The sequence below is a fragment of the Agrobacterium sp. SUL3 genome (assembly GCF_001263295.1).
Classification (GTDB): domain Bacteria; phylum Pseudomonadota; class Alphaproteobacteria; order Rhizobiales; family Rhizobiaceae; genus Agrobacterium; species Agrobacterium tomkonis.
This window is the reverse complement of record NZ_KQ414508.1, coordinates 55,907-113,577: the sequence shown is the minus strand read 5'-3', so window position 1 is coordinate 113,577 and position 57,671 is coordinate 55,907. Positions and strand designations below refer to the sequence as shown.

The 57,671-nt window shown below is 59.8% G+C and carries 51 protein-coding genes (2 of these 51 running past the window's edge); 19 read left to right on the top strand and 32 right to left on the bottom strand.

All coding sequences use genetic code 11. The features are described 5' to 3' along the window. The 8 genes from AKG12_RS19155 to AKG12_RS19120 form a co-directional block, all read right to left on the bottom strand. Positions 1-451 carry the start of an SMP-30/gluconolactonase/LRE family protein gene (locus tag AKG12_RS19155; RefSeq protein ID WP_052820068.1) on the bottom strand. 1,232 nt of this gene lie to the left of the window's left edge, so only the first 451 of its 1,683 coding nucleotides appear in the window; it begins with the start codon at positions 449-451; its stop codon lies beyond the left edge, outside the window. Next, positions 448-1,431 (bottom strand): NAD-dependent epimerase/dehydratase family protein, encoded by a 984-nt coding sequence (locus AKG12_RS19150; protein WP_052820067.1) that lies wholly within the window; start codon positions 1,429-1,431, stop codon positions 448-450. Before AKG12_RS19150 ends, AKG12_RS19155 begins: the two co-directional genes overlap by 4 nt. Beyond that, positions 1,428-2,510: an ABC transporter ATP-binding protein gene (locus AKG12_RS19145; protein ID WP_052820066.1), complete on the bottom strand. Its 1,083-nt coding sequence runs from the start codon at positions 2,508-2,510 to the stop codon at positions 1,428-1,430. Before AKG12_RS19145 ends, AKG12_RS19150 begins: the two co-directional genes overlap by 4 nt. 2 nt (positions 2,511-2,512) lie before the next feature. Then, positions 2,513-3,343: a carbohydrate ABC transporter permease gene (locus AKG12_RS19140; RefSeq protein ID WP_046800465.1), complete on the bottom strand. Its 831-nt coding sequence runs from the start codon at positions 3,341-3,343 to the stop codon at positions 2,513-2,515. Between the two features lie 10 nt (positions 3,344-3,353). Beyond that, positions 3,354-4,280: a carbohydrate ABC transporter permease gene (locus tag AKG12_RS19135; protein ID WP_046800464.1), complete on the bottom strand. Its 927-nt coding sequence runs from the start codon at positions 4,278-4,280 to the stop codon at positions 3,354-3,356. A gap of 83 nt (positions 4,281-4,363) precedes the next feature. Then, positions 4,364-5,635 (bottom strand): ABC transporter substrate-binding protein, encoded by a 1,272-nt coding sequence (locus AKG12_RS19130; RefSeq protein WP_052820065.1) that lies wholly within the window; start codon positions 5,633-5,635, stop codon positions 4,364-4,366. Positions 5,636-5,659: 24 nt separating this feature from the next. Further along, a complete protein-coding gene (locus AKG12_RS19125) occupies positions 5,660-6,826 on the bottom strand; it encodes a mandelate racemase/muconate lactonizing enzyme family protein (protein ID WP_052820064.1) in 1,167 nt (388 codons plus the stop codon). Next, positions 6,823-7,731, bottom strand: a complete 909-nt coding sequence (locus AKG12_RS19120) for a dihydrodipicolinate synthase family protein (protein WP_052820063.1) — start codon at positions 7,729-7,731, stop codon at positions 6,823-6,825. Before AKG12_RS19120 ends, AKG12_RS19125 begins: the two co-directional genes overlap by 4 nt. A gap of 115 nt (positions 7,732-7,846) precedes the next feature. Between AKG12_RS19120 and AKG12_RS19115 the strand changes: the two genes are divergently transcribed. Beyond that, positions 7,847-8,758, top strand: coding sequence for a 2-dehydro-3-deoxygalactonokinase (locus tag AKG12_RS19115; RefSeq protein ID WP_052820092.1), 912 nt, complete (start codon positions 7,847-7,849; stop codon positions 8,756-8,758). Positions 8,759-8,863: 105 nt separating this feature from the next. On the opposite strand, the gene AKG12_RS19110 is transcribed toward AKG12_RS19115, so the two are convergent. From AKG12_RS19110 to AKG12_RS19095, 4 genes are all read right to left on the bottom strand, one after another. Further along, a complete protein-coding gene (locus tag AKG12_RS19110; protein ID WP_052820062.1) occupies positions 8,864-9,640 on the bottom strand; it encodes an ABC transporter permease in 777 nt (258 codons plus the stop codon). Next, on the bottom strand, positions 9,627-10,394 hold the full coding sequence (locus tag AKG12_RS19105) for an ABC transporter ATP-binding protein (RefSeq protein ID WP_046800509.1): 768 nt from the start codon (positions 10,392-10,394) through the stop codon (positions 9,627-9,629). Before AKG12_RS19105 ends, AKG12_RS19110 begins: the two co-directional genes overlap by 14 nt. 65 nt (positions 10,395-10,459) lie before the next feature. Continuing rightward, positions 10,460-11,461, bottom strand: a complete 1,002-nt coding sequence (locus tag AKG12_RS19100) for an ABC transporter substrate-binding protein (protein ID WP_052820061.1) — start codon at positions 11,459-11,461, stop codon at positions 10,460-10,462. 46 nt (positions 11,462-11,507) lie between these two features. After that, positions 11,508-12,590 carry a 4-oxalomesaconate tautomerase gene (locus AKG12_RS19095; protein ID WP_052820060.1) on the bottom strand — a complete coding sequence of 361 codons (1,083 nt, stop codon included), beginning with the start codon at positions 12,588-12,590 and terminating at the stop codon, positions 11,508-11,510. Between the two features lie 105 nt (positions 12,591-12,695). On the opposite strand from AKG12_RS19095, the gene AKG12_RS19090 reads away from it, so the two are divergent. Beyond that, the gene (locus AKG12_RS19090; protein ID WP_046800456.1) at positions 12,696-13,592 is read left to right on the top strand and encodes a LysR family transcriptional regulator; all 897 of its coding nucleotides are present in this window, start codon (positions 12,696-12,698) and stop codon (positions 13,590-13,592) included. A 138-nt stretch (positions 13,593-13,730) separates the two neighbouring features. On the opposite strand, the gene AKG12_RS19085 is transcribed toward AKG12_RS19090, so the two are convergent. After that, on the bottom strand, positions 13,731-15,065 hold the full coding sequence (locus tag AKG12_RS19085) for an aspartate aminotransferase family protein (RefSeq protein WP_052820059.1): 1,335 nt from the start codon (positions 15,063-15,065) through the stop codon (positions 13,731-13,733). Positions 15,066-15,168: 103 nt separating this feature from the next. On the opposite strand from AKG12_RS19085, the gene AKG12_RS19080 reads away from it, so the two are divergent. Next, positions 15,169-16,017 (top strand): LysR family transcriptional regulator, encoded by an 849-nt coding sequence (locus tag AKG12_RS19080; protein ID WP_052820091.1) that lies wholly within the window; start codon positions 15,169-15,171, stop codon positions 16,015-16,017. Here AKG12_RS19080 and AKG12_RS19075 read toward each other — a convergent pair. The 3 genes from AKG12_RS19075 to ampC form a co-directional block, all read right to left on the bottom strand. Then, positions 16,007-17,341, bottom strand: a complete 1,335-nt coding sequence (locus AKG12_RS19075) for a solute carrier family 23 protein (protein WP_052820058.1) — start codon at positions 17,339-17,341, stop codon at positions 16,007-16,009. The genes AKG12_RS19080 and AKG12_RS19075 overlap by 11 nt on opposite strands. A 197-nt stretch (positions 17,342-17,538) precedes the next feature. Continuing rightward, positions 17,539-18,948, bottom strand: coding sequence for a GGDEF domain-containing protein (locus tag AKG12_RS19070; protein ID WP_052820057.1), 1,410 nt, complete (start codon positions 18,946-18,948; stop codon positions 17,539-17,541). 201 nt (positions 18,949-19,149) lie between these two features. Next, on the bottom strand, positions 19,150-20,307 hold the full coding sequence (ampC, locus tag AKG12_RS19065) for a class C beta-lactamase (protein WP_052820056.1): 1,158 nt from the start codon (positions 20,305-20,307) through the stop codon (positions 19,150-19,152). Between the two features lie 133 nt (positions 20,308-20,440). On the opposite strand from ampC, the gene AKG12_RS19060 reads away from it, so the two are divergent. After that, positions 20,441-21,319: a LysR family transcriptional regulator gene (locus AKG12_RS19060; protein WP_046800451.1), complete on the top strand. Its 879-nt coding sequence runs from the start codon at positions 20,441-20,443 to the stop codon at positions 21,317-21,319. Positions 21,320-21,325: 6 nt separating this feature from the next. Here the strand turns inward: AKG12_RS19060 and chrA are convergent, their stop codons facing one another. The 5 genes from chrA to AKG12_RS19035 form a co-directional block, all read right to left on the bottom strand. Beyond that, complete coding sequence (gene chrA / locus AKG12_RS19055; RefSeq protein WP_082178939.1) at positions 21,326-22,534, bottom strand: chromate efflux transporter; 1,209 nt, start codon at positions 22,532-22,534, stop codon at positions 21,326-21,328. A 184-nt stretch (positions 22,535-22,718) separates the two neighbouring features. Further along, complete coding sequence (locus tag AKG12_RS19050; protein WP_046800449.1) at positions 22,719-23,189, bottom strand: hypothetical protein; 471 nt, start codon at positions 23,187-23,189, stop codon at positions 22,719-22,721. A 158-nt stretch (positions 23,190-23,347) separates the two neighbouring features. Then, on the bottom strand, positions 23,348-23,890 hold the full coding sequence (locus tag AKG12_RS19045; protein WP_052820054.1) for a hypothetical protein: 543 nt from the start codon (positions 23,888-23,890) through the stop codon (positions 23,348-23,350). Between the two features lie 229 nt (positions 23,891-24,119). Next, the gene (locus AKG12_RS19040) at positions 24,120-25,988 is read right to left on the bottom strand and encodes a tyrosyl-tRNA deacylase (RefSeq protein WP_052820053.1); all 1,869 of its coding nucleotides are present in this window, start codon (positions 25,986-25,988) and stop codon (positions 24,120-24,122) included. A gap of 49 nt (positions 25,989-26,037) precedes the next feature. Next, positions 26,038-26,937, bottom strand: coding sequence for an HlyD family secretion protein (locus tag AKG12_RS19035; protein WP_052820052.1), 900 nt, complete (start codon positions 26,935-26,937; stop codon positions 26,038-26,040). Between the two features lie 566 nt (positions 26,938-27,503). Between AKG12_RS19035 and AKG12_RS19030 the strand changes: the two genes are divergently transcribed. Continuing rightward, complete coding sequence (locus tag AKG12_RS19030; protein WP_046800446.1) at positions 27,504-28,331, top strand: hypothetical protein; 828 nt, start codon at positions 27,504-27,506, stop codon at positions 28,329-28,331. A gap of 84 nt (positions 28,332-28,415) precedes the next feature. Next, positions 28,416-29,132 carry a GntR family transcriptional regulator gene (locus AKG12_RS19025; protein WP_046800506.1) on the top strand — a complete coding sequence of 239 codons (717 nt, stop codon included), beginning with the start codon at positions 28,416-28,418 and terminating at the stop codon, positions 29,130-29,132. Between the two features lie 51 nt (positions 29,133-29,183). Here the strand turns inward: AKG12_RS19025 and AKG12_RS19020 are convergent, their stop codons facing one another. Further along, the gene (locus tag AKG12_RS19020; RefSeq protein ID WP_052820051.1) at positions 29,184-30,164 is read right to left on the bottom strand and encodes a 3'-5' exonuclease; all 981 of its coding nucleotides are present in this window, start codon (positions 30,162-30,164) and stop codon (positions 29,184-29,186) included. 183 nt (positions 30,165-30,347) lie between these two features. Between AKG12_RS19020 and AKG12_RS19015 the strand changes: the two genes are divergently transcribed. The 4 genes from AKG12_RS19015 (at position 30,348) to AKG12_RS19000 (ending at position 36,648) form a co-directional block, all read left to right on the top strand. Beyond that, positions 30,348-31,250 carry a hypothetical protein gene (locus AKG12_RS19015; RefSeq protein ID WP_046800444.1) on the top strand — a complete coding sequence of 301 codons (903 nt, stop codon included), beginning with the start codon at positions 30,348-30,350 and terminating at the stop codon, positions 31,248-31,250. Positions 31,251-31,390: 140 nt separating this feature from the next. Further along, entirely contained in the window at positions 31,391-31,900 is a 510-nt protein-coding gene (locus AKG12_RS19010) for an RNA polymerase sigma factor (RefSeq protein ID WP_046800443.1), read from the top strand. Between the two features lie 86 nt (positions 31,901-31,986). Beyond that, on the top strand, positions 31,987-32,913 hold the full coding sequence (locus tag AKG12_RS19005) for a FecR family protein (protein ID WP_052820050.1): 927 nt from the start codon (positions 31,987-31,989) through the stop codon (positions 32,911-32,913). Between the two features lie 156 nt (positions 32,914-33,069). Next, positions 33,070-36,648: a TonB-dependent receptor domain-containing protein gene (locus AKG12_RS19000; RefSeq protein ID WP_285277764.1), complete on the top strand. Its 3,579-nt coding sequence runs from the start codon at positions 33,070-33,072 to the stop codon at positions 36,646-36,648. Positions 36,649-36,722: 74 nt separating this feature from the next. Here AKG12_RS19000 and AKG12_RS18995 read toward each other — a convergent pair whose 3' ends face one another. The 3 genes from AKG12_RS18995 to AKG12_RS18985 form a co-directional block, all read right to left on the bottom strand. Then, complete coding sequence (locus AKG12_RS18995) at positions 36,723-37,136, bottom strand: hypothetical protein (RefSeq protein WP_052820049.1); 414 nt, start codon at positions 37,134-37,136, stop codon at positions 36,723-36,725. Between the two features lie 148 nt (positions 37,137-37,284). Then, positions 37,285-38,202 (bottom strand): lytic transglycosylase domain-containing protein, encoded by a 918-nt coding sequence (locus AKG12_RS18990; RefSeq protein WP_052820048.1) that lies wholly within the window; start codon positions 38,200-38,202, stop codon positions 37,285-37,287. 210 nt (positions 38,203-38,412) lie between these two features. Continuing rightward, positions 38,413-40,197, bottom strand: coding sequence for a methyl-accepting chemotaxis protein (locus tag AKG12_RS18985; protein WP_052820047.1), 1,785 nt, complete (start codon positions 40,195-40,197; stop codon positions 38,413-38,415). Positions 40,198-40,492: 295 nt separating this feature from the next. Here AKG12_RS18985 and AKG12_RS18980 point away from each other — a divergent pair, with 295 nt between their 5' ends. The 6 genes from AKG12_RS18980 (at position 40,493) to AKG12_RS18955 (ending at position 46,347) form a co-directional block, all read left to right on the top strand. Then, the gene (locus AKG12_RS18980) at positions 40,493-41,083 is read left to right on the top strand and encodes a methyltransferase family protein (protein ID WP_052820046.1); all 591 of its coding nucleotides are present in this window, start codon (positions 40,493-40,495) and stop codon (positions 41,081-41,083) included. Positions 41,084-41,242: 159 nt separating this feature from the next. Then, entirely contained in the window at positions 41,243-41,716 is a 474-nt protein-coding gene (locus AKG12_RS18975; RefSeq protein ID WP_052820045.1) for a VOC family protein, read from the top strand. 258 nt (positions 41,717-41,974) lie between these two features. Continuing rightward, positions 41,975-43,318: an extracellular solute-binding protein gene (locus AKG12_RS18970; protein ID WP_046800504.1), complete on the top strand. Its 1,344-nt coding sequence runs from the start codon at positions 41,975-41,977 to the stop codon at positions 43,316-43,318. An 87-nt stretch (positions 43,319-43,405) separates the two neighbouring features. Next, positions 43,406-44,296, top strand: a complete 891-nt coding sequence (locus AKG12_RS18965) for a carbohydrate ABC transporter permease (protein WP_046800436.1) — start codon at positions 43,406-43,408, stop codon at positions 44,294-44,296. A 7-nt stretch (positions 44,297-44,303) separates the two neighbouring features. Next, the gene (locus tag AKG12_RS18960) at positions 44,304-45,188 is read left to right on the top strand and encodes an ABC transporter permease subunit (protein WP_046800435.1); all 885 of its coding nucleotides are present in this window, start codon (positions 44,304-44,306) and stop codon (positions 45,186-45,188) included. 34 nt (positions 45,189-45,222) lie between these two features. Next, positions 45,223-46,347: a sn-glycerol-3-phosphate import ATP-binding protein UgpC gene (locus AKG12_RS18955; protein ID WP_052820044.1), complete on the top strand. Its 1,125-nt coding sequence runs from the start codon at positions 45,223-45,225 to the stop codon at positions 46,345-46,347. Between the two features lie 18 nt (positions 46,348-46,365). Here the strand turns inward: AKG12_RS18955 and AKG12_RS18950 are convergent, their stop codons facing one another. From AKG12_RS18950 to AKG12_RS18920, 7 genes are all read right to left on the bottom strand, one after another. Further along, on the bottom strand, positions 46,366-47,193 hold the full coding sequence (locus AKG12_RS18950) for a carbohydrate ABC transporter permease (protein ID WP_046800433.1): 828 nt from the start codon (positions 47,191-47,193) through the stop codon (positions 46,366-46,368). After that, positions 47,190-48,074 (bottom strand): carbohydrate ABC transporter permease, encoded by an 885-nt coding sequence (locus tag AKG12_RS18945; protein ID WP_046800432.1) that lies wholly within the window; start codon positions 48,072-48,074, stop codon positions 47,190-47,192. Before AKG12_RS18945 ends, AKG12_RS18950 begins: the two co-directional genes overlap by 4 nt. A gap of 68 nt (positions 48,075-48,142) precedes the next feature. After that, positions 48,143-49,417, bottom strand: coding sequence for an extracellular solute-binding protein (locus tag AKG12_RS18940; RefSeq protein WP_052820043.1), 1,275 nt, complete (start codon positions 49,415-49,417; stop codon positions 48,143-48,145). 72 nt (positions 49,418-49,489) lie between these two features. Further along, positions 49,490-50,563, bottom strand: coding sequence for an ABC transporter ATP-binding protein (locus AKG12_RS18935; RefSeq protein ID WP_052820042.1), 1,074 nt, complete (start codon positions 50,561-50,563; stop codon positions 49,490-49,492). Between the two features lie 7 nt (positions 50,564-50,570). Beyond that, positions 50,571-52,082, bottom strand: coding sequence for an arabinosylfuranosidase ArfA (gene arfA, locus AKG12_RS18930; protein WP_052820041.1), 1,512 nt, complete (start codon positions 52,080-52,082; stop codon positions 50,571-50,573). A 120-nt stretch (positions 52,083-52,202) separates the two neighbouring features. Further along, positions 52,203-53,132 (bottom strand): ArsR/SmtB family transcription factor, encoded by a 930-nt coding sequence (locus AKG12_RS18925; protein WP_046800428.1) that lies wholly within the window; start codon positions 53,130-53,132, stop codon positions 52,203-52,205. Positions 53,133-53,291: 159 nt separating this feature from the next. Further along, positions 53,292-54,584, bottom strand: a complete 1,293-nt coding sequence (locus AKG12_RS18920; RefSeq protein ID WP_052820040.1) for an ABC transporter substrate-binding protein — start codon at positions 54,582-54,584, stop codon at positions 53,292-53,294. Positions 54,585-54,695: 111 nt separating this feature from the next. Here AKG12_RS18920 and AKG12_RS18915 point away from each other — a divergent pair, with 111 nt between their 5' ends. The 3 genes in view from AKG12_RS18915 to AKG12_RS18905 are tightly spaced (each overlapping or abutting the next) and all read left to right on the top strand, a layout consistent with a single transcriptional unit that may run on beyond the window. Beyond that, on the top strand, positions 54,696-55,760 hold the full coding sequence (locus AKG12_RS18915; RefSeq protein ID WP_052820039.1) for a LacI family DNA-binding transcriptional regulator: 1,065 nt from the start codon (positions 54,696-54,698) through the stop codon (positions 55,758-55,760). Then, positions 55,753-57,630, top strand: a complete 1,878-nt coding sequence (locus tag AKG12_RS18910) for a DUF2264 domain-containing protein (protein ID WP_052820038.1) — start codon at positions 55,753-55,755, stop codon at positions 57,628-57,630. Before AKG12_RS18915 ends, AKG12_RS18910 begins: the two co-directional genes overlap by 8 nt. Continuing rightward, positions 57,627-57,671, top strand: partial view of a hydroxyacid dehydrogenase gene (locus AKG12_RS18905; protein ID WP_052820037.1) — the 5' portion only. 972 nt of this gene lie beyond the right edge of the window; 45 of the gene's 1,017 nt are visible here — the first part of the coding sequence; it begins with the start codon at positions 57,627-57,629; the stop codon falls past the right edge of the window. The genes AKG12_RS18910 and AKG12_RS18905 overlap by 4 nt, the downstream gene beginning before the upstream one ends.

Below are 57,671 nucleotides of genomic sequence, written 5' to 3'. Positions count from 1 at the left end.
GAAAGGCGAGCAGCGCCTTGCCCGGTGCGGTGCAATGCAGGGGAACGCGGCGTCCCACCTCGACGCGCACCGAAAGACCGTTCGGCGAACGCTCGGCGAGATATTGCGTCATCGTGCCGTCAAGCCGGCACAGCGCAACCGTCTCCCCCAGTTCGGCGGCCAGCCGCTCGAGTTCCGGCGTTGCCGCCGAGACGAGATCGAAGCTCTCCCAGACCTTATGGGACATTTCCAGAAAACGCTGGCCCAGAACATAGGTGCCACGGGCCTCATCCTGACGGACGAGGCCATAAGCGATGAGGGTGCGCAGGATGCGCGCGAATGTCGGCTTCGGCAGGCCGGAGGCGCGCAGCAGCTCGGCAAAACGTAACGGTTCCGGTGCATCGGCGACCATGTCAAGCAGGGTCAGCCCCTTGGCCAGCGCCGCCGTGCCGCCCGGCGTCTCCGGTTTCATCGCCTCTGCTCCTGCGCGAGTCGCTGCCGCCTTGCGGCCGCCGCGTCGTCCAGCATCCGGTCCATCGTCCATTCCGCTTCAAACCCCAAAGTGTTTCTGATCCGCTCGTTGGACGTATGGTAATAAACGCCGTCGCCGGGAAAATCGACTGTCACGATGGGCAGGCCGGTCAGCGCGGCAATCTTCGGCAGAAGCGCGGCGAAATCGGCCGGTTCGTCGGCACCCAGATTGAAGGTGCCACCCGCCGCCTCGGGGTGATCGAGAGCGAGCAGAATGCCCGCCACCATGTCGCGTGTATCGGTTATATGCATACGGAACGGCCGGCCGTTTTCATTGCGCGCCAGAATGTGCGACGGCTCACCGATATCGCGGGACTGGAGCAGTTCGGCGATGGCAGTATTTCCGAAATTCTGCTGCTGGCGAATGCGCGGCCGCAGGAAAAACCGGGGACCGGAAAAGAAGCTGTCCTCGTCCAGCAGTTCCGCCGCATCCTGCGTATGCGAAAACCGCAGGATCACCGTTTCCATGGTGCCGCTTCGCTGGTGAAAGCGCACCAGCTCTTCACCCAGAAGCTTGGTCAGACCATAGGGCGAATTGGGGCAAAGCGGATGATCCTCGGTGACCGGCAGGAATTCCGGCCGGTTTTCCGGATAGACCTCACCCGAGGAGGCGAAAACGAACCGCCGCACGCCAGCCGCCGAAGCCGCATCCAGAAGCCGGCGCGTGCCCTCGACATTGACGGCGAACATGCGGTCACGATCCGCCGGAGCCCATGACATGAAGGCGCCCAGATGCAGGACGGCGCTCACACCCTTGATGGCCTCGGACAGTGCCTGTGCATCCTCCAGTGACCCGACGACTTCCTCGCCGCCGGTTCCCGATGGCCTGAGATCAAAACCGCGAACGGGGCGGCCCTGTGCGCGCAAGGCTGCGACAACGGCACGGCCGACACGGCCTGCCGATCCGGTGACGAGGATCATAGCCGTGCTCCTGTCTTCGCATCGAAGAGATAAAGCTGGGCCGGATCGAAACCGAGCCGGAGCGCCTCATTACCGGGAAGGTTGCCGGTATGCGAGACACGCGCGATCAGCCCCTTGGACTTGCCCTCCTCGCCATCCGCAACCCTTGCGCCCTCCGCATCGAAATAGACGTATTTTTCCGATCCGAGGCTCTCCACCAGCGTCGGGCGGACATCGAAGGTAACCGGTGCATCGCCCAGAACGAGATGTTCCGGCCGCAGGCCGACGATCACGTCGCCTTGGCGGACGGCTGCGCCCGGCAGGGAAACCTGTTGCCCAAACAGGGTAACAGCGCCATCACGCAGTTCCGCATTGAGGAAATTCATGCCCGGCGAGCCGATGAAACCGGCAACGAAAAGATTGGCCGGATTGTTGAAAAGCTCGTCGGGTGCGGCGATCTGCTGGATGATGCCGCCCTGCATGATGACGACGCGGTCCGCCATCGTCATCGCCTCAACCTGATCATGCGTCACATAAACGGTGGTGACACCGATGCGTTTGTGCAATGCGCCGATTTCAGCACGCATGTGGACGCGCAGCTTGGCATCGAGGTTGGACAGCGGCTCATCCATCAGGAAGGCCTGCGGCTGGCGCACGATGGCACGGCCAAGTGCCACGCGCTGCCGCTGGCCGCCCGACAGGTCCTTGGGCTTGCGATCGAGATAGGGCGTCACTTCCAGAATGCGCGCCGCATCATCAACCCGGCGATCGATCTCGGCCTTATCAGTGCCGCGCATCTTCAGGCCGAAGCCGATATTCTGGCGAACGGTGAGGTGCGGATAAAGCGCGTAGTTCTGGAACACCATTGCGATGTCCCGGTCGCCCGGCGCCAGATCCGTCACTTCGTGGTCGCCGATGAAGATCTGCCCTTCGCTTGCCGGTTCGAGACCGGCAAGGATTTTCAGCATCGTCGACTTGCCGCAGCCGGAAGGCCCGACCAGCACCACGAACTCGCCGTTCTCGATCTCAAGCGAAAAGGGCCTGAGCACGTTGAGCGCGCCATAGGACTTGCTGACATTGCGAATGGAAATATTGGCCATGCTTATTTCTCCGCGCCAGCGGTGAGGCCGCCGACCAAATAACGTTCCAGGAACAGGTAGATTGCGATGATCGGCAGCGCGATGAACACGGATGCGGCGGAAATGTCGTTCCAGTAGGTGACATATTCGCCCTGCATCGTGGTGATGCCGAGATTGGCCGTCCAGTTGTCCGGCGAGTTGACGAGGAAGGTGCGCGCATAGGCGTAGTCTGCCCAGCTGAGCACGAAGGCATAAAGTGCGGTGGCGGCAAGGCCCGGCGTGGCGATGGGAAGCACGACGCGCACCATCGCGCCGATCGGCGAGCAGCCGTCGACCATGGCAGCCTGTTCCAGTTCCTTCGGGATGGTGTCGAAATAGCCTTTCAGCATCCATGTGGCGAAAGGAATGATCATTGTCGAATGCGCCAGAACCAGCGTCCACAGGCTGCCGATCAGGCCGAAGCTGGAAAAGATCGAAAACAGCGGAATGACGAGCAGCGTCGCGGGCAGCATCTTCGCCGTCAGGACGAAGAGGCCCATGGTCGCGCCGCCCCGCATGGAATAACGCGACAGCGCATAACCGGCGCTGACCGAGACCAGCATCGACAGCGCCACCGAGCCGATGGCCGCCAGCATCGAGTTCCAAAGCCACAGCAGGATCGGTTTTGCCGCCCAGACGCGGGCGAAGATGTCCCACTGCGGATCGTCAGGCCAGAAGGTCGGCGGCAGGCGATACAGCTCATCGGTGGTGGAAAGTGCCGTGACCAGCAGCCAGTAGACCGGGAACAGGATCATCACCAGCGTGAAGATCACAGTCGCGTAAAGGGCAAGGCTCTGTAAAAATGTCCGTTTCATCAAAGCCTCCTCAATAGATCGATTTCGAACGCCGGCCGAGCATCAGGAGGCTCGCGACGATGCAGATCACCAGCGTCAGCACGCCGACGGCGGCGGCACGACCGAAATTGTGATACTGGAAGGCCTGGTCATAGGTCATGATCGACAGTGTCTGGGTTGAACGCAGCGGCCCGCCGCCGGTCAGAACCTTGATGATGGAAAAGTCGCGGAATACCCAAAGCAGCGTCAGCACCAGCGTCACGCCCAGCACCGGCATCAAAAGCGGCATGGTGATCCAGCGGAAACGCTGCCACACACTCGCGCCATCCACCTTCGCCGCCGCATAATAATCGGCGGGGATGGACTGCAGGCCAGCCAGACACATGATCGAGACGAATGGAAAACCCTTCCACACCATGGTGATCGCCACTGCCCAGAAGGCGGCGGTGGAACTGCTGACCCACGGGATCATCTGGTCGGTGAAGCCGAGTTTGATCGCCAGCCAGCCGAACAGGCCGAAGGACGTGTCGAACATCCACGCAAAGATGACGACCGCGATGATTTCCGGCACGGCCCAGGGCAGTGCCATTCCCAGCCGCGCGACGGTGCGGCCCTTGAAACGGTTATTGGCGAGAAGCGCCGTGCTGAGGCCGACCGCGACGCTGCCGGCGGTAACGACGATGACCAGTTTCAGCGTTACCCAGCAGGCCAGCCAGAATTCCGGCGACGAGAACAGCCATGTGTAATTGCTCAGCGAAAACGGCCGGCTGGCGCCGCCAAGCCGCGGTATCTTGACCTGCTGGAACGACAGGTCGATGGCCAGCACGAGCGGCCAGACGATGATGGCGGCAACCATCAGGACCGCGGGCGCGATCAGAATATAGCCGAGGAGATGTTGCCGGCTGGGACGAGCAAGATCGAAGAACTTGCGACGCCCAGCCCGAACGGGTTCGGTCATGGATGGTCCTCCTGCCGGATGCGAATGATGGCCATGGCCCTTTACGGGCCATGGCAGGACAACAAGATCAGGACAATGGGGGATCAACCCTTGATGGCTTCGGCCTTTGCCTGCATGGTTTTGGCCACCTCCGCCGGATCGAGATCCTGAATGATCATTCGCTGGCTTTCTTCCATCACCATCTTGCTGAACTCGTTGTAGAAAAGTTCAAGACCGGTCGGAATGCGGTCGATACCGGCTTCAGACGCGGCCTTCATGGTTTCGATCAGCACCGGGAAATGCGGGATGGTCTTTTCAACACCCGAGACATCCGCCTTCGGGCTTGGCGGTGTGTTGCCGCCAAGGGTGGCGTAACTGCGCTGGAATTCCGGAGTCATCGTCAGCTTAATGAAATCCCAGACCAATGCCTTCTGGTCGTCGGGAATATCGGCCGGCATGGCCAGCACGTTGGACGAGCCGCCGAGCGGCGGATGAAGCGGCGGCGCAACATAAACGATGTCACTCTTGGCCGAACCCTTTTCAGTCGTGCCATAAAGCCACGGTCCATCGAGCCGCATGGCCATCTTGCCATCGGCAAACAGCTTGCGCACGTCGCTGGCGCTCATGTCCACCGGGCTGATGCCGCTCTTCATCACGGTTTTCCAGCGTGAAAGGCCCTCGACCATCTGTGGCGTATCGATGGTGATGTTGCCGTCCTTGTCGGTCCAGTAGGCGCCGGCATCGATGACGTAGTTCAGCATTTCCGTCAGATATTGCCCCGGACCACCCTTGGTTTCGTGGCCGGTGCCGAACTGGTCGATGATGCCGTCGCCGTTCAGATCCTTGGTCGTGGCTTTTGCAGCGGCCAGGAACTCGTCATAGGTTTTCGGAACCGCAACGCCGGCTTCTTCCAGCAGCTTCTTGTTATAGGCCATGACGAAGCCGAAATAGTTGGTCATGATGCAGACGGTTTCGCCGTTCCATTCGCATTTCTGCTGGCCGGCCCAGCCGGTCATGTCGATGCCGTCCTTCTTCAGCCACGGGTCGAGCGGTTCCAGCCAGCCGCTATCGGCAAACATCTGGAATTCGAAGGACGCCAGATGCACGATCTGCGGCGGCTGGTTGGCGGCGAAAAGCGTGGTCATCGTATCCGCGTAGGAACTGCGCTCCGCCTTGGTGAATTCGATCTTCACCCCCGGATGCTGTTTCTCGAAGGCGGCGATGGCGGAGCGCCACCATTCGCCCGTTCCGGCATCATCGGTCTGCCAGGAAATGAACTTCAGCACGGTATCGGCCATGGCGGGCGCAACAGCGCCCATGGTCATCAAGACGGCGGTCGCGGTGCTGAGCGCCAGCTTTTTCATTCTTTTGGTCATGGTTTCCTCCTCCAAAAAACCAAATCAGATACGTTCAATCAGACCGAGCGCCGCCTCCGACGGTCTTACCCCAAGTCCCGGTCCGGACGGCAGGTGATACCTGCCTTCGCGGCAATCCATGTCGCCGTCCAGCAGGCGGCGGTTCGGCTCGAAGATCGAGTGCTGGAATTCGTGTCCCTTCAGCATCGGCAATGTCGACGATGCCTGCAGGCTGGCGGCAAGGAAGATGCCGGCGCCAACGGTGGCGTGCGGGATCACGTCAATGCCGTGTTCGGCGGCAAGAGCGCCGATGCGGATGAAATTGGTGATGCCCTTATGGCCCATTTCCGGCTGCACGATCGCGATGCGGCAGCGTTCGATGCGGGCGCGCATATCCCAGTGGGTGCGCCATTCCTCACCGACGGCAATCGGCACGTCGGTATTCTTCGAAACCTTCTCCAGACCGGCAATGTCCTCCGTCCAGACCGGCGCCTCGGCGAACCACGGGTCGAAGGGCTGCATTTCGGCAATCAGTTCCAGCGCCCGTTCCGGCGTCTGGTTCCAGTGCATGTCGGCGGCGATCTTCGCCTGGGGCCCAAGCACCTGCCGGAGATTGGCAATTTCGGCCGCCGGGCCGTCATCAGCCACCGGTGTTGCGAATTTGAAGGCGTTGAAACCGCGATCCTGCCAGTATTTCGCCAGTTCCCCGCGCGCCTTCAGCGTCCTTTCAGGAAGGCCGGAAACATAGGCCGGAAACGTGTCCACACCGCCACCGAGAAGCTCGCGAACCGATTTTCCGGCTTCCCGCCCGGCAATATCCCAGAGCGCGATATCGAGCGCGGCGAGCGCATCCACGTAAAAGCCGCCGGTATAACCGCGCACCCGCATCATGTCGTAGAGGTCGTCATAAACAGCCGAAGGATCGGACGCATCGCGGCCGATCACGAAACCGGCGAGAAGATCATTGATGAGGGCGGCAACCGCGCCGGGGGCGACGATGCCATAGGTCTCTCCCCAGCCAACAATGCCGGCCTCGGTCGTCATGCGCACCAGCACGCTGCGGTCGAAGGTGGGGTAGACCGTGCGATTGCCCTTGCGAACGATATAGCCGTTGGGATTGACCACTTCGCCTTCCCTGAGCGCGCCGAGATAGGGAACCTTGCGCGGCTGGGTCAGCGTGAAGACTTCGACGGTTGCGATGGGGCTGTTCATGCGGCCTCCGCGGCAACGAGGCCAAGTTCGACCAGATTGGCGTCGATATCGGCAATGGCCGCCGCATCAAGCTCGGGTGTCGGTGCACGCACACCGACGCCTTCGATCACACCGCGACGAGCGAGCACATATTTAGTCAGTCGCATGCGATAGACAGCCTGCAACACCAGAAGCGGCAGAGTGCGGACATAAATCCTGCGCGCCTCTTCCTGCCGCCCGGCAACAAGCGCCCGGTCGATGGCCACATGTTCCTCGGCGATCTCCAGCGCCGGCATGGCCGCCGTAGCACCCCGGGCATATTCGTCGAGAATGTAACGGGCGCCGCCGCCACCGATGACGCCCTTCAGCGTCGAAGGCGCATGGGCGATGATGTGGCTTATGGCCGGGCCGGCGGGAAGCGTTTCTTCCTTGACGTAGGTGACCTGCGGCAAGGCGCGCACGATCTCCACGATCGCCTGCGGCGAAAGGTCGGAGCCGCGCGGCGCAGGCGCGTTCTGCAGGATGATTTCAACCTCGGGCAGCGCCTCGACGACCTTGCCGAGGAATTCGATCAGCGCCGGCGCATCCGTGCCGACGGATTTGGGCGGCTGCACCATCAGGTGGCGAATGCCGAGTGCCGATGCCGCCCGCCCATGCTCGACCACGTCACGCCAGTCGGCCGCACTTGCACCGGCCACAACAGGAACCCGCCCGGCCACCGCATCCACGACGATCTTCAGCAGCGTTGCACGCTCGGCAGCATTCAAAGTCTCCACCTCGCTGGCGAAACCGGGAAACACGACACCATCCACGCCCTTGTCGAGCGCAAAGACCACCAGCCGCTTCATACCCGCTTCGTCAATGCCGCCATCAGCCAGAAACGGCGTGGGCAGAACAGGCAAAATCCCCTTGAGGCCAGCCACCATTTTTCTCCTCCCAATTAAGTATCATATTTTGATACCTTGAATTCACTAATTGACACTATATAGACTCGCACCCTATGACAAGCCCCAAGATGAAATGAACGAGGAGGTTCAAGACATGGCAGCAGCGGCGACATCGATCATCGTCGATTGGGGAACGACATCACTGAGGGCGGCGCTCGTCAGTGAAAGTGGTGAAGAACTCGATCATCTGGAAACCGCCGACGGTATTTCGAGCATTGGCAAGGGAGAACATGAGGCGGCGCTGATGACTGCACTCGCACCCTGGTTCTCTCGCCACGGGGCCTTGCCAGTCGCCGCACTCGGCATGATCACCAGCCGTAACGGCTGGGTTGAAGTCGCTTATGTGCCGTGCCCGGCAGGCCCGGCGGAACTTGCCGCCGGCACGGTGCGCAAGTCGCTGCCGAACGGGTCCGATCTCGTCTTCCTGCCCGGTTTGAACGATCCCGCCCGCCAGCCCTTTCCGGATGTGATGCGCGGCGAAGAAACCCAGATCGTCGGCCATGGCCTTGGCGAAGACGCCACCCTCATCATCCCCGGAACCCACAGCAAATGGGCGCGGGTGAAGGCGGGGCGGATTGACGGCTTCCAGACATTCGTGACCGGTGAAATCTTCAACCTGCTCATCAATCATTCCTTCATCGCGCGCGGTTCAACGCAGCCGCCGGTCGACGATCCGGAGGCCTATCGCTGGGGTCTGAAAGAGGCAAAACGATCCGCCGCCATGCTGTCGCTGCTGTTTTCAGCGCGAACAGGCGGGCTTGCCGGCCGGCTTTCGCCGGATCAGCTGCGGTCCTATGTGCGGGGACTGGTCATCGGGCAGGAGTTTCGGCAAGCCCGCGATGCCGGATGGTATGCGGAGGGAGACGAGGCAGCTATCGTCGGCAATGACGGACTGAACGATCTCTATCTGGTTGCCGCAGATGTGTTCGGGCTCAAGACATCAGTGGGCGCGGACGACGTCCTGACCAAGGGGGCACTGGCCGTCCTCAAACAGACGCTTTCCTGAGCGCAGACTATCGCCGGGTGCAATCCCGACAGGACAGAGCCTTTGCATTTCATGAAACGAGGCGGCCCAAGGGCCGCCTCGTTTGGTATCAGCACAAGCCAGACCTCAGGCAGGTCGTTCTTCACCCGCATTCGGCCGCCAGGTGATCAGCCTCTTCTCGGCGATATCGAGAATAAGGTCGATGATGAGAACGAACACGGCGAGAATGATGATGCCTGCAAAGACACCCACCGCGTCGAAATTCCCTTCGGAGCGGGCGATCAGATAACCAAGGCCTGCCGAAGCCCCCAGATATTCACCGATGATGGCGCCAACCACAGCAAATCCCACGGATGTGCGCAGCGACGACAATATCCAGCTGGCCGCCGCCGGAAAATAGACGTGCCGCAGCAGATCAGAACGCTTGGCGCCGAGAATGCGGGAGTTGGAAAGCACGACGGGGTTCACCTCACGCACGCCCTGCATGGCGTTAAAGAAGGTGACGAAGAAGACGAGCGTGACCGCAAGCGCAACCTTGGACCACAGGCCAAGGCCCAGCCACAGGACAAAAATCGGTGCCAGAACGACACGCGGAATGGCGTTCACCGCCTTGATGAAGGGATCCAGCACGCGGGCGACAAAGGGGCTTAGCCCCAGCCACACGCCGGCGCCGACGCCAAGACCCGTACCGATGAGATAACCGAGCACCGTTTCGCTGAGCGTGATGCCGACATGCTTGTAAAAACCCGCATCGGCAACCCAGGTGACCACCTGCATGACGATGTCATAAGGCGCCGGGAAGAAGAAGCGGTCGATCGCTCCCGAGGTGACGCCGAGCTGCCAGCCGCCCAGAAGCACCACCAGAAGCACGACCTGAATGATACGAACATTAACGGCTTGCATAGCTTTTCTCCACTTCACCGCGCAGCGATGCCCATATGTCGCGATACAGGGTCATGAATTTCGGATCGAGTTTAATTTCCGCAACGTTGCGGGGCCGTTCCAGATCAACGGGGAAGCTTTCGATGACACGGCTTTTGGGACCGGCAGCGAGAACGACGACGCGGTCTCCAAGCGCAATCGCCTCTTCGAGATCATGGGTAATCATGACCACCGCCCGACGGTCTTCCTGCCATAGCCGAAGCAGCTCGTTCTGCATCAGATGGCGGGTGTGGATATCCAGCGCCGAGAAGGGTTCGTCCATCAGGATGACCTTCGGTTCGGTGATGAGCGCCTGCGCCATCTGGACACGTTTGCGCTGCCCGCCCGAAAGCTGGTGTGGAAAACGACTTTCGAAGCCCTTCAGCCCGACCTTTTCGAGCCATGCCAGAACCTTCTGACGCCGCTCATGTTCGGGAACGCCGCGGAACAGCAGGCCAAGCTCGACATTCTGATACGCCGTCTTCCAGGGAAGCAGCGCGTCCTGCTGGAAAAGATATCCGATGGTGTTCTGCACGCCCTGAACCGGAACATCGTCAATGGCCACTTTCCCCTGCGCCGGCTTCAGCAGTCCCGCAATGGCGTTGAGGATGGTGGATTTTCCGCATCCCGTTGGGCCGACGATGGAGAGAAACTCTCCATCGCCCACTTCGAGGTTCACGTCCTGAACGGCAACGAACGAACCGAAAGCCATGGTCACGTTGTCGATTGTCACCATGGGCTGGGGTTTGAATTCGGTCACGGGCTCTAGCTTTCTGACTGGTGATGACATCTCGCCCCCCCTCAGTTTGCAGCCTTCGAGGCGGCGGCCTCGACGAACTTGTTGGTATAGGTGGTGTTGAGGTCGATCGTTGCCTTGGCGACTGCGTCGTTGAAGCTTTTAAGAACCGCCAGCGGCGTTTCCAGATCGGCCGGCTCGAACCTGCCATCTTCGGAGAAGATCGCCTTGGCCGCTTCGACAGCCTTGATGTAGGTCTTCTTGTCGCCGGAGACGAAATCATCCGGCAGCCTGTCGACGATTTCCTCGGCCGAATGCTGCTTCATCCAGTGCAATGCCCGCACGGTGGCATTGGTGACTTTCTGGATCACCTCCGGATGGGCATCGATATATTCCTGCGTCGCATAGAGCACCGAGGTGGGGTAGATGCCGCCATAAACATCCCTGGCGCCCTGATCGCTTCGCGCATCTATGAGGATCTTGCCCAGCCCGCGCTCGACCACAATCGTCGCGGCCGGATCGTAATTGACGAGCAGGTCGATTTTTTCCTGCTGCAGCGCAGCCACGGCCGCAGCGCCGGAGCCCACGCCGATGATGGAGATGTCATTGTCGCTGAGATTGTGCTGCTTCATGTAATAACGGATGAAGAAATCCGAGGATGAGCCGGGAGAGGTGATACCGACCTTCTTGCCCTTGATGGTTTCCGGCTTTGCCGGATCGAAGTCCGTATCGTTCTTTCCCGCAAGCACCAGGCCGGAATTGCGGGCAAGCTGGACAAAGCCGATGACATGCTTGTTCTGGGACTGCATCTGGATGGTATGGTCGTAAAAGCCGACGGCGACATCCGTCGAGCCCGCAACCAGCGCCTGCAGGACCTTCGAACCGCCCTGGGCAAAATTCTCTGTCGTCACGTCAAGGCCTTCATCCTTGTAGAAGCCGAGGCTGGCGGCGACAGGAAAAGGCAGGTTGTTGAGATTGTACGAGCCAACGCTCATTCTGACGGATTCGGCATTTGCAGATGCCGCCAGCGCACAGAGCGCAGCTGTTGCAAGCAGGTATTTACGCATATGGGTCTCCTCCCGGTTTGCGATGTTTTGAATGACTGACTGTGGTCTAAGCTGCGTCGTTGATTGCAGCGACTGGTTTGGCGAAGGCAAAACCCTCAAAAAGCCTGCGGGCCGTTCGCACAAGTCCCGCCGTTATTGCCCCGTTGCGCATCTCCAGTTGCACGTCGAGGCGACCGGCGGGATGTTCGAGGCGGATCTGGGTCGGTACGGACGGACTTCCGGCAAGTTCGAAAGCCACCGATCCCTCCGTCACGGCCGCCCGGGCAATCCCCACAGCACCCGTTGTCGCGAGGGCGGGATGACATTCGTCCGGCATGAAATAACGCACGGAAAGTGTGCCTCCATTGCGCGCCGGAGCGACCAGCACGGGCTTTGGTATTACCATGTCCTTCACCTCCCCCATTCCCATCTGCCGGCCGGCCTGAATTCGTATGCTGCTCATCCGCTCGATAAGGTCCCTGTTACCGCTCAGGGTTTGCGGGTCTTCATATCCGCTGACGCCGAGATCGGCTGCACGCATGAGAACCATCGGGATCGCACAGTCTATGGCCGTCACATTCACCCCGTCGATCGTGTCGAGAGGGTTTCCCGTAGGCAACAATCTGCCGGTCTTTGCCCCGGCGGCATCCACGAAAGTCAGGGCAATCGGCGCGGCCAGACCCGGAACTCCGTCGATCGAGGCATCGCCGAGATAGATCACCTCGTTGCCGCGCGTCGGCACCTTCGCCTCGATCAGCTTGCCGGTGTTCACATTGTGGATGCGCACCACTGTATCGTGCCGATGAGCCGCAACAAGCCCCGCTTCGATCGCAAAAGGTCCGACGGCGGCCAGCATGTTCCCGCAATTGGGAGAATAATCCACATATTGCCGGTCGGTACGGACCTGCGCGAACAGGTAATCGATATCGGCCCCTTCGACGGTTGCAGGCCCAATTATGGCGACTTTCGACGTCACGGGATTACCCCCGCCAATGCCGTCGATCTGAAGCGGATGCCCCGACCCCATGATCGACAGGAGGGCTGAATCGCGCTGTCGCGGATCACGCGGAAGGTCGGAGGCGAGAAAGAACGGTCCGCGCGAAGTTCCGCCGCGCATCAGCACACAGGGTATCTTAAGCAGATCATTCATCTCACGCCTCAATCTTGCATTTAGCGGATCAATCCGCTTCGTTGTTGCAATATGGGCAAAAGACGCTAATCTGTTAAATGCAATGTTTAGGGGTATTATTGCGATATGAGCATTAATTGCGAGATTCTGGATTTGCGTGCTTTTCAAGCCGTGGTTGAAATGGAAAGCTTTCATAGAGCGGCGGAAGCGCTCCATATTTCGCAACCGGCACTGACCCGGCGCATCCAGAAACTGGAGCAGACGATTGGCGCTCCGCTTCTGGAAAGAACCACCCGCCATGTGGCGCCGACAGCCATGGGTCAGGAAGTCATTCCGCTTGTCCGGCGCATGCTGGAGGAGTTCGACGGATCGCTTTTTGCGATGAAGGACGGCGCGCAGCGACGCGGCCTCATCACCATGGCGTGCGTTCCGACAGCGGCATTTTATTTTCTTCCCGCCGTCATCAAGGCGTTCAGCCAGCAATATCCGCATATAAGGCTGCGCATCCGGGATCTGACGGCCAATGAGGGGCTGCAGGCCGTCGCCAGAGGTGAGGTCGAGTTCGGCATCAACCTGATGGGCAATTCCGATCCCGATCTGTCATTCGAGCCGCTCATCGACGACCCCTTCGTGCTGGCGATGCGAAAGGATCACCCGCTGGCGGCTTTCGAAACGATCGAGTGGAACCAGCTGGAGGCCTATCCGCTTGTCGTGGTGGACCGTTCCAGCGGCAACAGGACACTTCTCGACGGCGCGCTCGCAAGACACAATCTGAAGCTGAACTGGTTTTACGAGGTGACCCACCTCAACACCTCGCTTGGACTGGTGGAAGCGGGACTGGGGATTTCCGTGCTGCCGCGACTTGCGACACCGCAGGACGATCACCCCTTTCTCGTCAGCCGCCCGATCGTCAATCCCGTCGTCTCACGCACGATCGGCATCGTGCAGAGGCGAAGCAGCACACTCTCCCCGGCAGCGGAAAAATTTGTCGGAATGCTGCTTGAGACCTGGAAAACACAATAGCGCCGACCGGGAGACATGACGCGAAGATTGACCGGCCTAACGGGTACGGCAACGGGCTTCCCTGAAGCCTCGTCGCACCGAGTGGATCACGCCTCGCCCGCTCGCCTGAAATCTGACCGTCAGGCGAGCGTCACGGCCCTACCGCACGGCCTGCGCGGATTCGATGGAATCCGCCAGAATATCCAGCCCAAGATCGATTTCGGCATCCGACACGGTCAGCGCCGGGGCGATGCGGAAGACGCCGCCCATGCCGGGCAGCTTGACGATGTTCATGCTCATGCCGCGCAGCATCGCTTCCTGCATGATGCGGGCACCGAGTTCGAAACCCGGGGCCTTCGTATGCCTGTCTGCCACGACTTCCAACCCGAGCAGGAGCCCGCGACCGCGCACGTCGCCAACGCATTCGAACCGCTGCTGCAAGGATAAAAGCCCGTCCTTCAGGCGCTTTCCGCGGGCAATCGCCTGTTCCACGAGACCGTCACGCGCAACCACGTCAAGGACCGTCACACCAACAGCCGCCGGCAGCGGATCGGACACATGGGTGGTATAAAACAGGAAGCCTCGCTCGAAGGCCTTTTGCTCCACTTCGGCGCTTGTCATCACGGCTGCCAACGGCAGGCCGGCGCCGAGCGTCTTGGAGAGTGTCATGATGTCGGGCGTCACGCCATCGCGCTGGAAGGCGAACATATGCCCCGTCCGGCCGACACCGGTCTGGGCTTCGTCGAGGATGAGCAGCATGCCGCGCTCCTCGCATTTCTTCTTCAGGGCGGCGAGATAACCGAGCGGCAATTCGAGAATGCCGCCGCTTGAGAGGATAGGCTCGGCAATGAAGGCGGCGAGATTGCCGGTCGACTGGCGATCGATCAGTTCGAAGGCGTCGCCAAGCTCGGCCTGCCAGTCATTCGATCCATCCGGGTTGCGGAAGCGCGGGCGATAGGCATTCGGGGCGGGAATGACCAGCGAGCCGGCCGTCGCCGGGCCGTAACCCCTGCGGCCGGCACTATAGGTGGCAGACGCCGCAGCGCCGGTCATGCCATGCCAGCTCTGGGCAAAAGCCACGACCTCATGGCCGCCGGTGACGAGCTTTGCCATGCGGATCGCCGCTTCGTTGGATTCCGCCCCTGTTGTCAGCAATTGCACACGGTCGAGACCGGGCGCCAGCGCTGCCAGCCGCGCTGCAAGTTCGACGACGGGGCGTGACAACATGCCGGAGAAGAGATGCGCGACCGAGGCCATCTGCCGGTTGACGGTGGCGACAATATCCGGGTGGGTGTGGCCGATCAGGGCGCTCATCTGGCCGGAGGTGAAATCGAGAATGGCGCGGTCATCCGCATCGTAAACGAAACTTCCCTCGGCGCGTTCGACGATGATTTCCTCGAAGGCCGGCCCATAGCGGGTCAGGTGTTTGTTGGCGGCGGCCCAGAAGGCCGGCTCATCGTTCAACGAAATGGCGTTTTTCGAAATATTGTCCATGGCACGTTCCCCAAGAGGTGATCCTGAAGAACGGTAACAGGCCCTTGCGGATACAGTCCAATTGATAGTATCTGAAGCAGATATCGATAATTTTGATATCGCCATGCTCGACCTTACGCTTTTAAAGAACTTCGTCATCGTCGCCCGCACCGGCTCCATCAGCGTCGCCGCCATGCAGGTCGGGCGCACGCAATCGGCGCTCAGCACGCAGATGCAGCGGCTTGAGGAACAGGTGGGCCGCAGCCTGCTGCAACGAACGGGTTCGGGAGTGCGGGTCACTGCGGCAGGAGAAAAGCTGCTTGCGCACGCCAATGCGCTGCTTGCCCGGCACGATGAAATCCTTGCGGATATGAGCGAGGCGATCCTTCAGGGAACCGTCAGCCTTGGATGCCCGGAAGACTATTCCATCGCCTTCCTGCCGGAGCTGCTACGCGGCTTCTGCGCAACCTACCCGAAAGTCGACCTGCGGATGGTCTGCGCGCCGACCATCGAGCTGCATCCGCTGCTGCGCCGCCGCCAGATCGACATGGCGCTGGTCTCGCAGGCCGATCCGGATCATCCCGAGGTTCTGCGCAGGGAGAGTTTCGTCTGGGTGGCGGATAGTCCGGACCCGGATCTGCTTGCCAAGGACGTGCTGCCGCTGGCGCTCTCGGCACCGGCGACGCTGGATCACCGCGCCGCCTGCGACGCCATGGAAAGCGCCAATCGCCGCTACCGGGTCGCCTTTGCCAGCACCAGCCTTTCAGGCCTCATCGCCATCGCCCGCTCCGGCCACGCCATCAGCGTGCTGACGAAAACAGCCGTTCCGCCCGACCTCCACATCGTCAGGAGTGGCCTGCCGCCGCTGCCGACGATCGGAATAGCCCTCGCATTTTCCGATCCCCAGACATCATCGGCGGCCAAGGCGCTTGGCGATCACATTCGTACGGTTCTTCCGGGCCTCAGTCTTTAGCGTGATTTCCCCGAGCCGGGGCACCAAGGCTGAGGAGATGATAAAAGACGATGGCGCCGATCGTCGCCGTGCCGATACCATCAAGCGTGAAACCGCCGACATTGAGCTTGAAGTTGCCAGCGCCCAGCACCAGCGCGATGCCCACGGTGATGAGATTGCGCGGCTCGGAAAAATCGACCTTGTTCTCCACCCAGATGCGCCCGGCAGTCGCCGCGATCAGGCCGAAGACGACAACGGACAGACCACCGATGACAGGTCCCGGTATCGTCTGGATCAGAGCGCCGAATTTCGGCGAGAAGCCGAGAATGATGGCCACCAACGCCGCAACGATGAAAACCAGCGTCGAGAAAATGCGGGTAATCGCCATGACGCCCATGTTCTCGGCATAGGTCGTCATCCCGGTTCCGCCAAACGCGCCGGAGAAGATGGTGGCGATGCCGTCACCGATGAAGGCGCGGCCAAGGTAAGGGTCGAGGTTGCGGCCGGTCATCGCGCCGATCGCCTTGATATGCCCGAGATTTTCCGCCACCAGAATGACGACGACAGGCGCGATCAGCGCGATTGCCGAGGCGGAAAATACCGGCGTGGTGAATGTCGGCAATCCAAACCAGGACGCGGCTGCAACGCCGGAAAAATCCACCGGCTTTCCGAGACCGAAACCATTGGCCAGTACCAGATAGGCGATGTAGGCAATAGCCCCGCCGAGGAGGATGGGCAGGCGTCGCGCCATGCCGGGCGCATAGACAGCAATGGCGCCGACGGATGTGACGGTCAAAATTGCAATCCAGCGCGACAGCTGGTCGCCATCGGGATTGCCGGGGCCGGTGCCGGAGGCGCTGGCTATGGCAATCGGCGCAAGTACCAGACCGATCGCCGCAACGATGGCGCCGGTCAGAACCGGCGGCATCAGCCGTTCGATCCAGTTATGGCCGGCAATCATGACGATGACGCCGATCAGGGCATAAAGCACGCCCGCGGCGATGATGCCGCCAAGGGCGAGCGCGATATTGGGGCTCGCAGCACCGGCGGCGGCACCGGTTGCCACCAGCACGGGACCGATAAAGGCGAAAGACGAACCGAGATAGCTCGGCACGCGTCCACCGACGGCGATGAAGAAAATCAGCGTCGAGATGCCCGAAAACAGGATGGAGACGTTCGGATCGAACCCCATGATCAGTGGCGCAAGCACCGTGGAGCCGAACATGGCGACGACATGCTGCAGACCGAGAACTGCGGTCTGCCCGGCGGGCAACCGCTCATCCGGCATGATGCGTCCTTCGGTTTTCAGTCGCCAGCGCGGAAAATAGCCACCTGTATCGCTCATCGTCGTCTGTCCCCCAGAAAGCGGCCGGCGCGATTTGACGAACGTCCCCGTTGCAGATCGCAGCCGTGCAAAAAGATTTGTCTTTATGTGATATGCGACCGTCGTCCCGGACCGAATCGGTGGCGGCGCATCCAATCTCCGGTAGCGCGATTGCCGGCTGCTGTCATCGGGCATCAAGGGGTTACCCACCCCTCAGTTCAGCCGAACCGGAGAACGGGCTCGATCTCGCAGAGCGATGTCATGACCTTGCCGCGGCCTTCACCCTTGGCGCGGTAAAGCGCCTCGTCAGCGCAGCGGAAGGCCTCGTCGCAGGAGGTTTCCGCCCCGGTAACGCTGCTCAATCCGAAGGATGCACCGATGATCATCACGCCGTCATCGACAATATAGGGCTCGGAGAGAAGCACGCACAGCTGGCGGCAGCGCATCTCGGCTTCGGCAAGGGAAATGGCGGGCATCAGCACCGCAAACTCATCACCGCCCAGCCGGAACACCACGTCGCGCTCCTGACAGGCTGCGCGAAGGCGGGCGGCGACCGCCTTGAGCAAGGCATCACCGGCGGCGTGTCCGTGGCTGTCATTGATGGCCTTGAAACCGTCGAGATCAAGGCAGGCGACAGTCAGGTGTCCCTGCTGTGACAGTCTGGCGAATTCGGATGCGACGAGCGACCTGTTGGCCAGTCCGGTGAGGAAATCATGGGTAGCAGCGTGCCGCATCTGTTTTTCGGCCTCGACAAGCGAATGAACCGCGCGGCGGGACATCCGCACCGCGAAGATGCCGCCGGCTATGAGGACGACAAGAACCGTGACGGCAAGCGGCAGGGACTGACGAAGCAGATCCCGCGCCGGGGTCAGCGGCTGCCAGGACAGCGCCTGTGCCTGCCCATTTGGCCCCATGGCGATTTCCACCCTTGCGCGCTCTGCCGGAACGCTGCCGGCCGGCCCAACGGAAGCATCGTCCAGAAGGAAGCGGTTTCCGAGAAACTCCTGCAGGCTGCCGGCGATGGGAATTGCGGAAATGAGCACCGGCGCCCGTTCACCACGGGGTGTCGCTGTCCTGAAGTCCGACTGGAAGAGGCTGGCTGTCAAAAGGACGGCGTCATCGCCGATCACCTCGATCTTGCTGAAGGCGATTGGCTGCGGAATGCCCTCCGGCCTTTCGCCGCGTTCCTTCGCGCGCACGGCATCCACAAGCGAGTGCGCGTCCTGCGCAATCACATCTGCGCCGCGGGCAAAAAACGGGCGTTGCAGAACTTCGTCATCCGTCTTCGAATAGATCAGATCGCCGTCGCCATTGAGAATGCTGACGAAACGTGTGCGCGAGGTGCCGATGAGCGACCGTCCGATATTCCGGTCGGTCCACTCCGGATCGAAGAGATTGTCGATCTTGGCGATGGATTCGTCCCAGATCGTCCACGCCGTCAGCGCAAATTCCACGTCGGAAATCCATATGGAGATGTTGCGTCCGACCAGCGTTTCCTGCCGCTGGCGAAGCTCCGCGTCGAGACGCGCAACGCCGTAATAGGGAATGGCCGCCAGCCCCGCCAGCAATATGGCGATAAGCACTGCGGCCGGTCCGGCAAGCCTGAGTTGGGTGAAACGCATCGTCATTTATGGTCCGATTATTTGTCGGATGTCATTTTCGACACGGCACGTTTCACCGCAGTTACCACGATGGGAATTTCAAATGGGTCGGTTAACACTTGGTTCCCGACACCGGCGGGCGCTTTCGATGAAAGCGCAATCCGCCTTGACGCGGGAGCGATTGAGCTCCCGCGCACGGGTGGCGGACAGCAGACCGCCCGACGGGTATTATTCCGCCCTGTCGAGCGCCGTCAAAATCTCATAGGCCAGGGCAACACGATCCTCATTGGGATAGTTTTTATTGGCCAGAAGGACGACGCCGCGTTTCTGTTTCGGTATGAAAGCCACATAGGCACCAAAACCATTGGTGGAGCCCGTCTTGTTGATGAGGACGTCCTGACGCGGTTTCATCGGCGGGGTGATTTCGGAGACCGGAACCGTCTTCAAAAGGGCGCCGGAATTCGTGTCCACCAGCGTCTTCAGGGCAACCGGATAGGCATATTGTTCCCAGACCATGTCCTGCACCATCGCGCCGACACTGAAATAGCCCGTATGGGTGTTGAGGAGCGCCTGCTGCATTTTTCCATCCAGCTTCTCAAGGCCCATATTGGCATTGATGAAACGGATCATGTCGCTTGCCGAGGATTTGACGCCGTAAGCCTCCGAGGAGAGGATGGCCGGCGTCACCCGGGCCGGGTCGCCGTTTCTCTTATAGCCTTGGGCATAATCCCCCATCTTTGCCTTCGGCACCACGGTGAAGGTGTTCTTCAGGCCCAGTCCGGGCAGCAGCGTGCCTTGCATCGCGTCATCAAAGCTCTGGCCCATGGCCTTTGCGGTAACGTAACCAAGCATTCCGATACTGGGATTGGCATAGGTACGGTGGGTTCCGGCCTTATATGACGGCTTCCAGGCCTTGAGATAGGCCAGCAGCTGCTGTTCCGTCTCGACGTTATCAGGCACCTGCAGGGGGAAACCGCCGGCGGTGTGGGTGCCGAGATGCATCAGGGCAACATCGCCGAAAGGTGTGCCCTTCATGGACGGAAGATAGTCCGCGACCTTGCCGGACAGCGACAGCTGGCCATTCATCTCGGCATAGGTGCTGAGCGCGACCGTGAATGTCTTGCTGATCGAGCCGAGTTCGAACAGGGTCTGCGGCGTCACCGGCTGGCCGGTGCTCTTCGACGTGACGCCATAGGTGAAGACATGGTTTTCACCATCGACGCTGATGGCGACGGCCAGGCCCGGAATGCCGTTTTTCTCCATGACCGGCTTTATCGCGGCATCCGTTATTGCCTTCAGCTTCGCTTCATCGGCGGCGGAGGCCTGTGTGAACAGGCCGGCCGAGAGCAGCGCGGCAAGGGCGATATGTCCGTGATTGAGTTTCATCTTTCGCATTCTCCAAAACCTCAGGTCGATGACCGGCGCTTGCGCCGTCCCCAGCGAAAGAGCTTTAGCGGCCCTACATTGCACGAACAAACCATGATATCTCGGAAGAGATACAAGAAAATCTAGGTCTCAAATGGTTCGGCAATTTCTTCCCCTGAACGGTCTTCGGGCCTTCGAAGCATCGGCAAGACACCTCAGCTTCACCCGTGCAGCCATCGAACTCTGCGTCACGCAGGCGGCGGTGAGCCAGCAGGTGAAGGTGCTGGAAAAGCGGCTGGGCGTCTCGCTGTTTCAACGGCTTCCGCGCGGGCTGAAAATCACCGCCGAGGGTGAAGCGCTTCTGCCCACCGTTACCAGTTCCTTCGACCAGATGGCGACGACGCTCGACAGGATCGAGGCCGGACAGGTGCGCGAATTGCTGTTTCTGGGGGTCGTCGGCACATTTGCCGTCGGCTGGCTTCTGCCGCGGTTGAAGGAGTTTCAAAAACAGCATCCCTTCATCGATGTCAGGGTTTCCACCAACAATAACCGGGTAGACATGGCGGCCGAAGGGCTGGATTTTGCCATCCGCTTTGGTCAGGGTTCATGGCACGGCACCGATGCCTTCCGGCTTTTCGAGGCGCCGCTTTCACCCCTGTGCACACCCAAACTGGCGGAAACTTTAAAAACGCCCGCCGATCTTGTCGAGGCGACGCTTCTGCGCAGCTACCGGTCCGACGAATGGAGCACATGGTTTGCGGCGGCCGGTGTGGCGCCGGCAGCCCAGGTGAATGCCGGGATCGTTTTCGACACCTCGCTCGGCATGATGGAGGCCGCGCTGCAGGGATTGGGCGTGGCGCTGGCGCCGCCATCGATGTTTTCGCGGCATCTGGCGTCAGGTGCAATCATCCAGCCCTTCCCCGTCACCATATCGCTTGGAAGCTACTGGCTGACCCGGTTGCAATCCAAACCGCAGACATCAGCCATGCTGGCCTTTTCGGACTGGATGTTGACCCATGCGGAATTTGCCTGACATGGCTTACAGCAGCGCCAGCAGAACGCCGCCCGCAGCACAGATCACCACCACAACCCATGGCGGTGTCTTCCACACCGTCAACAGGATGAAACCCGCAAGGGCCAGTGTGAAATCCTTCGACGTGAAGATGGCGCTGGTCCACACCGGGTCATAAAGTGCGGCACCAAGAATACCGACGACGGCGGCGTTTGCGCCGCGCATGGCCGCCTGCGCCAGAAGGTGCCGGCGAAACCCTTCCCAGAAGGGCAGCGCACCGATGAGAAGCAGCATGCCCGGCAGGAAGATTGCAATGAGGGCAATGGCTGCACCGGCAACGCCATTCGGCTGCGTCCCCACCACGGCACCGAGATAGGCGGCAAAGGTGAAAAGCGGGCCGGGAACGGCCTGTGTCGCGCCATATCCGGCGATAAATGCATCCTCCGTCACCCAGCCGGTGGCGACGACCTCGGATTGCAGCAGCGGCAGGACCACATGCCCGCCGCCGAAGACCAGCGCGCCGGCACGATAAAATGCATCGAACAAAGAGAGGCCCTGCGATCCCGCCACAGCCGCAAGCAGCGGCAGCAGGCCAAGAAGCAGGATGAAGGCAGCGAGCGCGATATATCCGACGCTTTTCGGCACCCGGAACTGGAGATGGGCAGCGTCCCTCACCGCACCGTTGCGACAGAAGGCAAGCCCGGCAACGGCGCCGACGGCAAGCGCCAGGATCTGCCCGAAAGCTCCGGCCAGAAAAACCACGCAGACAATGCCGGCAAGTGCGATGCTGGCGCGCTGCCGATCCGGCGCAAGGCTTTTTGCCATGCCCCAGACCGCCTGCGCCACCACGGCGACGGCGACGATCTTGAGGCCATGCAGCAGGCCGGTGCCGACCGGCCCCTCGATGGAGGCGGCAATGGTGGCAAACAGCAAAAGCAGGATGGCGGATGGCAGGGTAAAGGCCGTCCAGGCCATGAGAGCGCCAAGCGGCCCCGCCCTCAGGAGCCCCAGCGCAAAGCCTACCTGGCTGGAAGCCGGACCGGGAAGAAACTGACAGAGCGCCACAAGATCGGCATAACCGGCCTCATCGATCCATTTGCGCCGCACGACCAGCTCATCGCGAAAATAACCGAGATGGGCGATCGGCCCGCCGAAAGAGGTGACGCCGAGCTTCAGGAAGGCGGCGAAAACTTCACCGGGAGTGCCGTTTTTTTGGCTGTCGGTTTCGGCTGGCATTGCTTGCGTTGACGGCTTCACGAAAAGCTCCCTGAGCGTGCAACGGCTATTCGTCAACACAAATGGGTATCAAAAAATCATGTCGGTATCAGACACTATTGCGACAGGGATATGAAGGGGCCGGTTTACGTCGACGCCGGAAAGTCGCTGACTTTCCGGCGTGTCTTGATGTCATAAGGAACCGCTACAGCAATTCGGAGAAGTGGGATATCCATCCCCGCTCATCGGTGCCGCCGGAGAAACCGGCCGCGCCCAGAGTGATTTCATACTGCTTGCTTTTCCTGTGGATGGTTACCGCGACCGCGATAGGCGTCTTGGGTCTCCACGTAAAGTCACTGTCCGGGCCGGGTGCGAGCTGGCTGAGGGATTCGAGCTGAACCGCGTCGAGAAACATGACTGTGCTTTTGCCGGTTTTGTAGAGAGACTCCCACCGCGCCTGGGCAACAGCATTTGCGGCCTCGGCGAAGACATCGCCGTCTTTCCTGGGATCAGCCAAGGCTGCCTTGCGCCATGCCGCGAGGATATTGAGGATGTCGTTCATGTCGAGTCCCAGCTCCGCGAGAAACTCGATGGTCTGGGTGTTGCCAAATGTGTTGTAACCGTCCTCGCTGAAAGGGCGAATATGCTTGATCATGAAGTCGCTGAGAATTGGCATATGTGTCTCCTTTGGACATGAGCCAGCTGTTCCCGGCCTTTGATGGCAAGGACAGGTCGGCATGGTTTTGAAGGGTTGCTGGGTGCCGGAATTCCTCCGGCAAGAGGTTGCGGTGCCGTTACGCGCCTTTGCGCGCAGCCGACATTCTGCTTGCAGGTTTAGCCGAAGGTGATGGCGGTGTGGCCGGCCATCCCGAGGAATTCCTGCAGGCCAATGCGCGTTCTGCTGCCGCCATGCCCTGTCGGCCATGGATCGAGGATGTGAAGTTCGAGATCCTTGCCTGCCTCGGTATAACCATAGACGACGTAATAATGGATATGTGTGCCGATGACGAAGACCCGGTTGTTGTCGATCTCGCCTCTGACGACCTCCGGCGTCAGATCGGCGACGAACCCACCGCCGGTCGTTGCATGGTCGAAGGCGTTCCACTGGCTGGAAACCAGCCTGACGATGTTGCTGTCGGGATTGGCGCCGCCCATTTCATCGATCGCAGCGGATTGATCCAGAATAAGCGCCAGCTCCCAGCGCTCCTGAACCTCCGGGTCGACGGTCGCAAGCGCTGCGGTGTTACGTCTTGCGATGGCATATTGCGTGGCGGCGGCAAGTTCACGATAGGCCCGCACCATCTGCTCCACGGCGGCAAAGCACCAGGAGGGCGTTTCCTGAGCGACCAGCGCCGGAGGGTTGTTGACTGTCGGCATGATATTCTCCTTCCTTAAAGTGACACGGCACGGGTTGCGCTTCGATGGCGGCCGGATGCCCGTCGTTGATTTTGCGTTGGTGAATGGTGAGATTTCGTTCCTAGCCGTCCTGCCGGCATATTCGCCGGCAGGACATTGCCCATGATCCATGCCAAGGGGGACGATTCCGGCTGAGACCATGGATACGCTTCCTGCCGGGCCGGAAAAGGAACGGCTGGATCTCAAGGGATCAGGCTGTTTTGCTCAGATCCTGACGATAGGCCTGCAGCGATGCGATTTTTGCGTCCGCAGCGGCCTCGCGTTCGGCGACGATGGCCGAGAGCTTTTCCGAGGCTTCCGCCATATAGTTCGTCAGGCCGGTGCCGGTGAGATATGTCCCCTGCAGCTTGTTGAGCTTTGACCATCCGTCCGCAAAGCTGCGGTTGAACCTGTCGCTGACGGCCCCGACCGCATACCATTGGGCGGTCTGCCTGACGAAGAACTCGTTGACGGAGCGAACGAGCTGGGCGAGACGGTTCTTGCGAATGACCTCCAGCTCGGCCACATTGTCGATCGCCTTGATCTGGTGCTCGGCATCGTCGGCCACGGCCTGCATGAAATCGGCGAAACTTTTGAAGAAAAATGCGATTTCCTCAATGATTTCCTTCATGCGTTTCAGCGCCGTAATGCTGACGTTGAGGGATTGAACCGCAAGCTTGATCTTATCGTCCTCAGCCTGCTTTCCCTTCAGCAGAGCGTTGATCTTTATGAGTTCGGCGGCCTGGGTACGGCGTTCGTTCTCATAGGATTCCGCCTTGTCGATCATCTTCATCTGCATTTCGCGCAGGCTTGCGGCCTGTTGCTGCTGCTCGTCGGTGAGCTTGCCCAGCCCCTTGTCGAGCGCGTCGAGTGAAGCCTGCAGACTGGAAATCAGAGTCTGCTGACTTGCGATCTTCTCCTCCTGCGTCTTCAGTTCCGCGGCGCGCGCGGTCAGACGCTTATCAAGTTCGGCAAGTTCCACGGCCTTGCTCGATTTCGGATCGGTGCCCTCGGCATCTTTCGCCAGCGCCGACCTGCTGTCTTCCAGCGCCTTGATATCCGTCTTTAAGGTGTCGCGTTTTTCCTCGCTCTTGCGCAGTTCGGCCTTCTGCTCGGAAAGCTTGCTCTGCGTGGCGGCCCCATCCGCCTTTCCGCCGCCGGTTGTCGGTGTGCGGGAGCCGCCACCCTGCCCCTGCCAGTCCGCATCTTGGCCGCCCTTGGGCTGTCCCGAAAGCGCGCCGCCGACCGACGAGGCCAGCATGGAGGCAGGACCGCCCGCCACCATGGCGATGGCGGGAATGGCGCTTGAAATCATCTGCGCGCCGACCCGGACGATCGACATGATGAAGGCGCGCTCCTCTGCCGTATTGGCCCGCTTTTCATATTCACGGGCCTTCTTTTCGAACTCCGCAACCTGTGCCTTCAGATCGTTCACAAGCGATTCCAGCTGCTGGCGCCGCGCATCGGCCTCGCGGATTTCCCGCTCCATGGTCGCCTTGTCTTCGAGACGCTTGCTCAAGACCATTTCGCTCGCATCGGTGATCTGCGCCGTTGCCTTGATGATGCCATCATAGGTGGAGGCGACCTTAAGGAGATCGTCCCGCACTTCCAACGCCTTGTCGCGGATATTTTTCGCGAGCTTTATCAGGTCGTTGGAGACGAAGGCCTTGATCTCGCTCTGGTCATTTCCCTCGCGGACATCCAGCCAGTCCGGGAAGAGGTCGTCGACTGAAATGCGGATGCGATTGGCAACATCCATCGCATGTTTCATGGTGAGTTCACTGCTCTGCTGCGCGGTTATCAAGCTGTCCATGATGGCGCTGATGCGTCCGCGAATTTTGCCCTCCTCCTGCGGCGTGGTGTTGTAAGCGATGTAGAGCAGGTCGATCGCATTGTCGGTGTCGCGCTTGGCGCGCTCGACATCGTAGGTCCCCTGGATCTTATCAACATAATACCGGACGAGCGCCGTATCCGCCTTGGGAAGGCTGAATTCCGGCTTCGACACGATCGCTTCGACATCTGCATCGATCGCGCTGTTGAGTTTGGTTTCCCGGCTTTCGAGATTGACGACATTATTCATTTTCATACTCCTGTTGATGGTTGTTACGGAGAGTCATGGGGTTGATCGTTCACGATCCGCATTGTTTCCTGGCACCTTCAGGCAATCCGGCCTCGGTGGAGGAAATGAACTGCGGCACGTCCTTGGTCAGGCCGTCGATCTCGACGGACAGCCGGTCGACCTGACGTATTTTCGCGTCGTCAGGATTGACCTCGCTCGCTTCCTTCAGAGCATTGGTGAAATTGCCGACCTGAATGTTGAAGTCCTGAACCTTGCCGTTGATGGTGGAAATCGCCGCTTTGAGCCTGGTGATCTGCTCTTCCAGATTTTTCACTGCGCTCTGGTTTTCCGCGTGGCTCTGCTGTGCCGCTATCAGCTGGCGGCGATTGTTTTCGAGCTGGTTGCGAACGCCCTCAAGCGCCGTCCGGGCATTGTCCAGCCGCGGCAGTGCGATGCGGTATTCCCTCTCCGCATCATTCATCCAGCCCAGCGCCTTCACCGCGGCGTCACCGGCCTGGCAAATTCCCGGCAGGAAGAAGAGGACGCCGCTGCATATTGTTACTCTCTTGGCCTGCTCGTCCCTTTCCCTTCGGGCTTTTTCGAACACGGCCTGACGCGCCCTGACGTTCTCGCTCTCAGACTGAACCAGTTCTTCATAGCCCTTCACGGCCGTCTCGGACTGCGCCACCTGCCGTTCCAGCTCGATCTGCAGGTACATGGCCTCTCCCAGCGCCCTCTCCCGTTCGGCGCTGAGCTGCTGTTGCGCCGTCAGATACTCCATCAGGCATACGGACCGTCGGCCAAGCAGCTCCCGGCTTGCCTCCGCCTGTTCAAGTTTTGACTGGAACGCCGCCACCTGTTCGGTGGTGAGGGCGGCCGCATTTGCAATGGCCGGCTGACCCATGGACGGAATATCAAACTGCATCGCAATTGCCGCAAGGCCGGCAAAAATAACATGTCGAAGTTGCATCGCTTTATCCTCCTTCTGAGAATTGGTGGTGAATGGACGTGCCGCGGCCCAGCCGGCATTGCTGCCGGACGCGCCAGAAACTCGGTAGAAACATGCGGATGCCAGGCGGCTTCGGGATGCACTTTCCGTCACTCCGTCAAGGCCAAGAAAACAACCATCAAAGATTGTGTTTTCGGTTGCCCAACGAAAGATATCGTGTCCGAAGCCAAATAAAATTATTCAGTAAAAACAGACGATAACATTGTTATTATCGCCGCTCTCGCAAACCGTTCCAAAAGGGCACATATTTCAACGCGCTCTTTAACACTCAATTTATGAGAGTATTTTTTAATACCCCTCGGGAGAGCGATGCGGGAGTGCAACAAATTGCACGCATCTCCCGAACCCGGAACATTTCAGCTGTCATGTGCGCCTGAACGGCCCCAGTCGGTGAGCAAAACTCATATTTTTAAATTCGCCATAAAGTAGCGAAACTTAAATTCCGTGGGAGAAAGGCATCTGGAAAAGCAGCTGCGCAGGATTCAAAATCGCTCCCGCAAGGAGACCCCGTTCGGCCGCAGCCGGACATGCTTCAGGAGAGGCTGACACCCCTTGCGAACCGGATCCTGAACGATGCCGCTTTTGACGAGACTGTCATCCGTCTTTGCTCGCAGATATCGAGGGTCTACAAGCAGGAACCACGCCTCGTCCGCGCTCTCGGTGATTTCGGCGCATTCGCAACGATCCTGTGCGCCGTCGCTCTGGCATCGGTTCATGGCGGACGATTTACCCTGGCTGAGGTTCAGGCCGTCGTCGTCCCCCGAGGCTGGGCCTCAAGCCGCAGGACACGGGCGCTGATCGACTGGCTGGAACTCGAAGGCGCCGCCCGGCGGCATCAGCCCAATGGCGACAACCGCGAACGCCCATGGTCGTTGTGTGGCTGGCTGATCATGGCGATCGAGACACTCGCCGAGACTTATCTTGCCGCAGCCGCGCCATGGCAGGCGCAACCGGTTATGGATAGGCCGGCGAAAGACATCGGCGTCAACATCCTTATTGATGGCGTCGGCTGGCTTTTGAAACAACCGCAGGAGTTCAGCCCCACATCAATGGAAACCCTGATGTTCCTGGGCCATGCGCCCGGATTTCCTCTGCTGCTGGATCTGCTGTCTGCGGCCAAAACCAGCAAATCCGGTGCCTCCAATTGTGAGTTTTCCCGCAAGGCGGCTGCGCGCGCCTATGGGATCAGCCGCGCCCAGGTCACGGCCCTATTGGCCAAGGCAGAACGCCTGAGCATCTTGAAGAGGGACGGATCCCGCATACTTCTGAGCGATGGGACATTGCAGAATGTACAAAGGGATATCGCCCATCAACTGGCATTCATTGTCGTGTGGTTAGGGATTTTGAGGGCCTGACGATATCAGCGATTGTTCACGATAGCGACGCCACTAGGAAAACCGATGCCGCCGGGTTAGAAGAAGCGATACCGGATGCGTGACATGACCCTGCCAGAAAAGACCCCAGCCGTGGATGCCACAATCGAGGATCGCTCGCTTTTGATCCGCGAATCCCTGCGCAATGCCATCATCGACCGGCGGCTGGCGCCGGGAACCAAACTGTCGGAAGCCGAGGTTGGGGCACTCTTCGATGTCAGCCGCACCGTGGCGCGCGCCGCGTTGCAGATTTTGGCCTTCGAGGGGCTGGTGAAGACCGAGCGTAACCGTGGGGCCTTCGTTTCCACGCCTTCACCGGAAGAAGCGCGCCAGATTTTCGCCTCGCGCCGCCTGATCGAACCGGGCATCATCGCGGCGGCGGTGGAGCGCATCACCCCTGCGGATATTGTACGGTTTCAGCATCACCTCGTCGAAGAGGCGCAATATATGAATGAACGCGGCCCGGCGGCACGCCGGGCGGAAATAAAGGCCTCGGGCGATTTCCATCTCATGCTGGCGGCCCTATCCGGCAATGTCATCCTCCAGCGGTTTATGGATGAGCTGGTCGCCCGCTCCTCGCTGGTCGTCGCCCTTTATGGCCGTTCGGGTATTTCGAGCTGCGGCCACAACGAACATCTCGCCATTCTCGAGCTTGTCGCAAAGGGCGATGCAAAAGGCGCTTCAGATCTCATGCTCCATCACCTCGATCATATCGAGGCCGATCTCGATCTGCAGCCGAAGCAGGGTGTCAGCCTGCGAAATGCGCTGGCACCGCTCGCCTGATCGCCGGCGGAATCGATGGCGGAGAATGTCCGCCGCTCCCGCACGAGTGCTCTAGTTGGCCTTGAAGCGGTCGAAGGCTGTGAGGTGCTTGACCGGGGGATCGGCCTCCCAGCGGTAAATCTCGGTCCGCAGGAAATGCAGCTCCTCGTCGAGCTTTTCTTCGGCCACTTCCACCCACCAGGCTTTGGGTCGGCCATCGGAGCCATCTGACCAGCGGTAGCCGCGCTTTTTCAGATGATCCTTCATGTCGAAGGGGCTGTTTTCCGCATAAATGCGGACACGGGAGCGCTGGCTTGCCTGATGCAGTTCTGCGAAGGGTGCTTCGCCCTGCCCCGCACGGGCATGACCCAGCACTTCCAGAAGCGCAAAACAATCATCGACGGCGCGATGGCCGTCGTGGAAATAACCGGACTGCCCTATCAGATAGGCAAGTTTGCTGCCCTCAAAACCCCGCGCCCTCCAGTCGATCTCGGAAACCGAACAGGCCCATGCCTTCTCGCGGAAAATCGGTGAGAAAGCCTCGCAGAACGGGCGGTCGAAGCCGGCATTATGGGCGATGATCAGATCCGCCCTGGCAACAAGTGCGCTCAGGCGGTCCATGTCTATTACCTGTCCTTCGACCATCTCGTCGGTAATACCGGTCAGGCGCGTGATCTCTTCCGGGATGGTGACGCCGGGCTGCCGCAGGCCGCCATAAACACCGGTAACGTCGCCGATCGCGCCGTGATCGTCGAATGTGAAGGCGATGACGCCGATCTCGATGATCTCGTCGGTTCGATGATTAAGCCCTGTGGTTTCGGTATCGAGGATGATGCCCTGACGCGGAAATTCCGGCCGCGGTTTGTCGACGACCGCGCGTGGCATGAGCCGGCGTGAAACACGGTAATTGCCGGTGGATTCAAGATATCCGGCAAGCGTCTCATCATCCGCAACGTTTTTCTGCACCGTTTCGCGGCCGGCCGCTTTTCGCCCCCGTTCACCCTGGGGGAGACGCGCTGCCGCGGAACCGAAAAAATCCAACTGGGAGCTCATTATGCGCCTGTCCGCCGTATCCGGAAATCGTGATTTAAGTAGTCCAACATATGTGCAGAGGCTCACGGTAACAACAGCGGTTGCTGTCATCCACAGAAACTGACCCACACAGGTTGCGGGTTGCACCTTCTCGTTGCGGTGTTAGAAGGGAAATACCGTTCCGTGTTCAAGGAGAGAAAACGAATGCCGATCCCATCGCTTTCCAACCCGAAGACGCTCGCTGACCAGAGCCGGTTGAAGCTGTTTCCGCTGCAAAGCGGCCCGCAATTCGCCAATGTGAACATTTCCACCGGCGCAAGCGGCATCGTCTTCACCGGTTATACGCGAGATGCGAGTGCGGATAACGACGCCTTCTCCTGCTGCGGCAGCTATACGCTGCGCAACTCCGTCCACGCTGCCATTGCCGGCATGACCAGCGACAATTGCACGCTGTTTGCCCTGAAAAGCGTCATCAATCAGCGCCCGTGCCTCGCCGTTGGTGGTTTCGATGCCGAAGGCAAGCCCGTCCGGCTGTCGCAGACGGAATTTGAACAGGTCACCAGACCGCTCTTTAATTTCGCCGACAAGGTTTCGCCGATCCTCGGCAGCGAACCGGCACCGGGCATTCAGGTGCGCAGCGGTGACGCCTCCTACAATTATCAGGTCGATGCGCGCAGCGGCCGTTTCCGCTTCACCTATAAGGACAGCATGAACGGTGGGCTTTTCGGACCTTCCGCCGACGGCAATGTTTCGCTTGAGCACGACGGGCACCGACTTGCCAGAATAAGCGCGGGCGGCAGCTACAGCCAGTCCGACAATTCGATCAGCGGCTCCGCCTATCGCGACATCGATTCCCGTGGTTTCGATGCGACTGTGCGCAGCGGGCAGGCTTCCGCCATGTTCGGAAGAACCTATACGGAAAACGCCATCACGCGCAAAATCGGCATTGGTTATGGCAATACCTCATTGCGCCGTGAGGACACGCCCGGCGGAACAATCAAGGAAAGCCTCGAACACAAGCTGGAAAAAGTCACCCTAGAAGTGTCCCGCACCCGCGACCGGGCGAAAGGCACCGAATATATGCTGACGATCAAGATGCAGCTGTAAGGCCTGCCCAGGCCGGGGCGGCTCGGACATGCACGTCCGCCGCGATCACGGCCTGCCGGCTTTAACATGATTATTTAAGTTAAGTATTGAATTCGCATCTGCCACGGGGTATCGCCTGAAGTCCAATCTCCAGGTCGGTCATGACGCAGCGCGACGACAAATTCCTTTCGGCATTCCTGAAAACCCAGTCGGATATCAAGCGATATCTGACGCGGATGACGGGCTCGCGCGAGGATGCCGAGGATCTTGCCCATGAGGCATGGATCAAGCTGGCGAGAAACAGCTCGAATGCATCCGCAGCACCAGTGCCTTATCTCAAGCGCATCGCCAGGTCGCTGGCCATCGATCATGGGCGGGGACGCAGGCACCGGGCCACGACCGAACAGATCGAGGATGCCCTTTCCATTCAAGACGAGCGCCCGGGTCCTGACCAGCAGGTGATCGACCGCGACCAGATCCGGCAGCTTATGCGGGTCATCGGTGAACTGCCGGATCGACAGAGAAAGATGCTGGTCGCGGCGCGGCTGGAATTTCGTCCCTATGCCGAGATCGCGGAAGAGTTCCATGTCTCCACCCGCACGGTGGAAATGGAAATCAATCGCGCCCTCAGCTACTGCATCGAGAAAATGGGACATGAGCGGCGCAGATAATTTTCGGATTTACCGTTTGTGATCGTTAGAGCTAATGAGGTTCATGTGAAATTCCGGTATCGGGGCGTATTTTTGATAGGGGTTGCGTGTTGAACGAAGGATCCGATGCGCTCAAGAAGAAGGCCACGTCCTTTATCGTCAGGCTGCGCTCCGGCGCGGCCACGGTTGAGGATACAGAGGCGCTCCGCCACTGGCGCAGCCTCAGCGCCGATCATGAGCGCGCCTTCGTCGAGGCCTCGGCGCTCTGGCGCGATCTTGGCCCGGCCCTGGAGGCGCAGGCGAAGAGCCGTGTCAAAGCCACATCCAGACGATCTTTTCTGGTGGGCGGCAGCCTTGCCGCCGGCCTTGCAGGCATTGCCATCGCCCTGCCGGAACTCGGTTACCTGCCATCCATCGGCGCAATGCTTGCGGATTTTTCGACTGGCGTCGGCGAGCAGCAGAATGTCAGCCTGCCGGACGGATCGACCGCCTTTCTCGATGGCGGCTCCGCCCTGTCACTGGACAGCGGCGAACGGCAGTTCGATCTCACAGCGGGTGCAGCGGTTTTCACCGTCCAGCGGGCGGCGAACATTCCTTTTGTGGTCAAAGCCGGCAATGGCCGCGTGCAGACGTCCGGCGGCGCGTTCAGCGTCACCCATAATGCCAGCGGCGTAACCGTGGAATGCCTGTCCGGCCCACTCAGCGTCCACTGTCTCGGCGATGCGCAGCTGCTTCCCGGAGAGGCAATCGTCTATTCGGACGCTGGCCTTGGGGAAAAATCCGCAATCGACCTCGAGACGGCATCGGCATGGCGTGAAGGCATGCTGGTCTTCAACAACCGTCCGCTGGAAGACATCGTCGCGAGCCTGAACCGCCACCGGCGCGGCAGGATCATCATCACCCGTCAAAGCCTGCGCTCCCTGCACGTCTCGGGCGTCTTTCAGCTCAACCGGCCGCAGGACATTATCGCCCACCTTGAAGAAACCCTGCATCTTCATGCGGTTGGCGCAGGCGGAATACTGCTGCTCGTCTAAGCACTTTCGAACCGGAGACAGCGCTGGATTCTGGACGATCCGAAAATATTACAAAAAAACTCCACAAATCTTTTCGGGTTCATGCGCCTCGGTCGTCTTCCCTATCAGAGGCCGCAGCAAGGCGGTGAAATGGAAGGGAATACGGGGATGACTTTATTGGCGACGGGACATAAATCCGGTGGTCGCGAACGGCGTTTGAGGCTCGCAGCATTCTGCGCATCACTGGCCTGCTCCGTATCCTTAGTTGCCCATACCCAGGCCGTTGCGCAGGAGCTGCGCCAATTTTCCATTCCCGCCGGGTCCCTCGATGTGGCGCTGACGCGTTTTGGCGCCGCAAGCGGCATCCAGATTTTCTACGACGCATCCTTGACGAGAGGGCTCAAAACCTCCGGAGCAGCCGGCTCCCTGCCGCCGCGGGAGGCACTCGGCAGGCTGCTTGACGGCACCGGCCTCAGCTTCCGCTTCACCGCGCCCGATCGCGTGACGGTCTCAAATGCCTCACAGGCACCGGAGGCAACCTCTGCGGATGGCTCGCTCGTTCTCGAAACAATCACCGTCACCGGCAAGACAGGACGATATGGCAGTCCGGATGCGCCTTACGGCAACGATGCCCCGACCGCCTTCATTTCGGGTGAAGATATCGAGCGCTTCCGCGGCTCAAGCCCGGCCGACATGTTTCGTGGCACGGCCGGCGTCATGTCCGGCGAAGCGCGAAACGGCGCCGGCGCCATCGACGTCAACATTCGCGGCATGCAGGGAATGGGCCGCGTCGCCACGACGATCGACGGCGCCGAAAATTCCGTGACTGTCTATCAGGGTTATCAGGGCGTCTCGAACCGCACCTATGTCGATCCTGATTTCATCGCCGGTGTCGACATTACCAAGGGAGCCGATGCTGCTTCCTTTGGCAATGCCGGATCAGTGGCGATGCGAACGGTCGGCGCCGACGACATCGTCAAGCCGGGTGAAAAATGGGGGCTGAAGGTCAAGGGCGGCTTCGGCACCAATTCATCAAGCCCGACCGAAGGCGCATTGAGCGGCTATAGCTATCAGTCTGGCGCAGGCACCGCGACACCGTCCGCTGACGGCATGGACAGGCCCGCCTTCCTCAAGCCGACGACCGGTTCCGGCAGCGTCATCGGCGCTTACAAGGGCGAGGACATCGATGTCGTCGCCGGATATGCGCATCGCCGCCAGGGCAATTATCACGCCGGCAGCCACGGTCCTGTCGCTTCCCCGAAAAACATCGGCGACACGAAATATTGGGGCGGCACTTTGCCCAACACGATGATCAATGAAGGTCTGGTCAACTATCGCGGTGGCGAGGAAGTCCTCAATACCGAGCTGGAAACCCAATCGCTTCTGGCGAAGGTCACGGCGCGTCTGTCAGACGACCAGACATTTCAGATCGGTTACATGGGATACAGAAGCGAGGCCGGCGACCGGCTTGCATCACGGCTGACGTCGAATACCGGACAGGCGCAGCAGCAGGAACAGACCGTCAGCACCAGCCTCGACACATTTACCGCCAGATACAACTGGAACCCCGAAGACAATGACCTCATCGACTTCAAGTCGAATTTCTATTTCAACCATCTCGAAGTCCGCAATCCCGTGCGCGGCGGGCGTGGCCTGACGCCAGAGAAGATCGGCCTGCCATCGGGATTCCGGGTCGGCACCGATACCAATATGTGGGGAGCAGAGATTACCAACCGCTCGCAGTTCAGCCTGGATTACGGCGATTTCGACCTGAATTACGGACTTTCCTACCGTGCCGAAGACACCAAGGGCAGCGACCACACGGCCGTTCTGGAGGGCTGGCTGACACCGCGCGACGCCATTCGCCATGAAGGCGCAGCCTTCGCCAAGGCAGCTTACAAACCGGTGGACTGGCTCACCCTTAATGGCGGGTTGCGATACTCCCATTATTGGGTCGAAGACAGGTTCGATCCCTATGAGCGTTATCAGGCGCGGGACAAGCCGGTTGGCCTGAAAGTGGATGACGGCGGGTTCAGCCCATCTGCCGGAGTGACGCTGGAACCGTTCGACAATACCCAGTTCTACGTCAACTATTCGAATACGCTGCGCTCGCCATCCATCATCGAATCCGTCTCGGCCTTCAACAGCGTCATCGCGAATTCGGGTGTCCTGCCGGAACGCTCCAGCAACTGGGAAATCGGCACCAACATCATTCGCGACGGCATCCTCTCCGACGATGATACCGCCATGATCAAGTTCGGTTATTTCAACTGGGATGTGAAGAATTACATCTCGCGCACCGTCGTGACCGAACCACAGTTGACGTTGAATATCGGCAATATTCCGCGCGCCAAGTTTTCCGGTCTCGAACTTTCCGGCCGTTACACCAATGGCGGATTTTCGGCAGATCTTTCCGCCAACTACTTCCTGAATGTCGAATATTGCCGCACGACCCAGACCTGCGACAGCAAGTCTCTCTATGGCGACTATGCGACGAACCATGTTCAGCCGGAATATACGGTCGACCTGACGCTTTCGCAGAAATTTCTCGAGGACCGGCTGACGGTCGGGGGCCGCATCTCCTATGTCGGCCCGCGCGCCATCGGCCACGGCGACGTCACCGCGCAGGGTGCGTCGGAATTCATCGCGCTTGTCGACTGGGAACCCTATACGCTGGTCGATCTGTTTACCGAATACAAGATCAACGACAACATGACCGCGAGCCTGCGGGTGGAGAACCTGTTCGACCGTTTTTATGTCGATCCGCTCGGCCTCGTCACGCAACCCGGTCCCGGCCGCACCATCTATGCCAGCCTTACGGCAACGATCGGCGGCGGCGAGGCCCTGCCCGGCCTTTCCCCCTTCAGCCGCCCGACGGACGCATCCTTCGTGCGTGACTGGACCGGCTTCCATGTGGGTGCCCATGCCGGCGGCGATTTCCTGAATTTTGCAGGAAATACGACGTCGCTGGATGGCACATTCAACGATGCGGCCGCACGGGAATCCGCCGATTTCAACCTGCGTGGCGGTGCGTTTGGACTACAGGCCGGTTATGACCGGCAGCTGGAAAACGGCTTTGTCGTCGGCGTCGAGGCCGATTACACCAAGACCTATCTTCGTGGCCTCGAAAAGTTCGGTTCCACCGATCCGGTGCTGGCAAAGAGCGGCCACGTGGACGCGACGACCAGCTACGATATCGACTGGACGGCCGGTCTGCGCGCGAAGCTCGGTTACGCCGTGAATGACAGGTTGCTCGTTTACTCCACCGCCGGCCTGGCGCTGGCGAAAGAAACCCAGTGGCGCGACCAGTATATTTCAGACGGCGCAAGCGGGACCAATCCCCTTGGCTCCGAAACGACGGCATTCTTCGTGGAAAAGGCTTCCGGAACACGTGCCGGCTTCACAATCGGCCTAGGTGCGGAATATGCGCTGAACGACAATTGGTCGATCCGTGCGGATTACAGCTACAGCCATTTCCGCGCAAAATCGTTCAAGTTCAAGAACGCCCGTGCCGGCACCGGCAAGGATTATCGCACCAGTGAGCAGACGGGCACGGAGATGGTGGATCCCGGCTTGAAGAATGATCCGAACATGGCCTGGCTCTGCGATTCCATGCCGGAAGTCTGCGAGCCCTATGAATCCCCGATCTACGAATATGTGGACCATGTCGGGACATCCGGAATTGTAAACGGTCGCAATGCCTCGAACTCGCTGAACCTACATGCCATCAAGGTCGGGCTGAACTATCGCTTCTGAGGAAACTTTCCACAAGCTTTCGAGCCGTGCACCTGCCGGGTGCACGGCTCACGTCTCACGGACACATAGGTCGCTTACGAAGCCGGACGATTGAGAATGGCTTCGCAACTCGCCGGATTGCCGATGATCTCGCTCGTTTTGATGATGGAGCCGGCATCTGCCGTGATCTTGATGATGCAGTCGCGGCGGTGTTCCTTGATTTTCATGCCCTCCGTCTGCGTCATCTGGGTCTGGCCATCCACGGACTTGTATTCACGCCGGTTGCTAAGCCCGGCATAGGTCTCCACATCGACCTTCAGCCAGTAGGATTCGGTTGCGCCCTTGTCGATAACCACCTTGTTGGGTCGACCAAGCCTGGCAATGGCCGCATCCCGCGGCTGCCCCACGAAGGCTGCGACTGTGCGGGAAATATCGGTTTCTCCGGTTGAGGTGCAGGCGGTGACGATGATCAGCGCAGCCGCCAGACATCCGGTTTCAATCCATCTCATTTTCAATCGTCCCCGCGCAAAATATCGCCAGCCGCATAGGTTGCCTACTGCCGCTGCGGCGCAAATCTAGGGTCAATGATTTCATGCTGAAAGGCGGGCGGACCGAAATCCCGATCAACTTGTTATGATCGACGGGCGTTACGCTTCTCTATCTGTTGCGGAACACGGTGCAGGGGACGCCGGCCTGCCGGATCTCTCCGCAGAGCCTGTTGGCTTCGGCGCGGGTCTCACGGCCGATGCGGGCGGCATAACGCGGGCGCGAGCCGAAATTCCCGCCTCTTTGCCTGACGATGAGGGCACGTTCCACATTGAGCGGTTCCGACAATCCGCCGATCGCGCGGGTGAACAGCCGGTTCGCCATCGCCGGATTGTAATGCGCCGCAAGCTGCACACCCCAGGGTGCCCAGTCGGCCGAGGAAATGAGAACGGGATCGTTCATGGTGCGGGTGTCGGCCAGACGCAGGCAGGCGTCGAGGAAGGAACGACCGTCATCCAGCGCCGGGGCGGCTTTTTCCGGCGGGTTATCTTTCCAGTTCTCGACAGGATATCCGGTGATGGCAAACACGTAATCGCGGGTTTCCATTGGCAGGCGACCGGTGGCGATGAAGGTTCGCAACCCCGCCTCGCCGGCATTATAGGCCGCGGCGGCAAGCCCGAAATTGCCGAATTGACCATTCAGCTCGGAGAGATAACGCGACGACGCCTCAAGCGCGGCAATGATGTTGAAACTGTCCTCGAGACCACGCAGCCTTGCCGTTCCGGGCATGAACTGGGCGATGCCCTCGGCCCCTTTCGGGCTGACCGCATCGGCGCGGAACAGGCTTTCGCGCCAGATCAGCCGGGCGAAATAATCCGGCGGGACGGCGTAACGTCCGGCCAGCACCTCGATGGCATGACACAGATCGCTATTGTAGCTGCCGACCCGAATGCACAGTTCCGGCGCAACGGCATGGCTATAGGCACAGGCGTTTTTCCCCTCCGCCGGCTTCTCAGCCCGGGCGGCGCCGCCGGCTGTCACCAGCAGGCAGAAGACGAGAGCGACACGGCCTGTCCATATCCCTGCCAAGCAAACGACCCCACACTTCCAGACGCAACGCACCGATCATCGGGCAATCGCGAAAATATGCCCCGACCTTCGGTCCTGTTCAATGGTCGTTTCGGTTTCGCGCTGCCGATGCGCATCCGCACTATCAAAAGGCTCGGCGCAAAACATCCAGCCGGCCCGATTGCCGGGCTGGCTGGACGCTGTCATTTACCCGATCTGGCGAGAAGCCGTCTAGAACTCCTGCCATTCATCGTGATTGAGGGCAACCGCGGCGGAACCACGCGCCGCAACGGGCCGGGATACCGGGCGGCGCGATTGAGAAGGCGCCGGCCTCACCTCCGGGCTGCTGCGCAGGGAGGATGCCGAACGCGGCGCTTCATCGAACCTGAATTGCCCCAGAAGTTCGAACAGGGCGGCGGCTTCCCGTGCAAGGCTGTGGCTGGCGGCAGTCTGCTCCTCCACCATCGCAGCGTTCTGCTGTGTGCCCTGATCGACGGTATTGACCGCCTGATTGATTTCGGCAAGTGCGGTGGACTGTTCGCGGGCGGCTTCGACAATCGCCACGACATTGCTGTTGATATCACGAACCTGCGCCGCGATTTCCTGCAGCGCCGATCCCGCCTTGGTAACCAGACCGACGCCGTTTTCCACCTGCGAGCCCGAAGCATTGATGAGGCTCTTGATTTCCTTTGCAGCCGTTGCCGAGCGCTGCGCCAGTTCGCGCACTTCCTGCGCGACGACTGCAAAACCCTTGCCCGCTTCACCGGCACGCGCCGCCTCCACGCCGGCATTCAGCGCAAGCAGATTGGTCTGGAAGGCGATCTCGTCGATCACGCCGATAATGTTGGAAATCTCGCGTGACGATTTTTCGATCTGATCCATGGCGCCGATCGCATCGCGCACCACCTGGCCCGAATGTTCGGCATGGTCGCGGGCCCGGGCGACGATCGTGCCAGCCTCTTCGGCGCGGCGGCTGGAATCGTTGACGGCAGTGGTGATCTCCTCCAGCGCGGCGGCAGTCTCCTCAATCGAAGCGGCCTGCTGTTCCGTGCGTTTGGCAAGATCATCGGCGGCGGAGCGTATCTCGTTGGAGCCCGAGGAAATCGCGCCGGCATTTTCAGATACCAGCGTCATCGCTCTCTTGAGCTTTTCCGAGGCTGCATTGAAATCCGTCCGCAATCTCTCAAGCGAGGGGATGAATGGCTTGTCAATGCTCTGCGACAGATCGCCATCAGCCAGGTCAGTAAGACATTGCGCCAGCTTTTCGACATTCTCGACGCGGCCGGTCACGTCGGTCGCAAATTTGACGACCTTGAACACCTTGCCGTTCAGATCGAAGATCGGATTATACGAGGCCTGAATGAAGACCTTGCGGCCGCCCTTGCCGAGGCGCATGAATTCATCCGCCACGAGATCACCGCCGGCAAGCCTTTCCCAGAACTGCTTATAATGCGCCGACTGCGTATAGGCCGGTTCGCAGAACATCGAATGATGCCGGCCCTGAACCTCCGGCAGTGAATAACCCAGTGCCGCCAGAAAATTCTCGTTGGCCGTCAGGACATCGCCATCAGGTGAAAACTCGATGATGGCCTGCGCCCGCGACAGGGCGTCGATCTTGCCCGCATCTTCCGCCACCTTCAGCTTGCGCTGCGTGATGTCGGTGGCGATCTTGATCACCTTCACCGGCTTGCCGCGGCGAAACACCGGGTTATAGGAGGCCTCGATCCAGACCTCCCTGCCGCCCTTGCCGATGCGCTTATATTGCTGCTGGTCGAACTGACCGGCTGAAAGTTTTGCCCAGAAGGTCTTGTAGTCCTGCGAAGACACAACGGCGGGCTCGACGAACATGCTGTGATGCCTGCCGATGATTTCCGCCAGCTCGTAACCGAGCGCACGACAGAAATTCTCGTTGGCGGTCAGAATTTTCCCGGAAAGGTCGAATTCTATAATGGCCTGGGATTTGGAAAGCGCGGCAAGAACCGCGAAAGCATTGGCACCCCGATCAAGAAAACTCACGCGCAATCCTCCGATGTCAGACAGATGATTCCCTATCAAAATCATTCAGTAATATTACTGTTACAATATTAAATAATATTTAAGGATAAACTTGACGTCCGTCGCGCGGGTTGCAAAATTCAGACTGAATTTAAACCGGCCATCGTTTCTTTCCCCAGCCCCATCACCTGCGTCAGCGCCATGGGACCGGCATAACAATCATGCATTATCGCTGTTTATACTCGGGGCATCACGAATCGGATAAGGCTGCCCTTCGCCGATACGTTGCGGTCTGCCACTGTTTTCGGGAGAAACCATGATCGACGTCGCAACCGCACTCGCCGTGTGGGTCTATATTGCCGGATTTCTATTTTTGACGGCGCGGCTGGCACGGCAGACGGGAGAACCGATCTGGCTTTTCGCAAAAGGCCGCGAGCGGCAGGCCGTTCCCGCCATGCTCTTTCGCCTCGCTTTTCTCCTCGGCGCCCTGCTTCCGCTCGTTACCCTGTGGCTGGAGCCGCAAAATCCGGTCTGGCTTCTGAACCGCAGCGATCTTGGTGCCCCAATCCGGATTGGCGGCATGGCGATGGTGCTGGCTGGCGGCCTGATCGCGCTTTATGCGCAGAACTATATGGGCAGGTCATGGCGCATCGGCGCGGCCGAAGGCCATCTTGGCGCAATCGTCGATAGCGGTCCTTTCGGCCGCTCCAGAAATCCCGTCTTTGTCGGTCAGATCGTGCTGTTTGCCGGGCTGGCGCTGGTATTTCCATCGGTTCTGCAGCTTCTTGTCGCCATCGCTGTTGTCATCGCCGTGTCGCTGCAGGTGACTATTGAAGAACGTGTGCTGACGAAGGAGCTTGGACCGGCATATGACGCCTATCGGCGCCGGGTGAGGCGCTGGCTGTAACAACAGTCGAACCTGAGCCGTGGCGTGGCCTTCAGCTTTTTCGGAACATTCATCCGCCGCAGGCATTTTATGCCGAATGGGGGGCCGGCCACGGGCCGGCAAATTTCCTTGCCTGTTCAGGCAAGATGAAGATCAGTTCCAACCTGGAGGAGCACGCAGATGAAAAAGAACACGATCTGTATCTGGTACGACAAGGACGCCGAGGCCGCCGCTAGATTTTACGCCGAGACCTTTCCCGACAGCGCGGTAACCGCCGTTCACCACGCGCCGAGCGATTATCCTTCCGGCAAGAAGGGCGATGTGCTGACGGTGCAGTTCACCGTCGCCGGCGTATCCTGCATAGGTCTGAATGGCGGTTCTGCCTTCAAACAGACAGAGGCCTTCTCGTTCCAGATATCGACCGAAGATCAGGAAGAAACCGACCGCTACTGGAACGCCATCGTCGGCAATGGTGGCGAGGAGAGCGCCTGTGGCTGGTGCAAGGACAGATGGGGTGTCTCCTGGCAGATCACCCCGCGCGTGCTGATGGACGCCATGGCCGCTGGCGGCGCTGAAGCCAAACGTGCCTTCGAGGCGATGATGGACATGAAGAAGATCGACGTCGCCGCCATCGAAGCCGCACGCCGCGGTTGACACCAACGGACTATTCAGCAGCAAGTAGCGAAATTAACTTGATCCCGGAAACACCCGAAACATAAGGGAAAATCCGATTTCATGAAATTAATCGCCTTTCCCCGCCGCGCAGATCGCCCTGCGCGGCAAGTCATCATAAAACGTTCAACAAAGTGTAAGCGATCCGTCAAAGACGGCTGTTAGCAGAGCCCGTGGCTTCGTGCTGGGAACATGACGTCCTTGCCGATCATGCCATCATCCATCAACGGGGCTCAACTCATGAAATCTTCCGCTCTGACCTCTTTCGTGGCCGGCGTCGCCATTGCTGCCGCCTTCGGCGCCACGGCCGCCCATGCAGAAAAGACCAAGTTCGAATTCTGGTACGGCCTTTCCGGCGATCTTGGCGATCGCGTTCAGGAAACCTGCAAGAAGTTCAACGATTCGCAGGCTGAATTCGAAATCGTCTGCACCTCGCAGAACGATTACGACGCCACGCTGCAGAACACCATTGCCGCTTACCGCGCCAAGAAGCAGCCCGCCATCACCCAGATCTATGACGCCGGCACGCTGGACATGATGCTGTCCAAGGCTTTCGTTCCCGCCAAGAAGCTGATGGCCGACAACGGCTACAAGATCGACTGGGACAATTATTTCCCCGGCATCGCCAACTATTATGCCACCGCTGCGGGCGAGCTGAATTCTTTCCCCTATAACTCCTCGACCGCGATGTTCTATTACAACATCGACGCTTTCGAAAAAGCCGGCATCACCTTCAAGCCGGACACCTGGGAACAGGTTCAGGAAGCCGCCACGAAGCTCAAGGCTGCCGGTTTTGAATGCCCGCTGGCCTTCAACTTCGACACCTGGATGCTGATGGAGCAGTTCTCCGCCATCCACAACCAGCCGATCGCCACCAAGGGCAACGGTTACCAGGGCCTCGACGCCGAACTGACGATCAACAAGACGAAGTTCGTCGATCACGTCAAGTTCTTCAAGAAGATGCAGGACGAGAAGCTGTTCGTCGTCAAGACCAAGCAGCTCGGCATGGACATCCTGCCCGCCTTCACCTCGCAGACCTGCCAGATGTTCATGACCTCGATCGCCAATCACGGCACCGTTGCCAAGACCATGCCGGAAGGCGTGAAGTGGGACGTTGCCATGCTGCCGGTCTGGAAGGGCACCGAGCGCCACAATTCACTGGTCGGCGGCGCGTCGCTGTGGGTCATGGCCGGTCGTCCGGACGCCGAATACAAGGGTGCAGCCGCATTCCTGAACTTCATCGCCCAGCCGGAGATGGTTCAGTGGTGGTCGACCGTCACCGGTTACATCCCGGTCACCAAGACCGGCTTCGACGCCATGAAAGCCAATGGCTTCTATGACAAGGCTCCCTATAAGGGCCGCGAAAAGGCAATCGAAAGCCTGACCTTCACGCCGCCTTCGGAATATACCCGCGGTATCCGCCTTGGCGGTTTCACGCAGATCCGCAAGGAAGTCGCCACCTCGCTCGAAGCCATCTTCATGCAGAATGCCGACGTCCAGGCTGAACTCGACAAGGCCGTCGAGCGCTCCAACGCTGGCCTGCGCCGCTTCGAAAAGACCTATGCCGGCGCCAAGCTGAACTAAGTTTCCTAAAATTTTCCAATGGCTTGCCCGAATCGCTTCACGCTTTACGGGCAAGCCCGCCCATTTCTCCAGTATTGCCGGTTTTTTATGGAAAAGCGCGCCGTCTTCAAAAGCACGTGGTTGCCCGTGCTGTTCGCCCTGCCGCAGCTTCTGCTGATCTTCCTGTTCTTCTATTGGCCCGTGGCAGCGGTCATCAACTGGGCCTTCACGCTGGAGCCGCCCTTCGGCGGCGCTGCGGAATTTGTCGGCCTTGCCAATTTCGAGGAGACCTTCCTCGATCCACTCTATTGGCAATCCGTGCTCGTCAGCATGGTTTTCGCCATTGCCGGCCCCTTCTTCACCATCCTCATCGGCCTCGTGCTGGCGCTGTGCGTCGATCGCGCCCTGCCCGGCTCCGGTTTCTTCCGGGTGCTTTATATCCTGCCCTATGCCATCGCGGGTCCTGCCGCCGGCATGGCCTTCCGCTTCATCCTGTCACCGGAGCGTGGTCTCGCCGCCTCCCTCAACGCCTGGTGGCCGGACATCTGGAACCCGGCCAAATATGGCGAACACGCGTTGATCCTTGTCATCGTCATCTTCATCTGGAAATGGGCGGGTTACACCTTCATCTTCCTGTTCGCAGGGCTGCAATCCGTGCCGCGCTCGCTGACGGAAGCCGCCGCCATGGACGGTTCCGGCCCCATTCGCCGCGCCATAGACATCCAGGTGCCGCTGCTCGCACCTACCCTGTTCTTCCTGACCGTCATCATGATGACCGAGGGTTTCGTCGGCGCCGATACATTCGGCATCGTCGCCACCACCACCGAAGGCGGCCCCAACCGCGCCACGGAGGTGATGGTCTACCGCATCGTCAGCGAAGCCTTCGAGGGGCTGAATTATTCCGGCGCCTCGGCGCAGAGCCTCGTCCTCATCGGCCTCATCATGGTTTTCACCTTCATCCAGTTCCGCTTCGTCGAGCGGCAGGTCCATTACAAGTGAGGCGGCGATGATCCAGCGCACCCCCTATGCCGACGCCCTGACCTATATCCTGATGGTTGCCGGCTTTCTTCTGCTCATCGGCCCCTTCGTCGTCATCATCGCCGGAGCGAGCCAGACGATAACCCAGGTCAACAGCGTACCGTTTCATTTCATGCCGCAGGGCGAGTTTCTCGCCAATGCCGAGACAGCCTGGAAACGCGCCAATCTCGGCAATGCGCTGTGGAACAGCATGATCATGGCGACGCTCGTCACGATCGGCAAGGTGGCCCTTTCGGCATTTACCGCCTTCGCCATCGTCTTCTTCCGCTCGCCGCTCAAACATCTGTTCTTCTGGACGGTGTTCATCACCCTGATGCTGCCGCTCGAAGTGCGTGTCGTTCCCACCTATTCGGTGGCCGCCGATCTTTTCCAGCCGTTCCGTTCCATTCTCGGCCTGTTCGGCATCGAGGTGACGGTGGAGTGGAACCTTCTCAACTCCTATGCGGGCCTCACCCTGCCGCTGGTCGCCACCGCCACCGGCACCTTCCTCTACCGACAGTTCTTCATGACCATCCCGGACGAGCTGGCGGAAGCCGCGCGTATGGATGGTTCGGGCGCGATACGCTTCTTCGTGGAGATGCTCCTGCCGCTGTCTCGCACCAACATGGCGGCGCTCACCACCATCATGTTCGTTTATGCCTGGAACCAGTATCTCTGGCCGCTGCTGATGGTCACTGACCCTTCCTACAAGACGGTGATGATGTCGCTGCGTGCGCTTTTGCCCGCCGAAGACGGCACGCCGGACTGGAACGTCACGCTCGCCGGCTCGCTCATCATCATCACACCGCCGCTTCTCGTCGTGGCCTTCCTGCAACGCTGGTTCGTCCGCGGTCTCGTTTCGTCCGACAAGTGACGGCGCGCGGCTTTCAACAACAAGGTTTCCCATCATGGCTCAGATCGATATCCGCCAGGTCCGCAAATCCTACGGCAAGACACCCACCCTGCATGGCGTGGATCTCTCTTTCGAATCCGGCGAATTCGTCGTTATCCTCGGCCCCTCGGGCTGCGGCAAATCCACGCTTCTGCGCATGATCGCTGGGCTGGAAGACATTACATCAGGTGAAATCTCCATTGGCGGGCGCGTCGTCAACAAGCTCGAGCCGCGTGAACGCGGCTGCGCCATGGTGTTCCAGAATTATGCGCTTTATCCGCATATGTCGGTCGCCGGCAATATCGGTTATGCGCTGAAAGTCGCCGGTGTCGCCAAGGCCGAGCGCCTGCGCCGCATCGAAGAAACCGCGAAGATCGTCGGCCTTACCGATTTTCTGGAGCGCAAGCCGGCCGCCCTTTCCGGTGGCCAGCGCCAGCGCGTCGCCATGGCCCGCGCGATCATCCGCGAACCGCAGGTCTTCCTGTTCGACGAGCCGCTCTCCAACCTCGACGCCAAGCTGCGCGTTACCATGCGCGCCGAAATCCGCAAGCTGCACCAGCGCCTGTCCGCAACCTCGGTTTTCGTCACCCATGACCAGGTGGAAGCGATGACGCTGGCCGACCGGCTGGTGGTGATGAACAAGGGCAATGTCGAACAGGTCGGCCATCCGCTCGATATCTATCATCGCCCCGCCACCACCTTCGTCGCGTCCTTCATCGGTTCCCCGGCGATGAACCTGTTCACCACAAGGGTCGAAGTCGAATCGCCTGCGGTGATGCTGGGCGGCGCGGCGGTCAAACTCTTCCCCGAAACCGGCCTTGAACTGCGCGGCCGCGACGTGACGGTGGGCATTCGCCCGGAACAGTGCCTTGTCAGCACGGAAGAAGGCCCAGGCGTACCGGCAATCGTCGATTTCGTCGAAGAGCTCGGCTCCGGCCGCATCGTGCATGCCGAGATCGCCGGCGAAACCTTCTCCGCCGCAATCGGCGAAGACCTTTCGGTCAAACCCGGCCAGCGCATCCACCTCACCATGCCGCCTGCGCACCTGCATTTCTTCGACCCTGCCACCGGCAAGCGGATCGAAACGGAAGGGGCAACCGAGACCAATAATCTCGGCAAGGAGGCATTGCTGGCAGTCTAGAAGACAAGGCCTTTCGGCTTAGCCCTTCACGCCTGACGAAATCATGATGGCCTCCGTCACGCGGCGCTGGAAGATGACGTAAGCGATGATGACCGGCAGTGCAGCCAGCATCGCAACGGCCATCAGGCGCGCATAGGCGACACCGAAGGCGTCGTTGACCTGGGTAATGCCGACGGGGATCGTCATCATGTTTTCCGAGGTGACGACGAGGAAAGGCCAGAAGAAGGCATTCCACACGGAAATGAAGGTCACGATCGCCATGGCGGTCGTGATCCCCCAGTTGAGCGGCAGATAGACCCGGAACAGGATCGTGTATTCGCCGCCGCCATCCAGCACCACCGCTTCGCGCATCTCCTTCGGCACGCTGTCGAAGAACTGCTTGTAGACGATGATGACGATGGGGGTGATGAGCTGCGGCAGGATGATGCCGGCCCAGGTGTTGATGAGGTTGAGGTTCTTCATCAGGATGAACTGCGTGACGACAAGCGTCTGCGCCGGCACCATGAAACTTGCCAGCACGATGCCATAGAGCAGCCGCCGTCCCGGAAAGCGTATCTGCGACAGCGCATAGGCGCACAGCATCGAAATGAACAGGACGGAGACCGTGACGATGACGGCGGTGCCGATGGAATTGACATACCAGGTCAGCAGCCGCGTGTTGAATATCGCGTTCACATAGGCGCCCAGCTGGAACTCATCCGGCAGCAACGATGTGTTGCCGGCAACATTCTCATCGGAACGAAGCGACGTGACGAAACTCCAGTAGAGCGGAAAAATCCACACCAGCGCCGCCGAAAAGGTCAAAAGGGTCAGAACGATGTTCTCTAGTTTTCTGGTCGGGCTCATGAGTTCCTCCGGATGCGCAGCAGCTGGAACTGGAGAACGGAAACGATGACGATCAACAGGAAAAGCACGGTCGCAACGGCCGAGGCGTAACCGCCATTGTTCATCTGGAAGGCCTCGCGATAGACCTTGAGGAGGAGCACGAAGCTGGAATTGAAAGGGCCGCCGCCGCTCAGAAGGTAGATCTGGTCGAATATCTTCAGTTGCAGGATCAGTTGCAGCGTCAGGACAAGTGCCGTCACGGGCCACAGAAGCGGCCAGGTGACGCGACGGAAACGTTGCCAGGTCGTCGCGCCATCCAGCGCCGCCGCTTCATAAAGCTCGGTCGGAATATTGCGCAGGCCGGCAATGAACAGCAGCACGTTAAAACCGTTCGTCCACCAGATGGTGACGACAGCGACCATCGGCATCACCCAATAGGGGTTCTTGAAGACGGCGACGGGCTTGCCCGCCAGCAGCGAAATGACCGGCTGGAGAACACCGAACTGCAAATCGAGCATCCATGCCCAGATCTCCGTCACCACCGAAACCGGCAGCACGTAAGGCAGGAAAAACAGGCTCATGGCGATTGTCTGCCCGATGCCCGACAGCCGGCTGACGGCGAGTGAAATCATCAACGCGATTATGGTGGTCGGCACCACGGTCAAGAGGACGAAATAACCGTTGTTCTTCAGCGAGGTGACAAAAAGCCGGTCGCCCAGCAGTTTCGCATAATTCTCAAACCCGACCCAGTTTCCCTCACCGATCAGCGGCGCATCGGTAAAGCTGATGCGCACCATCTCGATCAGCGGATAAAGGAAGAAGGTGGCGAAGACGACGATGAATGGCGTCACCATCGACAGCGCGATCAGCGACTTCTTCCGCCGGTTTTCAATCATTGCCATGGAATGCCTCCGGGCCTCTGCGTATGCGCGATGCCCTCCAGCCATTGGGGCCGGAGGGCAGGCGTGGATTATTTGAGTTTGCCCTGAAGTTCGGACTGGATCTGCTCGACGGCTTCCGCGCTGCCGACAAAACCCTGAATGGCCGGCGCGATGACGTTGAGTGCCGCGTCATAGGCCGGAGAGGCAACCCCGGTAATTGTGGTCTTGGGGTCAAACACCGCCGCCTCCGCCAGCGTGGCATAGGTGGCGTTCGGCTGCATGGCCTTATATTCAGCACTTTCGGTGATCGATTTATAGGCTGGAATATGCCCGGCATCGGCCCAGCTGATGGCGTGTTTTTCCATCCAGCCGATCACCGTCATGACTGCGGCGCGCTTTTCGCCGGAAACCGTCTTGTCGCCTTCATTCGGGATGGCGAAAGCATGGGAATCCGCCCAGGTGGCGCGTTTGCCCATCAAAGGCGGCACTTCCACCGCACTCCATTTGAACCCGAGCTTGCCGTTCTTTTCCAGATCCTTATAGGTCGGTACTTCCCAGACGCCATTCAGCTGGAAGGCAGATTTGCCGGCGGAAAACAGCGCCACCGAGGCCTCATATTCCGCCTGTTCCGGCGCCCAGCCGTTTTCCCGCCATCTGGACAGGGTGTCTATGGCTTTTGCGGCCTTTTCGGCATTGTCGCCGGCCAGAACCTCCTTACCGGTGACGAGTTCGCCACCCTGCTGCGACAGCAGCGTATAAAACACCCGCCAGACCCCGCCTTCACCGCCCGACTGATAGGTGATCGGCGTCTCAACGCCATTTTCCTTCGCCCAGGCGAGCGCCTTTTCGAAATCCTCGATCGTCTTGATGCCGGTCAGCTTGCCTTCGGCATCGAGATAGGGAGAGCCCTTCAAAAGATCGGCGTTGTAATAAAGGACAAGGGCGTGAATATCGAACGGCACAGCGTAAAGCTTGCCGTCCTGCGTGGCCGCCTCCACCGGCGCGCTGAAGAAGTCTTCCGTCTTCAGCCCGGCATCCTCAAGATCCTTTGCGGTGATTTCGCTCAGCACCTTTTCTTCAAGGCCAAGCGGCGCGCGCGACAGGTGATAGGTCATGATATCCGGACCTGAACCGACCGCAGAGGCCGTTCTCACCTTGGTGTAAAAGGGAACGCCCCATTCCAGTGTCGTGCCCTTGATCTGGATATCGGGATGTTCCTTGTTGAAGGCCTCGATCAGCGCTTTCATGCGCACGCCGTCACCACCGGCCAGAAAGTCCCACCAGATGATATCCTGCTTGGCAAGCGCCGGCATGGCGGTCAAACCCAGAACCGTGCCGATAAGCAATGTCTTGATCAATCGCATCGTTATTCCTCCCGTTTCTTGAAACACCCCGTCAGGGGATGGTTTGCTGCATCGAAAGGCGCCTCCTCGCGCCTATCGCAACCTTTTGCCGTCGCTGTCGAAAACCAGGATCCTGTCGGGCGAGGCGCTGAGCGAGACGGACCGGCCATCCAGCTGCTCCCGGGAGCCCTGCCGCTGCACGATAAGCTCCTTTCCCGCCCTGGTGCGGGTGTAGAGGTAAGACAGATCGCCAAGCTCCTCGGCCACCTCGACGATGACGGGCAAGACGCCTTCATCCGTGATCGCCAGATGTTCCGGCCTGATGCCAATCTCGAGCCGCTGGCCGGGCGACACCGGCTGCGACAACCGCGCTTCGAGAGGCCGCTTACCGCCTTCGAGCGCCAGCGTCACGTGGCCATCACGCTGCTCCACAACATCGGCCTGCAGGAAATTCATCGCCGGCGATCCGATAAAGCCCGCCACGAAACGATTGTCGGGATCGTCATACAGCGTCAGAGGCGCCCCCGCCTGCTGCACGATGCCGCCCTTCAGCACGAAAATCCTGTCGGCAAGTGTCATCGCCTCCACCTGATCATGCGTGACATAGATCATGGTCGCGCCGAGCTTGCGGTGCAGCCGGGTCAGTTCCAGCCGCATCTGCACGCGCAACTCGGCGTCCAGATTGGACAGGGGTTCATCGAACAGGAACACCTTCGGCTGCCGCACGATGGCGCGGCCGATGGCCACACGCTGCCTCTGGCCACCCGAAAGCTGCGAAGGCCTTTTGTGCAGATGCTCGTCAAGCTGGAGGATGCGGGAGGCCTCGCCCACCCTCTCATTCACCTCCGCCTTCGGGCGGCGGGCAAGCCGCAGGCTGAAAGCCATGTTCTCGAACACCGTCAGATGCGGATAGAGCGCATAATTCTGGAAGACCATCGCCACGCCGCGATCCGCCGGTTCGACCGCGGTAACATCGCGGTCGTCAATGGCGATGCGGCCGCCACTGGTTTCCTCAAGCCCGGCGATCATGCGCAACAGGGTGGATTTTCCGCAACCGGAAGGCCCCACGAACACCGCGAAGCTGCCGGTCGGGATTTCCATCGAGACGTCCCGGATCGCTGCGAACGATCCGAAGGACTTGGCGATATTGTTGAGACGGACACCCATCACCGCCTCACTGAACCTTCAGGCGCAGCACGTGATAGGACAACGCCGGCACGGAGCCTTTGAGCGCGCCATCCTCGACGGCAACGCCACTGCCCGGCACCGGCACGACGCGGTCGGGCTGGTCGGGGCCGTTTCCGACCCGCAGGTCATATCCCGCCATCGCAAGATGCAGGCTGAGGGTGGCGGATGAAAATCCGGTGAGGCTGACATTGATATCCGCCGCCTCGGTGAGATGGCGGTTGAGGACAAACAGCGTCACCACGCCTTCTTCCTCGCTGAAGACCCCGGCGACATCGAGATATTTGACGTCGTCAGCCGCGTTGCAATCGTAAGTCGGGCAATCGACCGCGACATTCAGCGCAACACCACGACCATAAAGCGAGGCGAACTGATAGGGATAATAGATTGTCTGACGCCAGGCCGGCCCGTTCTTTTCTGCCCGGATCGGGGCGATGACGTTGACGAGCTGGGCGATGCAGGCGATGCGCACGCGGTCCGAGCGGCGGATGAACTCATTAAGCAGACCGGCAACGAAGAGAGCATCCTCGAAATTATAGGTCTCTTCCAGCAGGGCGGGCGCTTCCGGCCAATCCCAGCTCTTGATGCGTTTGCTGTCGTCTTCGCGGATGTGATACCAGACGTTCCATTCGTCGAAGCAGATGGAAACATCGTTTTTGGCGCGCTTCTTGGCTTTCACATAATCGATGACGCCGGCAATCGTCTGGATATAGCGGCCGGTCTCTTCGATCTTGCCGAAATAATTCAGCGTGTCGCGGCTGTTATTGCCGAAATATTTGTGCAGCGAGATGTGGTCGACATTCTCGTAGCATTCTTCCAGCACTTCGCGTTCCCACTCGGGATAGGTCGGCATGCCATCATTCGAACTGCCGCAGACGATCGCTTCAATTGTCGGGTCGAAGCCTTTGAAAGCCTTGGCGGTTTCGTTGGCCAGCCGGCCATATTCCACCGCCGTCTTGTGGCCGATCTGCCAGGGGCCGTCCATCTCGTTGCCGAGGCACCACATCTTCACGCCATGCGGTTTCTCGGTGCCGTGGCTGCGGCGCAGATCGCTAAGCTCGGTGCCGCCGGGAAAATTCACATATTCAAGGAAGTTGCGGGCATCATCCAGACCGCGGGAACCAAGATTGACCGCCAGCATCATCTCGATGCCGGCCATCTGCGCCCAGTCGGCGAATTCATTGATGCCGATCTGGTTGGTTTCCTTTGACCGCCAGGCAAGGTCCAGACGAATAGGCCGCTTGTCGCGCGGGCCGATACCGTCTTCCCAGCGATAGGCGGAAACGAAATTGCCGCCGGGATAACGGATGGCGGGAATTTTCAGGTCCTGCACGAATTTCAGGACATCCCTGCGAAAGCCGTTCTCATCCGCCTGCGGATGGCCGGGCTCGTAAATCCCGCCATAGATCGCACGCCCCATATGCTCGATGAAGGCGGAATATAGGCGATCGTCGATACGCCCAATCCGGAAATCCCGGTGGACTGAAACCCGCGCTTTCATAGGCTCTCCTCCCTGCGCATTTATATCTTAAAATATGGTATGAACCATATTTGATAATATAGTTGCCGAGGGAATCCGCGCCTGTCAACCGCGAAAATCATACTTTTAAAATTTGAAGGCTCAGTCTGCCGTGCGCAGGCGCAGGACGATGTCCTGATCGTAATTTCCGAAACCCCGGCCGAAGATATTCAGCCCGCCCGGATGTTTCGCGTCGGCCTTGACTTCGATGCGCAGGCGGATGGAACGATGGCTCACCAGATCGATATCCGCCAGCGTCACATCCGAAATGCGGGTACCATCGACATAGGTTCCCTGCGCGGTGATGCGCCAGGTTTTGAGCATGCCATATTGGGAACCGGAGAGTTTCCACCAATCGGGCGTGAACACCCCTCGCTTGTCACCGAAGTCACCCGGCGAGGTCCACACGCCGATTTCCCTGCCGTTGACGGAGAGGGTTATGTCCGACGGCCAGTTGCTGTGCGTTCCCGGCACCTCGGAACTGACCTCCATCGAAAACTCGATTTCTTCGACGTTTCGGCCCTGAATCTTGGCATTATTGGGGAATTGATATTCCACGAAGCCGGATGTCAACCATAAGAGCGCCGTCTTCATGCGATCAGGATCCATGAAGGTATCGGGCACATCCAGAAGCCCGATAATACCATCAGGCGAACAGATGCCGCAGGGTGCCGTCACCGAACTCTGGGTATAAAGACCAAGCGGCATGGCCACCGCAATGTAATTGGAAGCCGCCGGCGCCTCGGGTCTTCGGAAGGAAACGATGAGTTCGTCGCAGGTGGCGAAGCAGATTTTCTGGCTGCCCTTGCGCGCCTTGCGCGTCTCGGTTCGCAGCAGCCCCGCCTCTTCAAGAACGGCCACACCGGCGGAAACGGTGGACTGGGGTAACTCCAGCCGCTGCGCGATCTCGTTGACATTCAGACCGCTCGTCTCATGCAGCAGCTTCAATATCTGCACGCGGATCAACGAAGCAGCCGCTTTCAGGACATCGAATTCTTTTTCAGCATCAACCAGGAGGAAATTGGGGGCCATTCTCTAATCTTCAGATTTATCGATCCAGATCAGGATTTCTGGCTTAAATACCCTATACTTGTCCAGTGTTGTTTATCGTTCAGGCATATCTGAAAGTTAAAGGCATGAAAAAGGCATCGCCACGCAGCCTTGAGACCACGTGGCGATGCCCCTTTGTCGTCAACCGCGCTTGCGCAGGGTCCGCGTGCCGGTGTCGACAAGATTCTGCGCCGCTTCATCCACGCTGGCGCGACCGAAGGCGAGCGAATCGGCAATCGGACGCATCACGCCACGGTCGAACTCATTGGCACCGATGGGGGCGGGCTCCGGATAGGCATCGGTCTTTCCGGACAGGCTTTCGATATAATCCACCGATTTGCGCTCAGTCTCATTGAGGCTCGGCAATACTGCCTCACGCACCTTCTTTGCCGGCGGCACGCCGCGTTCCACGCCAAGTACCTTGCCGGCCTCCAGATCGTTGACGAAGAAGTTGATGAACTTCGCCGCCGCTTCCGGATTGGTGGAGGTGGACGAAATGGACCAGATAAGTCCCGGCCGGTAATAATGCCCGGTCGGCTTGCCGGCCCCCTCACCCGGCAGCATGCCGATGGACAGCGTTTTCTTGTTGAGCGCCTGATAACCCACAAGCTGGTTGGAATAGGCAAAACCGGTGGCGGAATTGCCAAGCGTCAAGGCATTGGATTCGATGGTGTTGTCATCACGCGTCTGGATATCGGCGGAAACGCAGAGCTTGTCCTCACGCAGCTTTTCCCAATAGGCGAACCATTCCTTGGCGTCTTCCTTGTTGAAGCCGATGGTGCCATCCTGAAACAGCAGCTTGCCGCGCTGGCGAAGCCAGACATCGAAGACGTAATGATAACGCGCACCATAGGGAATGGCCCAATAATTGCGCCGCGCCGGGCCGTTCTTCTTGAAATCGCGCGCCAGTTCCGCAAGCGCCGTCCAGGTGATCTGCCCTTCCGGCATGGAAACGCCGGCTTCCTTCAACGCCTCGGCATCATACATCATGCAGAAGGAATTAAGCCCGAGACCGACGCCGTAAAGCTTGCCGTCGATGCGGCAAAGATCGATCTCGCTCTTGCCGAAGCTGGAAAGATCAAGCGCCGAGCCGACGAACTGATCTAGTTCCATGCAGGCGCCACGGCCGGAATAATCGGCGATGGTGGATGGTTCAAGCTGAAAGATGTCGGCGACATTGCGTCCCGCCATCGAGGTCGCAAGCTTGGTCCAGTAGTCGGAACCGGCGATCATTTCGCCGCTGACAACTGTTTGCGGATCGGCCTTCTGGTAAAGGGCGATGACGTCATTGGTGCGCTTGTTGCGATCGGCTGATCCCCACCACACGCAACGAAGCCGGGTCTCGGCCGCCAGCGCGCGGAAACCGCCCGCCGCAACCCCAAGACCGGCCAGCGCCGCCGTCACCAAAAATCCACGTCTGTCGATAGTTTGCATCTGCTCCTCCCGCGTTTTGCAAATTTTTCACTGACTACTTAATTCTTGCAAATTTTCTGTATTTGCAATATTTGCATCATAATAGATTTTTTTGCAAGCGCAGGAGACGACATGAACGATACGCCCGACATCAGCCGCCCGCGCCAGTCGGATATCGCCCAGCGCGCCGGTGTCTCCATCAGCACCGTCTCTCGTGTTCTCGCCGGGGAAAAAGGCATCAGCGCTTCGATCCAGACCAAGGTTCTGGGGGTTGCGGCGGAGCTCGGTTATCCGCTGCGGCCGGTCACCAGCCAGGCCGGCGGCGTGCCGCTGGAGGGCAAGAAGGTTCTCGCCCTGATGTCCGCCGAAAGGGCAACCGGCGATATCGGCGCTTTTTATCACGATATTTTCGACATGCTGCGCAGCCTCGCCCAGACGGACGGGTTTGAACTCGATATCCGGCTGCTGCACCAGAAACAGGTGGATGACGCCCTGACACAGCGGGTCTGCGAAGCGGACGGCCTTCTTGCCATCGGCCTCGACCCTGAAGAGGAGATCATTAACCGCATCACGCAGGGTGTGCTGCAGCCGGTTCTGGTCAACAGCGCCGACCCCTCGATGACGTTGGATTGTGTTTCGCCCTCCAATTTTTACGGCGGTGCAATGGCAGCGCGGCGGCTTCTGGAACTCGGCCACCGCAAGGTCGCCTATATCGGCCCGCACCACCGCCACACCATACGCGAGCGCATGCGCGGCTTCCGCCACACCATCCTTGAGGAAGAAGGCACGACCTATGAGGAATTCCTGCTCTCCACCGTGGATAGCGGCTTCGGACAGGCGGGGGATGCGGTTCGCCAGCTACTGGCCAAGAACCCTGACCTGACAGGCATTTTCTGCATGAACGATGCGATTGCGCTCGGCGCGCTGGGGGCGGCGCAGGAGCTTGGCCTTGCCGTGCCGGACGATCTTTCCATCATCGGCTTCGATGATCTGCCCTTTGCCGAACTGTCCACCCCTCGCCTTAGCACCATCCGCGTCGACCGCCGCGAAATCGCCCGCGAGGCCGTGGAACTGATGCGCCGCCGGCTGACGGAACCTTCCGCCAATGCCCGGCAGGTGCAGCTGGGTGTGCAGCTGGTGGAAGGACAGACCGCGGGACAGGCGAAAAAGACGGGAAAGGCGATACGTAATGCATGATGCGGCAAACAATGATCCGATGACCCGTTTCAATCCGCTCTATGGTAATCCGCTTAAAACCCGCGCCGATGTCAGAAAGGCGCTGGATGACAGTTTCGCACCGCTCCTGCCCTATTTTTCGCAAAGCGGCGCAAGGGTGACACTTAGCGGCACTGCCGCGCATTTTGACCGGGCGGCGGCCGATCTGGAAGGATTTGCCCGGCCGCTCTGGGGCATCGCGCCGCTGGCGCTCAGCGGCGACAGTTTTGAGCATTGGCCGCTTCTGGCAAAAGGCATCGCCAACGGCACCGATCCCGCCCATCCCGATTATTGGGGCGACGTGCGCCAGAAGGATCAGCGGCTGGTGGAGCTTGCAGCTCTGGGCTTTGCGCTTCGGCTTGCACCGCAACATCTTTGGGAACCCCTCTCCGACGCACAGAAAGACAATGTCCGCCGCTATCTGCTGACGGCGCGCGAGCGCAATTATGCCGACAATAACTGGAAATTTTTCCGGGTGATGGTCGACATGGCGCTCGATCATCTGGGCGTAGATTTCGATCGCAGCCTGACGGAGATCTTCCAGGCGGAGCTGGACGGTTTCTACATTGCCGACGGCTGGTATCGTGACGGCGATTATCGCCGCATCGACCACTATATCGCCTTCGCCATGCATTTTTACGGCCTGATCTACGCAAAACTCAGCAAGCCTGGTGATGCTTACGCCGAACGTTACCGCGAACGCGCCCGCCTGTTTGCCGGCGATTTTGCCAGCTGGTTCGATGAGGATGGCGGGGCGCTGGCCTTCGGCCGGTCCATGACCTATCGTTTCGCCTGTGGCGGTTTCTGGGCCGGCCTTGCCTTTGCCGATGAAGAGGCTCTGCCCTGGGGCGAAATCAAGGGGCTTTATCTGCAGCATCTGCGCTGGTGGGCACAAAAGCCGATTGCCGATCGCGACGGCGTTCTCTCCATCGGTTACGCCTATCCGCAGCTGACCATGTCGGAAAGTTATAATTCGGCCGGTTCTCCCTATTGGGCCTTCAAGGCCTTCCTGCCGCTCGCCTTGCCGGAAAGCCACCCCTTCTGGCAGGCGGAAGAAAAGTTGCCCGAAACCTCCACCAAACCGCGGCCGCTCCTTCATCCCGGCATGGTGATGATGCGAACGAAAGGCAACGTCACGGCACTTTCCAGCGGGCAGGAAACCCTGTCGATGCGCGGCGGGTCGGAGAAATATGCCAAATTCGCCTATTCCTCCCGTTATGGTTTTGGTGTGGAGGTGGATGAGCGCGGCTTCAAGACCAATGGTTTTGACAATATGCTGGCCTTCTCTGATGACGGTTTGCATTACCGGGTACGCGAAACCAACGAAAAGGTTCTGCTGGCCGGGGAAAACCTGCGGGCGACATGGAAAGCGTTCCCCGATGTCGAGGTTGAAACGACGCTGGTTGCTGCCGGCGACTGGCATATCCGGCTGCACCGGATCACCTCCGCCCGGCCGCTTTCCGTCACCGAAGGCGGCTTCGCCATCCACCGCAATGACGGCAACAGCGATGCCGTAACCGAGACAACCGGCCATGCATCGGCTGATTGCGGCACCGACATCTCCGCGATCATCGATCTCGGCTCCGTCATATCCCGCCAGGGCATCGCACTGAAGGCGCTACCCAATACCAACCTCGTCAATGCCAAAACCACGGTGCCGCAATTGCGCGGCGACATTCCAGCCGGCGAAACTCTGCTCGCCTGTGCCGTCTTTGCAGGATTGACCGGGCCTGAAAGCCAAAAAATCCTGGCGGCTGTTCCTGTTCTTCCGGACATTGGGGCGCTCGACCGCCTGTTTGCGGAACGCGGCGTCCCGGTCAGCAGCATGGCGGCGACGGGAGAGCCACGATGACGAGCCCGCTTCCGCGTCTCAGCCTTGCCATGGACCCGGAG

Coding starts and splice junctions, on each gene's coding strand:
- AKG12_RS19150 (WP_052820067.1), bottom strand. CDS start 1,431: ATGATCCTCGTCACCGGATCGGCAGGCCGTGTCGGCCGTGCCGTTGTC.
- AKG12_RS19145 (WP_052820066.1), bottom strand. CDS start 2,510: ATGGCCAATATTTCCATTCGCAATGTCAGCAAGTCCTATGGCGCGCTC.
- AKG12_RS19140 (WP_046800465.1), bottom strand. CDS start 3,343: ATGAAACGGACATTTTTACAGAGCCTTGCCCTTTACGCGACTGTGATC.
- AKG12_RS19135 (WP_046800464.1), bottom strand. CDS start 4,280: ATGACCGAACCCGTTCGGGCTGGGCGTCGCAAGTTCTTCGATCTTGCT.
- AKG12_RS19130 (WP_052820065.1), bottom strand. CDS start 5,635: ATGACCAAAAGAATGAAAAAGCTGGCGCTCAGCACCGCGACCGCCGTC.
- AKG12_RS19125 (WP_052820064.1), bottom strand. CDS start 6,826: ATGAACAGCCCCATCGCAACCGTCGAAGTCTTCACGCTGACCCAGCCG.
- AKG12_RS19120 (WP_052820063.1), bottom strand. CDS start 7,731: ATGGTGGCTGGCCTCAAGGGGATTTTGCCTGTTCTGCCCACGCCGTTT.
- AKG12_RS19115 (WP_052820092.1), top strand. CDS start 7,847: ATGGCAGCAGCGGCGACATCGATCATCGTCGATTGGGGAACGACATCA.
- AKG12_RS19110 (WP_052820062.1), bottom strand. CDS start 9,640: ATGCAAGCCGTTAATGTTCGTATCATTCAGGTCGTGCTTCTGGTGGTG.
- AKG12_RS19105 (WP_046800509.1), bottom strand. CDS start 10,394: ATGGTGACAATCGACAACGTGACCATGGCTTTCGGTTCGTTCGTTGCC.
- AKG12_RS19100 (WP_052820061.1), bottom strand. CDS start 11,461: ATGCGTAAATACCTGCTTGCAACAGCTGCGCTCTGTGCGCTGGCGGCA.
- AKG12_RS19095 (WP_052820060.1), bottom strand. CDS start 12,590: ATGAATGATCTGCTTAAGATACCCTGTGTGCTGATGCGCGGCGGAACT.
- AKG12_RS19090 (WP_046800456.1), top strand. CDS start 12,696: ATGAGCATTAATTGCGAGATTCTGGATTTGCGTGCTTTTCAAGCCGTG.
- AKG12_RS19085 (WP_052820059.1), bottom strand. CDS start 15,065: ATGGACAATATTTCGAAAAACGCCATTTCGTTGAACGATGAGCCGGCC.
- AKG12_RS19080 (WP_052820091.1), top strand. CDS start 15,169: ATGCTCGACCTTACGCTTTTAAAGAACTTCGTCATCGTCGCCCGCACC.
- AKG12_RS19075 (WP_052820058.1), bottom strand. CDS start 17,341: ATGAGCGATACAGGTGGCTATTTTCCGCGCTGGCGACTGAAAACCGAA.
- AKG12_RS19070 (WP_052820057.1), bottom strand. CDS start 18,948: ATGACGATGCGTTTCACCCAACTCAGGCTTGCCGGACCGGCCGCAGTG.
- ampC (WP_052820056.1), bottom strand. CDS start 20,307: ATGAAACTCAATCACGGACATATCGCCCTTGCCGCGCTGCTCTCGGCC.
- AKG12_RS19060 (WP_046800451.1), top strand. CDS start 20,441: ATGGTTCGGCAATTTCTTCCCCTGAACGGTCTTCGGGCCTTCGAAGCA.
- chrA (WP_082178939.1), bottom strand. CDS start 22,534: ATGCCAGCCGAAACCGACAGCCAAAAAAACGGCACTCCCGGTGAAGTT.
- AKG12_RS19050 (WP_046800449.1), bottom strand. CDS start 23,189: ATGCCAATTCTCAGCGACTTCATGATCAAGCATATTCGCCCTTTCAGC.
- AKG12_RS19045 (WP_052820054.1), bottom strand. CDS start 23,890: ATGCCGACAGTCAACAACCCTCCGGCGCTGGTCGCTCAGGAAACGCCC.
- AKG12_RS19040 (WP_052820053.1), bottom strand. CDS start 25,988: ATGAATAATGTCGTCAATCTCGAAAGCCGGGAAACCAAACTCAACAGC.
- AKG12_RS19035 (WP_052820052.1), bottom strand. CDS start 26,937: ATGCAACTTCGACATGTTATTTTTGCCGGCCTTGCGGCAATTGCGATG.
- AKG12_RS19030 (WP_046800446.1), top strand. CDS start 27,504: ATGCTTCAGGAGAGGCTGACACCCCTTGCGAACCGGATCCTGAACGAT.
- AKG12_RS19025 (WP_046800506.1), top strand. CDS start 28,416: ATGACCCTGCCAGAAAAGACCCCAGCCGTGGATGCCACAATCGAGGAT.
- AKG12_RS19020 (WP_052820051.1), bottom strand. CDS start 30,164: ATGAGCTCCCAGTTGGATTTTTTCGGTTCCGCGGCAGCGCGTCTCCCC.
- AKG12_RS19015 (WP_046800444.1), top strand. CDS start 30,348: ATGCCGATCCCATCGCTTTCCAACCCGAAGACGCTCGCTGACCAGAGC.
- AKG12_RS19010 (WP_046800443.1), top strand. CDS start 31,391: ATGACGCAGCGCGACGACAAATTCCTTTCGGCATTCCTGAAAACCCAG.
- AKG12_RS18995 (WP_052820049.1), bottom strand. CDS start 37,136: ATGAGATGGATTGAAACCGGATGTCTGGCGGCTGCGCTGATCATCGTC.
- AKG12_RS18980 (WP_052820046.1), top strand. CDS start 40,493: ATGATCGACGTCGCAACCGCACTCGCCGTGTGGGTCTATATTGCCGGA.
- AKG12_RS18975 (WP_052820045.1), top strand. CDS start 41,243: ATGAAAAAGAACACGATCTGTATCTGGTACGACAAGGACGCCGAGGCC.
- AKG12_RS18970 (WP_046800504.1), top strand. CDS start 41,975: ATGAAATCTTCCGCTCTGACCTCTTTCGTGGCCGGCGTCGCCATTGCT.
- AKG12_RS18965 (WP_046800436.1), top strand. CDS start 43,406: ATGGAAAAGCGCGCCGTCTTCAAAAGCACGTGGTTGCCCGTGCTGTTC.
- AKG12_RS18960 (WP_046800435.1), top strand. CDS start 44,304: ATGATCCAGCGCACCCCCTATGCCGACGCCCTGACCTATATCCTGATG.
- AKG12_RS18955 (WP_052820044.1), top strand. CDS start 45,223: ATGGCTCAGATCGATATCCGCCAGGTCCGCAAATCCTACGGCAAGACA.
- AKG12_RS18950 (WP_046800433.1), bottom strand. CDS start 47,193: ATGAGCCCGACCAGAAAACTAGAGAACATCGTTCTGACCCTTTTGACC.
- AKG12_RS18945 (WP_046800432.1), bottom strand. CDS start 48,074: ATGGCAATGATTGAAAACCGGCGGAAGAAGTCGCTGATCGCGCTGTCG.
- AKG12_RS18940 (WP_052820043.1), bottom strand. CDS start 49,417: ATGCGATTGATCAAGACATTGCTTATCGGCACGGTTCTGGGTTTGACC.
- AKG12_RS18935 (WP_052820042.1), bottom strand. CDS start 50,563: ATGGGTGTCCGTCTCAACAATATCGCCAAGTCCTTCGGATCGTTCGCA.
- arfA (WP_052820041.1), bottom strand. CDS start 52,082: ATGAAAGCGCGGGTTTCAGTCCACCGGGATTTCCGGATTGGGCGTATC.
- AKG12_RS18925 (WP_046800428.1), bottom strand. CDS start 53,132: ATGGCCCCCAATTTCCTCCTGGTTGATGCTGAAAAAGAATTCGATGTC.
- AKG12_RS18920 (WP_052820040.1), bottom strand. CDS start 54,584: ATGCAAACTATCGACAGACGTGGATTTTTGGTGACGGCGGCGCTGGCC.
- AKG12_RS18915 (WP_052820039.1), top strand. CDS start 54,696: ATGAACGATACGCCCGACATCAGCCGCCCGCGCCAGTCGGATATCGCC.
- AKG12_RS18910 (WP_052820038.1), top strand. CDS start 55,753: ATGCATGATGCGGCAAACAATGATCCGATGACCCGTTTCAATCCGCTC.